The sequence below is a fragment of the Streptomyces sp. NPDC005281 genome, from assembly GCF_040607495.1.
GTDB lineage: Bacteria > Actinomycetota > Actinomycetes > Streptomycetales > Streptomycetaceae > Streptomyces.
In genome coordinates this window covers 1-57,671 of sequence record NZ_JBEXGX010000040.1, presented here as the reverse complement: position 1 = coordinate 57,671, position 57,671 = coordinate 1, and the positions used below count along the sequence as shown (strand labels likewise).

Annotated in this window: 46 protein-coding genes and 2 tRNA genes (1 of these 48 running past the window's edge); 18 read left to right on the top strand and 30 right to left on the bottom strand. The window is 70.3% G+C overall.

Annotated features, from left to right (window positions below):
* The 10 genes from ABZV42_RS36720 to ABZV42_RS36675 all read right to left on the bottom strand — a co-directional run.
* Positions 1 to 615, bottom strand: the 5' end (the start) of a protein-coding gene (locus tag ABZV42_RS36720) for a CYTH and CHAD domain-containing protein (protein ID WP_356055824.1). 978 nt of this gene lie to the left of the window's left edge; 615 of the gene's 1,593 nt are visible here — the first part of the coding sequence; the start codon lies at positions 613 to 615; the stop codon falls past the left edge of the window.
* Positions 616 to 757: 142 nt separating this feature from the next.
* On the bottom strand, positions 758 to 1,954 hold the full coding sequence (rodA, locus tag ABZV42_RS36715) for a rod shape-determining protein RodA (RefSeq protein ID WP_355976626.1): 1,197 nt from the start codon (positions 1,952 to 1,954) through the stop codon (positions 758 to 760).
* A complete protein-coding gene (gene mrdA / locus ABZV42_RS36710; protein WP_356055822.1) occupies positions 1,951 to 4,209 on the bottom strand; it encodes a penicillin-binding protein 2 in 2,259 nt (752 codons plus the stop codon). Before mrdA ends, rodA begins: the two co-directional genes overlap by 4 nt.
* A 140-nt stretch (positions 4,210 to 4,349) precedes the next feature.
* Complete coding sequence (gene mreD, locus ABZV42_RS36705) at positions 4,350 to 5,024, bottom strand: rod shape-determining protein MreD (RefSeq protein WP_355976630.1); 675 nt, start codon at positions 5,022 to 5,024, stop codon at positions 4,350 to 4,352.
* Between the two features lie 19 nt (positions 5,025 to 5,043).
* Complete coding sequence (gene mreC, locus ABZV42_RS36700) at positions 5,044 to 5,982, bottom strand: rod shape-determining protein MreC (protein WP_355976632.1); 939 nt, start codon at positions 5,980 to 5,982, stop codon at positions 5,044 to 5,046.
* 218 nt (positions 5,983 to 6,200) lie between these two features.
* Positions 6,201 to 7,220: a rod shape-determining protein gene (locus ABZV42_RS36695; RefSeq protein ID WP_355976633.1), complete on the bottom strand. Its 1,020-nt coding sequence runs from the start codon at positions 7,218 to 7,220 to the stop codon at positions 6,201 to 6,203.
* A gap of 441 nt (positions 7,221 to 7,661) precedes the next feature.
* Entirely contained in the window at positions 7,662 to 8,075 is a 414-nt protein-coding gene (gene ndk, locus ABZV42_RS36690) for a nucleoside-diphosphate kinase (protein ID WP_108999420.1), read from the bottom strand.
* A 353-nt stretch (positions 8,076 to 8,428) separates the two neighbouring features.
* Positions 8,429 to 8,800, bottom strand: a complete 372-nt coding sequence (locus ABZV42_RS36685; RefSeq protein WP_355976635.1) for a DUF4233 domain-containing protein — start codon at positions 8,798 to 8,800, stop codon at positions 8,429 to 8,431.
* A 5-nt stretch (positions 8,801 to 8,805) separates the two neighbouring features.
* Positions 8,806 to 10,344 carry a folylpolyglutamate synthase/dihydrofolate synthase family protein gene (locus ABZV42_RS36680; protein ID WP_355976637.1) on the bottom strand — a complete coding sequence of 513 codons (1,539 nt, stop codon included), beginning with the start codon at positions 10,342 to 10,344 and terminating at the stop codon, positions 8,806 to 8,808.
* Positions 10,345 to 10,709: 365 nt separating this feature from the next.
* Positions 10,710 to 13,361 carry a valine--tRNA ligase gene (locus ABZV42_RS36675; RefSeq protein ID WP_355976639.1) on the bottom strand — a complete coding sequence of 884 codons (2,652 nt, stop codon included), beginning with the start codon at positions 13,359 to 13,361 and terminating at the stop codon, positions 10,710 to 10,712.
* Between the two features lie 137 nt (positions 13,362 to 13,498).
* Between ABZV42_RS36675 and ABZV42_RS36670 the strand changes: the two genes are divergently transcribed.
* Positions 13,499 to 14,455, top strand: a complete 957-nt coding sequence (locus tag ABZV42_RS36670) for a hypothetical protein (RefSeq protein ID WP_355976641.1) — start codon at positions 13,499 to 13,501, stop codon at positions 14,453 to 14,455.
* Positions 14,456 to 14,694: 239 nt separating this feature from the next.
* On the opposite strand, the gene clpX is transcribed toward ABZV42_RS36670, so the two are convergent.
* The 5 genes from clpX to ABZV42_RS36645 all read right to left on the bottom strand — a co-directional run bounded on the left by clpX (position 14,695) and on the right by ABZV42_RS36645 (position 19,695).
* Complete coding sequence (gene clpX / locus ABZV42_RS36665) at positions 14,695 to 15,981, bottom strand: ATP-dependent Clp protease ATP-binding subunit ClpX (RefSeq protein ID WP_355976643.1); 1,287 nt, start codon at positions 15,979 to 15,981, stop codon at positions 14,695 to 14,697.
* Between the two features lie 171 nt (positions 15,982 to 16,152).
* Positions 16,153 to 16,833 carry an ATP-dependent Clp protease proteolytic subunit gene (locus ABZV42_RS36660; RefSeq protein WP_266758730.1) on the bottom strand — a complete coding sequence of 227 codons (681 nt, stop codon included), beginning with the start codon at positions 16,831 to 16,833 and terminating at the stop codon, positions 16,153 to 16,155.
* A 117-nt stretch (positions 16,834 to 16,950) separates the two neighbouring features.
* Entirely contained in the window at positions 16,951 to 17,556 is a 606-nt protein-coding gene (locus ABZV42_RS36655; RefSeq protein ID WP_190169049.1) for an ATP-dependent Clp protease proteolytic subunit, read from the bottom strand.
* A 464-nt stretch (positions 17,557 to 18,020) separates the two neighbouring features.
* Entirely contained in the window at positions 18,021 to 19,418 is a 1,398-nt protein-coding gene (tig, locus tag ABZV42_RS36650; protein ID WP_355976645.1) for a trigger factor, read from the bottom strand.
* Between the two features lie 200 nt (positions 19,419 to 19,618).
* Positions 19,619 to 19,695: transfer RNA gene (locus ABZV42_RS36645), tRNA-Pro, on the bottom strand.
* A 151-nt stretch (positions 19,696 to 19,846) separates the two neighbouring features.
* Between ABZV42_RS36645 and ABZV42_RS36640 the strand changes: the two genes are divergently transcribed.
* A tRNA-Gly gene (locus ABZV42_RS36640) sits at positions 19,847 to 19,920 on the top strand.
* Positions 19,921 to 20,191: 271 nt separating this feature from the next.
* Here ABZV42_RS36640 and ABZV42_RS36635 read toward each other — a convergent pair.
* Entirely contained in the window at positions 20,192 to 20,386 is a 195-nt protein-coding gene (locus tag ABZV42_RS36635) for a hypothetical protein (RefSeq protein ID WP_355976647.1), read from the bottom strand.
* Positions 20,387 to 21,032: 646 nt separating this feature from the next.
* Between ABZV42_RS36635 and ABZV42_RS36630 the strand changes: the two genes are divergently transcribed.
* Positions 21,033 to 22,217, top strand: a complete 1,185-nt coding sequence (locus ABZV42_RS36630; protein WP_356055820.1) for an acyltransferase family protein — start codon at positions 21,033 to 21,035, stop codon at positions 22,215 to 22,217.
* 113 nt (positions 22,218 to 22,330) lie between these two features.
* Here the strand turns inward: ABZV42_RS36630 and ABZV42_RS36625 are convergent, their stop codons facing one another.
* Both ABZV42_RS36625 and ABZV42_RS36620 read right to left on the bottom strand, forming a co-directional pair.
* A complete protein-coding gene (locus tag ABZV42_RS36625) occupies positions 22,331 to 22,786 on the bottom strand; it encodes an HD domain-containing protein (RefSeq protein ID WP_355976651.1) in 456 nt (151 codons plus the stop codon).
* 95 nt (positions 22,787 to 22,881) lie between these two features.
* Positions 22,882 to 24,057: a PP2C family protein-serine/threonine phosphatase gene (locus ABZV42_RS36620; protein ID WP_355976653.1), complete on the bottom strand. Its 1,176-nt coding sequence runs from the start codon at positions 24,055 to 24,057 to the stop codon at positions 22,882 to 22,884.
* A gap of 169 nt (positions 24,058 to 24,226) precedes the next feature.
* Between ABZV42_RS36620 and ABZV42_RS36615 the strand changes: the two genes are divergently transcribed.
* Complete coding sequence (locus ABZV42_RS36615) at positions 24,227 to 25,456, top strand: GNAT family N-acetyltransferase (protein ID WP_356055818.1); 1,230 nt, start codon at positions 24,227 to 24,229, stop codon at positions 25,454 to 25,456.
* Between the two features lie 28 nt (positions 25,457 to 25,484).
* Here the strand turns inward: ABZV42_RS36615 and ABZV42_RS36610 are convergent, their stop codons facing one another.
* On the bottom strand, positions 25,485 to 26,294 hold the full coding sequence (locus tag ABZV42_RS36610; protein ID WP_355976659.1) for a DNA-formamidopyrimidine glycosylase family protein: 810 nt from the start codon (positions 26,292 to 26,294) through the stop codon (positions 25,485 to 25,487).
* A 143-nt stretch (positions 26,295 to 26,437) separates the two neighbouring features.
* Positions 26,438 to 26,932, bottom strand: a complete 495-nt coding sequence (locus ABZV42_RS36605) for a ribose-5-phosphate isomerase (protein ID WP_355976662.1) — start codon at positions 26,930 to 26,932, stop codon at positions 26,438 to 26,440.
* Between the two features lie 260 nt (positions 26,933 to 27,192).
* Between ABZV42_RS36605 and ABZV42_RS36600 the strand changes: the two genes are divergently transcribed.
* Complete coding sequence (locus ABZV42_RS36600; protein WP_356055816.1) at positions 27,193 to 28,680, top strand: amino acid permease; 1,488 nt, start codon at positions 27,193 to 27,195, stop codon at positions 28,678 to 28,680.
* Between the two features lie 229 nt (positions 28,681 to 28,909).
* Here the strand turns inward: ABZV42_RS36600 and ABZV42_RS36595 are convergent, their stop codons facing one another.
* Positions 28,910 to 30,628, bottom strand: a complete 1,719-nt coding sequence (locus tag ABZV42_RS36595) for a serine/threonine-protein kinase (RefSeq protein WP_356055814.1) — start codon at positions 30,626 to 30,628, stop codon at positions 28,910 to 28,912.
* A 186-nt stretch (positions 30,629 to 30,814) separates the two neighbouring features.
* Here ABZV42_RS36595 and ABZV42_RS36590 point away from each other — a divergent pair, with 186 nt between their 5' ends.
* A complete protein-coding gene (locus ABZV42_RS36590; RefSeq protein WP_355976671.1) occupies positions 30,815 to 31,534 on the top strand; it encodes a hypothetical protein in 720 nt (239 codons plus the stop codon).
* A gap of 103 nt (positions 31,535 to 31,637) precedes the next feature.
* Here the strand turns inward: ABZV42_RS36590 and ABZV42_RS36585 are convergent, their stop codons facing one another.
* Positions 31,638 to 32,222 (bottom strand): biotin transporter BioY, encoded by a 585-nt coding sequence (locus ABZV42_RS36585; RefSeq protein ID WP_339129355.1) that lies wholly within the window; start codon positions 32,220 to 32,222, stop codon positions 31,638 to 31,640.
* 859 nt (positions 32,223 to 33,081) lie between these two features.
* Between ABZV42_RS36585 and ABZV42_RS36580 the strand changes: the two genes are divergently transcribed.
* From ABZV42_RS36580 to ABZV42_RS36560, 5 genes are all read left to right on the top strand, one after another.
* Positions 33,082 to 34,284, top strand: coding sequence for an ROK family transcriptional regulator (locus ABZV42_RS36580; RefSeq protein WP_355976674.1), 1,203 nt, complete (start codon positions 33,082 to 33,084; stop codon positions 34,282 to 34,284).
* A gap of 543 nt (positions 34,285 to 34,827) precedes the next feature.
* Positions 34,828 to 35,928 (top strand): ABC transporter substrate-binding protein, encoded by a 1,101-nt coding sequence (locus tag ABZV42_RS36575; protein WP_355976677.1) that lies wholly within the window; start codon positions 34,828 to 34,830, stop codon positions 35,926 to 35,928.
* 5 nt (positions 35,929 to 35,933) lie between these two features.
* Entirely contained in the window at positions 35,934 to 36,839 is a 906-nt protein-coding gene (locus tag ABZV42_RS36570; protein WP_355976679.1) for an ABC transporter permease, read from the top strand.
* Positions 36,815 to 37,633, top strand: coding sequence for an ABC transporter ATP-binding protein (locus ABZV42_RS36565; RefSeq protein ID WP_355976682.1), 819 nt, complete (start codon positions 36,815 to 36,817; stop codon positions 37,631 to 37,633). Before ABZV42_RS36570 ends, ABZV42_RS36565 begins: the two co-directional genes overlap by 25 nt.
* 137 nt (positions 37,634 to 37,770) lie before the next feature.
* On the top strand, positions 37,771 to 38,664 hold the full coding sequence (locus ABZV42_RS36560) for a TauD/TfdA family dioxygenase (RefSeq protein ID WP_355976685.1): 894 nt from the start codon (positions 37,771 to 37,773) through the stop codon (positions 38,662 to 38,664).
* A gap of 64 nt (positions 38,665 to 38,728) precedes the next feature.
* Here ABZV42_RS36560 and ABZV42_RS36555 read toward each other — a convergent pair whose 3' ends face one another.
* Positions 38,729 to 39,355 carry a histidine phosphatase family protein gene (locus tag ABZV42_RS36555; protein WP_356055812.1) on the bottom strand — a complete coding sequence of 209 codons (627 nt, stop codon included), beginning with the start codon at positions 39,353 to 39,355 and terminating at the stop codon, positions 38,729 to 38,731.
* Positions 39,356 to 39,547: 192 nt separating this feature from the next.
* Between ABZV42_RS36555 and ABZV42_RS36550 the strand changes: the two genes are divergently transcribed.
* Positions 39,548 to 39,751: a hypothetical protein gene (locus ABZV42_RS36550; RefSeq protein WP_355976688.1), complete on the top strand. Its 204-nt coding sequence runs from the start codon at positions 39,548 to 39,550 to the stop codon at positions 39,749 to 39,751.
* A gap of 12 nt (positions 39,752 to 39,763) precedes the next feature.
* Here the strand turns inward: ABZV42_RS36550 and ABZV42_RS36545 are convergent, their stop codons facing one another.
* Positions 39,764 to 40,432 (bottom strand): DsbA family protein, encoded by a 669-nt coding sequence (locus ABZV42_RS36545; protein WP_356055810.1) that lies wholly within the window; start codon positions 40,430 to 40,432, stop codon positions 39,764 to 39,766.
* A gap of 192 nt (positions 40,433 to 40,624) precedes the next feature.
* Between ABZV42_RS36545 and pepN the strand changes: the two genes are divergently transcribed.
* The 3 genes from pepN to ABZV42_RS36530 all read left to right on the top strand — a co-directional run bounded on the left by pepN (position 40,625) and on the right by ABZV42_RS36530 (position 45,672).
* Positions 40,625 to 43,219 carry an aminopeptidase N gene (pepN, locus tag ABZV42_RS36540; RefSeq protein WP_356055808.1) on the top strand — a complete coding sequence of 865 codons (2,595 nt, stop codon included), beginning with the start codon at positions 40,625 to 40,627 and terminating at the stop codon, positions 43,217 to 43,219.
* 556 nt (positions 43,220 to 43,775) lie between these two features.
* Complete coding sequence (locus tag ABZV42_RS36535) at positions 43,776 to 44,831, top strand: hypothetical protein (protein ID WP_356055806.1); 1,056 nt, start codon at positions 43,776 to 43,778, stop codon at positions 44,829 to 44,831.
* Between the two features lie 265 nt (positions 44,832 to 45,096).
* Complete coding sequence (locus tag ABZV42_RS36530) at positions 45,097 to 45,672, top strand: cysteine hydrolase family protein (RefSeq protein WP_356055804.1); 576 nt, start codon at positions 45,097 to 45,099, stop codon at positions 45,670 to 45,672.
* Here ABZV42_RS36530 and ABZV42_RS36525 read toward each other — a convergent pair.
* The 4 genes from ABZV42_RS36525 to ABZV42_RS36510 form a co-directional block, all read right to left on the bottom strand.
* Positions 45,669 to 46,829, bottom strand: a complete 1,161-nt coding sequence (locus tag ABZV42_RS36525) for a serine hydrolase domain-containing protein (RefSeq protein WP_356055802.1) — start codon at positions 46,827 to 46,829, stop codon at positions 45,669 to 45,671. The two genes, ABZV42_RS36530 and ABZV42_RS36525, sit on opposite strands and share 4 nt — an antisense overlap.
* Before the next feature lie 90 nt (positions 46,830 to 46,919).
* Positions 46,920 to 48,704: a TIGR03767 family metallophosphoesterase gene (locus ABZV42_RS36520; protein WP_356055800.1), complete on the bottom strand. Its 1,785-nt coding sequence runs from the start codon at positions 48,702 to 48,704 to the stop codon at positions 46,920 to 46,922.
* A gap of 257 nt (positions 48,705 to 48,961) precedes the next feature.
* Entirely contained in the window at positions 48,962 to 49,906 is a 945-nt protein-coding gene (locus ABZV42_RS36515; RefSeq protein WP_356055798.1) for a pyridoxamine 5'-phosphate oxidase family protein, read from the bottom strand.
* Positions 49,907 to 49,920: 14 nt separating this feature from the next.
* Positions 49,921 to 50,382 (bottom strand): VOC family protein, encoded by a 462-nt coding sequence (locus ABZV42_RS36510; RefSeq protein ID WP_356055796.1) that lies wholly within the window; start codon positions 50,380 to 50,382, stop codon positions 49,921 to 49,923.
* Between the two features lie 126 nt (positions 50,383 to 50,508).
* Here ABZV42_RS36510 and ABZV42_RS36505 point away from each other — a divergent pair, with 126 nt between their 5' ends.
* Together ABZV42_RS36505 and ABZV42_RS36500 are read left to right on the top strand one after the other, a co-directional pair.
* Positions 50,509 to 51,078: a CGNR zinc finger domain-containing protein gene (locus tag ABZV42_RS36505; RefSeq protein WP_355976714.1), complete on the top strand. Its 570-nt coding sequence runs from the start codon at positions 50,509 to 50,511 to the stop codon at positions 51,076 to 51,078.
* Positions 51,079 to 51,321: 243 nt separating this feature from the next.
* A complete protein-coding gene (locus ABZV42_RS36500) occupies positions 51,322 to 54,630 on the top strand; it encodes a S8 family serine peptidase (RefSeq protein ID WP_356055794.1) in 3,309 nt (1,102 codons plus the stop codon).
* A gap of 256 nt (positions 54,631 to 54,886) precedes the next feature.
* Here ABZV42_RS36500 and ABZV42_RS36495 read toward each other — a convergent pair whose 3' ends face one another.
* Together ABZV42_RS36495 and ABZV42_RS36490 are read right to left on the bottom strand one after the other, a co-directional pair.
* Positions 54,887 to 55,693, bottom strand: coding sequence for a hypothetical protein (locus tag ABZV42_RS36495; RefSeq protein WP_356055792.1), 807 nt, complete (start codon positions 55,691 to 55,693; stop codon positions 54,887 to 54,889).
* A gap of 1 nt (position 55,694) precedes the next feature.
* On the bottom strand, positions 55,695 to 56,222 hold the full coding sequence (locus ABZV42_RS36490) for a sigma-70 family RNA polymerase sigma factor (protein ID WP_355976723.1): 528 nt from the start codon (positions 56,220 to 56,222) through the stop codon (positions 55,695 to 55,697).
* Positions 56,223 to 56,538: 316 nt separating this feature from the next.
* Here ABZV42_RS36490 and ABZV42_RS36485 point away from each other — a divergent pair, with 316 nt between their 5' ends.
* Positions 56,539 to 57,555, top strand: coding sequence for an aspartate-semialdehyde dehydrogenase (locus tag ABZV42_RS36485; RefSeq protein WP_355976726.1), 1,017 nt, complete (start codon positions 56,539 to 56,541; stop codon positions 57,553 to 57,555).
* Positions 57,556 to 57,671 lie beyond the last annotated feature (116 nt).

Genomic DNA, 57,671 nt, shown 5'->3' with positions numbered 1-57,671 from the left:
GGCGCGCTCGCCGGTCACGCCCAGCGCCTTCGCCAGCTTGGAGGACGAGGCGGAGCGGCTCAGGCCGGCCTTGCGGAGTTTCTTCTCGACCTTGTCGAGGAAGGCGGGGTCGCCGTCGTCGGCGAGTTCCACCTCGAGCTCGGTCCATTCGGCGCTGCCCTTGCCTCCCCCGAGGCGGTCCGCGCGGACGCGGTCGAGGCTGACCTCGGCGAGCAGGGCACCGGAGTCGTCGACGAGGTGGCGGATGTCACGGGCCGACCGCAGGCGTACGAGGGGGACGAGTTCGGCGTCGCGTACGCGGGAGCGGACGAGGCCCGCGATCGCGCGGGGCACGGTGTCGGAGAGGGGGGCCTGGATCTCGTCGCGCACGCCCTCGGAGACGGGGAGTTTCAGGTGCCAGCCGGCGTCGTCGCCACCGGTGCGGCGGCGCAGGGTGAGCGAGGCGGCGGCGAGGCGCTGGTCGGGCGTGTCGAAGTAGGTGGCGTCGAGTTCGGCGACGCCCTTGTCGACGACGCCCGCGACGCCCGGGACGCCGCTCAGATCCGGCATCCCGGTATCGCCGTCGGCCGCGGGACCTTCGTACTTGCGCTCGATCTCGCGCTTCGTGTCCGCCATGAACCGAATCTAGACGCGTTTGCGGGCGCTGGGCAGTACCCAATCGGCCCCGGCTTGGCCGGAGGCGCCCTTTTTCCCGTTGGGCCGGGTGTCACCTCGTGTTCTCCGAGGCGCCACCCGGCGTCCGTCCGACGGGGAGTCGCTAGGCCGACATCGGGCGCTGCACTCTGATCGACTGGAGGAGGCCGATCGCGACCCAGACCGCGAACATGGAGGATCCTCCATAGGACACGAACGGGAGTGGCAGACCGGCGACCGGCATGATCCCCAGGGTCATGCCGATGTTCTCGAAGGCCTGGAACGCGAACCAGGCGATGATCCCGGCGGCGACGATCGTGCCGTACAGCTCGGTCGTCTCGCGGGCGATGCGGCAGGCGCGCCACAGGACGATGCCGAGGAGCAGCAGGATCAGGCCCGCGCCCACGAAGCCCAGTTCCTCGCCCGCGACCGTGAAGACGAAGTCGGTCTGCTGCTCGGGCACGAACTGGCCGGTCGTCTGTGAGCCGTGGCCGAGGCCGGTGCCGAAGAGGCCTCCGGAACCGATGGCGATACGGGCCTGGTTGGTGTTGTAGCCGACGCCCGCCGGGTCGAGGTCGGGGTTGGCGAAGGCCGCGAAGCGGTTGATCTGGTACTCGTCGAGGACGTGCAGCCGCCAGGCGGCGACCGCGCCGAGGGCGCCCGCGCCGATGAGGCCGAACACCCAGCGGTTGGAGGCGCCGGACGAGAGCAGCACACCGAGCACGATGACGACCGCGACCATGATCGTGCCGAGGTCGGGCATGAGCAGCACGACCATCATGGGGACGGCCGCGAGCCCCAGCGCCTGCACGACCGTGCGGTGGTCGGGGTACTGCTTGTCACCCGCGTCCACCCGTGTGGCCAGCAGCATGGCCATGCCCAGGATGATCGTGATCTTGATGAACTCGGCCGGCTGGAGCGAGAGGCCGCCCGCGACGAGCCAGTTGCGCTGGCCGTTGATCGTGGCGCCGAGCGGGGTCAGCACCAGCAGGATCATGAAGACCGAGAGCCCGTAGAGGATCGGTACGGCCGTGCGCAGGGTGCGGTGGCCGAGCCAGATCGTGCCGATCATCAGGCCCATGCCGATGCCGGTGTTCATCAGATGCCGGATGAGGAAGTAGTACGGGTCGCCCTGGTTGATCTCGGTACGGTTGCGGGTCGCCGAGTAGACGAGGGCCGAACCGATCAGCGAGAGCGCGACGGCCGACAGCAGTATCGGCCAGTCGAGCCTGCGGGCGAGCGAGTCACGGGCGAACACACGCGTCCAGCCAGCGCGCTCGGGCCCGTACCCGGAGACGGAGAAGTTGTTGGCTCCGGTCATGTCAGGATCCTCTTCCCCCGCTGCTTCGGCGGGCGGGCCGTACGCCTTCGGGTGACGCGGTTGCCCGCGGTGGGCGAGGCGGTGGTGCCGGCGGGCAGGTTCGGGTCCGTGGTGCCGTCCTTGGGTGCCTGGCTGGCCTGCTGGTCCTTGGCCGGGTCCTTGGAGATGGCGGGGGCGTCGATCGTGCCGTCGCTCTGGACCTTCGGCAGGCCCTTCTGCGGGGTGGGCAGGAGGCCCTTCTTCTTGTCGATGGCGCCGTCGGCGGAGACTCCGTAGAGCGCGTTGTAGATCTTGCGCACGGCCTCACCCGACGCTCCCGAACCCGTACCGGCCTGGGAGATCGTCATGATGATCGTGTAGTCCTTGGAGTACGTGGCGAGCCAGGACGTCGTCTGCTTGCCGTAGACCTCGGCGGTACCGGTCTTGGCGTGCAGCGGAATCTTGTCCTGCGGCCAGCCGCCGAACTTCCAGGCGGCGGTACCGCGGGTGACGACGCCCGCGAAGGCCTCGTTCATGCCCTTGAGTGTCGCCTTGCTGACCGGCAGCTTTCCGTTGACCTTCGGCTTGATCGCCTGGACGGACTTGCCGTCGGCGCTGACGATCGCCTTGCCGATGGTCGGGGCGTACAGGGTGCCGCCGTTGGAGACCGCGGAGTAGATGGCGGCTTCCTGGACCGGGGTGAGGAGGGTGTCACCCTGTCCGATGGAGTAGTTGATCGAGTCGCCCTCGCGCATCTTGTTGCCTTCGAGGCAGTTCTCGTACTCGATCCGCTGGACGTAGGTGCCGCCCTTCTTGCCGCTCTTGCACCAGGCGACCTTGTTGGCCTTCCAGTAGTTCAACTTCCACTGCCGGTCCGGGACACGGCCGGAGACCTCGTTGGGGAGGTCGATGCCGGTCTGCTTGCCGAGTCCGAACTGGTGGGCGGTCTTGTAGAAGTAGTCCTTGGGGGTCTTCTTCGGGTTGATGCCGCCGTCCCTCTTCCACTCGTTGTCGGCGAGTCCGTAGAAGACGGTGTCGCAGGAGACCTCCAGCGCCCGGCCGAGCGAGATGGGGCCGAAGCTCTCCCCCTCGAAGTTCTTGAAGACCTGACTGCCGACGGAGTACGAGCTGGTGCACGGGTAGTGGCCGTCGAAGGCGTAACCGGCCTGGACCGCGGCGGCGGTGGAGACCACCTTGAACGTCGAACCGGGCGCCGACTGGCCCTGGGTGGCCCGGTTCAGCAGCGGGTAGTTGGACTTCTTGCCGGTGAGCGCGGCGTAGTCCTTGCCGGAGATACCGCCGACCCAGGCGTTCGGGTCGTACGTCGGCTGGGACGCCATGGCGACGACACGGCCGGTCTTGGCCTCCATCACCACGACCGCGCCGGAGTCGGCCTTGTAGTTCTCGCCGGTGATCTTGTCGAACTGGGTCCGGGCGAACTTCATCGCGTAGTCCAGCTCGTACTCGGCGACCCGCTGGACGCGGGCGTCGATGCTGGTGACGAGGTTGGCGCCGGGTTCGGCCTTGTCGCTCTTGGCCTTGCCGATCACGCGGCCGAGGTTGTCGACCTCGTAGCGGGTGACGCCGGCCTTGCCACGCAGCGCCTTGTCGTACTGGCGCTCCAGGCCGGAGCGGCCGACCTGGTCGGAGCGGAGGTAGGGCGAGTCGGTGCCCTTGGCCTTGGTGATCTCGTCGTCGGTGACGGGCGAGAGGTAGCCGAGCACCTGCGCGGTGTTGGCCTGGCCGGGGGCCGCGTACCGGCGTACCGCCTCCGGCTCGGCGGTGATGCCGGGGAAGTCCTCGGAGCGCTCGCGGATCTGGAGGGCCTGGCGCGCGGTGGCCTTGTCGGTGATGGGGATCGGCTGGTAGGGCGAGCCGTTCCAGCACGGCTGCGGCGTCTTGGCGTCGCAGAGGCGGACCTTCTGGATGACGTCGTCGGGCTTGAGGCCCAGCACGCCGGCGAGCTTGGTGAGGACGGCCTTCCCGTCGTCCGCCATCTTCAGCAGGTCCGTGCGCGAGGCGGAGACCACGAGCCGGGTCTCGTTGTCGGCGATGGGAACGCCCCGCGCGTCGAGGATCGAGCCGCGCACGGCGGGCTGGACGACCTGCTGGACGTGGTTTCCGGAGGCTTCCTTGGCGTACTGGTCGCCGTTGCGGATCTGGAGGAACCAGAGACGCCCGCCGAGGGTGCCGAGGAGGGAGAGCACGAGAATCTGGATGACGACGAGCCGGATCTGGACCCGTGGGGTCCGGCCGGTCTCCGGGATATTGGTCACTGCTGGTGCCTCCCCCTCTCAGTGTGTGTACGAGTCATACGAGTACACGGCGAACCTGTGCGCCCCGACACCGCGGCCGGTCAAGTCCCGTGCCCCGCGCGGCGCGTGTGCCGTCCGCCGGACGGCGCTGGTCGCTGTCGTCACAGCCGCTTGACCCCCTTGATGCGTCCGGCGCGGGCGACCCGTGCCTTGGCCGCCTTCGCGCGCAGTCCGCCGCGCTGGCTGCCGATGCGCAGGCCGGTGCCGCCGGAGGACAGCCAGCCCGACGCGACGTCGGCCCCCTTGGACGCCGAACCGCCGTCGGCGAGCGGATCGTTCTCGGCCCGCCGGGCCAGTGCCATCAGCACCGGGACGACGAACGGCGCGAGCAGCAGGTCGTAGAGGGCGGCCGTGGTGAGCAGGCTGCTGAGCCCGACGTGGCGGGCGGCGGTGTCGCCGACGAGTGCGCCGACGCCCGCGTAGAGCACGGTTGAGCCGATCGCGGCGGCGACGACCACGACCATGGGGCCGGTGGCCGATTTGAGCCGGCCGTTCTCGGGCTTGGCCAGTCCGGCGAGGTAGCCGACGACGCAGAGCACGAGGGCGTAGCGTCCGGCGGCGTGGTCGGAGGGCGGGGCGAGGTCGGAGAGCAGACCCGCGCCGAAGCCGATGAGCGCGCCGCCGACATGGCCGTAGACCAGGGCGAGGGCGAGCACGGTCAGGAGCACCAGGTCGGGGACGGCGCCCGGGAGATGGAGTCGGGCGAGAACGCTCACCTGGATCACCAGGGCGACGACCACCAGGGTGACGGAGAGCAGCATCCGGTTGAAACGCATGGGATTCGGCTCCTCCTGTTTACTGCTGCTGGCCGAGGTCGGTGGCGCTCGCCGACGGAGTGACCGTCACGGTCACGGTCGGCGTGGGCGTCGGTTTCGGTTTCGGGGGCAGCACGGTGTCGCGGGGGTCGCTCTTGGGCGCCGCGACGACGACGCCGACGATGTCGAGCTTGGTGAACGAGACGAACGGCGTCACGTAGATCGTGCGAGTCAGGTCGCCGCCGGAGGGGTCGACCCGGGAGACGACTCCGACGGGAACGCCGGGCACGAACGGCTTGTCGGACTGCGAGCCGAAGGTGACCAGCCGGTCGCCCTTCTTGATCTTCGCCTTGGCGTTGAGGAGCTCGACGCGCAGCGGGCGGTCGCCCTGGCCTGAGGCGAAGCCGAGTTCGTCGGTCGACTCCATGCGCGTGCCGACGGTGAAGTCGGGGTCGTTGGCGAGGAGCACGGTCGCGGTGTCCGGGCCGACGGTGGTGACCCGGCCGACCAGTCCGTCGCCGTTCAGGACGGTCATGTCGCGCTGGATGCCGTCGTTGGCGCCGACGTCGATGGTGACGGTCCAGGAGAAGCCCTGGGCCGCTCCTATGGCGATCACCTCGGCGCCCTTGATGCCGTACTGGCCCTCGCCCGCCACCTTGATCATCTTGTCGAGCTGTTTGAGGCGGCTGCTGTTGCGGTCCTTGCTGCCGAGTCTCGCCTTCAACGCCGCGTTGTCGTGCTCCAGTTGGGCGAGGCGATCATGGCGTCCGCCGGAGTCGCGGACCGCGGAGATCGCGTTGCCGACGGGGTCGACCGCGGACGACACCCCGTTCTCGATCGGGCCGAAGACCGTCGCGGCGGCCTGGCGGGCACCGTCGACCGGTGAGTCCTGCCCGCCGCGGATGTCCACCGTGATCAGTGCGAACGCGATGGCGGTCAGCAGCACCAGGAGCAGCCGGCTCTCTCGTGTGTCCCTCACGTGCGGCGGCCGTGCCTTCCTCGTCGTATTGGGTCAACAGGGGCGCGCCCTGGGCGAAAAGGATGCCCACGGTGCGATGAGGCTGGAGTGGGGGGGGTGTGGCGGCGTGGCTGTTATGGGGGAGGTTATGACTCTATGTCGCAGGAGTTTATGCCTCCATACCAACGATCCGCCGCACGAGAAGGGCTGATCTCGTACGGCGGAATCGAAGTGTTACTTCATCTGCGGGGCTGGGCGTCCAGAACCTGCTGGAGCGCCTCGAACTCCTCGACGCACTTGCCGGAGCCGAGCGCCACGCTGTCGAGCGGGTCCTCCGCGATGTGGATCGGCATACCGGTCTCGCGGCGCAGCCGCTCGTCCAGGCCGCGCAGCAGGGCCCCGCCGCCGGTCAGGACGATGCCCCGGTCCATCACGTCACCGGAGAGCTCGGGCGGGCACTTGTCGAGCGTCGTCTTCACGGCGTCGATGATCGCGTTGACCGGCTCCTCGATCGCCTTGCGGACCTCCGCGGCGGAGATGACGACCGTCTTGGGCAGTCCGGAGACCAGGTCCCGGCCACGGATTTCGGTGTGCTCGTCGGCGTCGAGGTCGTACGCCGAACCGATCGTGATCTTGATCTGCTCGGCCGTCCGCTCACCGAGAAGGAGGCTGTACTCCTTCTTGATGTGCTGGATGATCGCGTTGTCCAGCTCGTCGCCCGCGACGCGGATGGACTGGGCGGTGACGATGCCGCCGAGCGAGATGACCGCGACCTCCGTTGTGCCGCCGCCGATGTCCACCACCATGTTGCCGGTGGCCTCGTGGACCGGCAGGCCGGCGCCGATGGCCGCGGCCATGGGCTCCTCGATGATGTGCACCTGGCGGGCGCCGGCCTGGGACGACGCCTCGATGACGGCACGGCGCTCGACGCCTGTGATACCGGAGGGCACACACACGACGACGCGGGGGCGGGCGAGGTAGCGCCGCTTGTGGATCTTCAGGATGAAGTAGCGGAGCATGCGCTCGGTGATCTCGAAGTCGGCGATGACGCCGTCCCTCAGCGGGCGCACGGCAACGATGTTGCCCGGCGTCCGCCCGATCATCTTCTTCGCTTCCGCGCCGACCGCGAGGATCCCGCCGGTGTTGGTGTTGATCGCGACGACGGACGGCTCGTTGAGTACGATCCCTCGACCCCTGACGTACACCAGCGTGTTGGCGGTCCCGAGGTCGACAGCCATGTCACGGCCGATGAACGACATTGAGTTCCCCATCAGGATTCGTCTGGCCTTCCCAAAGCGAGCTTTGACGGCTTTTTAGGGACGGCGCGAGGTTGGTGCAGCGACGTGAACGCCTCCATCGTAGACGCGCCTGCACGAACACTGCGCGAGGGTCTTGGCCATTGTCAGCAGATGGCGGACCGACTCGCTTGTGGAGACGGGCCATCGGGGGCACGCGTTCCCTCGATCAGCGCGCATATGCCACGGGACGGCCGGATTTTTCACGGCCGTCCCTGGTCAGACTGTCGGAGCCGCGCTGACGCAGTCTCAGAAAATTCTTTGGAATTGTGGTTCGCGGCGCGCTCCGGAGATCGTCCGGGCAGTCTCGCCGAGGCCGCCCGCGAGCTCGGACGCGACCGTCCGTACGTCCCGCCGTGACCGTCCGTGCACACGGACGCCGCGGCCGAGCCGTCGTCCCTGCGCTCAGGCGCGGCCGGGGAAGAAGATCTTCACCTCGCGCTCGGCGGACTCCTCGGAGTCGGAGGCGTGGATCAGGTTCTCGCGGACGATGACGCCGAAGTCACCGCGGATGGAACCGGGGGCGGCGGCGATGGGGTCGGTCGGGCCGGCCAGGGCGCGCACACCCTCGATGACCCGCTCGCCCTCGACGATCAGGGCCACGACCGGGCCGGAGGCCATGAACGCCACCAGCGGCTCGTAGAAGGGCTTGCCCTTGTGCTCGCCGTAGTGCTGCTCCAGCGTGTCCTGGTCCAGGGTCCGCAGCTCCAGCGCGGTGATCTGCCAGCCGGCCTTGCGCTCGATGCGGCTGATGATCTCGCCGGTCAGGCCGCGACGGACGGCGTCGGGCTTGAGGAGGACGAGGGTGCGCTGGCTCACGGGAAAGCTCCTTCGGGTCACACTTGTGCGGATGACCGAGGCTACAGGGCGTGTCCGGGTGGCCCTCGCACAGTGTCAGGTGATACCGGCGCGCACCTCCGTCCGCCGGTGGCACACGCTCGCGCGCCCCACCTGGCCGGCCGGCGGCCCACCCCGGCCGGGTTGGCGTTCGGCCCGCCCGGGCCGGGTTGCCGCCCGGGCCGGGTTGCCGCCCGGGCCGGGTTGCCGCCTGGCCGGGTTGGCGCCTGGCCGCCGGTTCAGACCGAGTTGCCGCCGGCCCGGTAGCCGCCTTTCCGCCGGTCCAGACCGAGTTGCCGCTGGCCGGGTCCAGGCCGGGTTGCGCCCGGCTCGGCCTAGGCCGGGTGGCCGTCCGGCTCGGTCTGCGCCGACGGCTGCGCCTGCGCGGCGAAGCGGGCCTTGGCCTCGTCGATCTTGCGGCCGTAGTGGACCGAGGCCCACCACAGGGCGGCGAAGGCCGCGCCCAGGATGAACATCGACGGCACGAAGAACCCGCCGGCGATGAGCAGGATCTGGAACGCCCAGCCGAGCTGGACACCGCCGGGCCGGGTGATCATGCCGCAGAGCAGCACGCTCAGCGCCATCAGGACACCGCAGACCGTCCAGACCGTGGCCGTGGACAGATCGGGTTCCTTCATGGCGACGAGCCCGGCGAAACCGATGACGAAGAACTCGCCGATCAGCGTGGAAGCACAGAGCGTACGCACGAGAGTCAGCCCCTCCCCAGGAGCAGTCGGGCCTCACCGACCGTGATGACGGATCCGGTGACCAGCACTCCACCGCCCGCGTACTCGCCCTCTTCCTCGGCGAGCGTGATCGCGGCCTCCAGGGCGTCGTCGAGCCGCGGTTCGACCTGCACCCGGTCCTCGCCGAAGACCTCGACGGCGATCCCTGCGAGTTCGTCCGCGTCCATCGCGCGATGGCTGGAGTTCTGGGTGACGACGACCTCGGCGAAGATCGGCTCGAAGGCCTCGAGCACCCCCCGCACGTTCTTGTCGCCGCTCGCGCCGACCACCCCGATCAGCCGGCTGAAGTCGAAGACCTCGCTCACCGCCTCGGCGGTGGCGCGGGCGCCCGCCGGGTTGTGCGCGGCGTCGAGCACCACGGTGGGCGAGCGCCGCACGATCTCCAGGCGGCCGGGCGAGGTCACCGTGGCGAACGCCTTGCGCACGGTGTCGATGTCGAGCCGCTGGGAGTGCGCCGAGCCGACGCCGAAGAACGCCTCGACCGCCGCGAGCGCCACGGCGGCGTTGTGCGCCTGGTAGGCGCCGTGCAGCGGCAGGAAGACCTCTTCGTACTCCCCGCCGAGGCCGCGCAGGGTGAGCAGTTGCCCGCCGACCGCGATCTGCCGCCCCACGACACCGAATTCGAGGCCCTCGCGGGCCACCGTGGCGTCGACCTCGACGGCCTTCTTCAGCAGCACCTGGGCCGCGTCGACCGGCTGCTGGGCGAGGATGACGGTGGCGTCCTGCTTGACGATGCCCGCCTTCTCGACGGCGATCTCACCGGGGGTCTCACCGAGCCGGTCGGTGTGGTCGAGGTCGATGGGGGTCACCACGGCGACGTCCCCGTCGATCACGTTGGTGGCGTCCCAGCTGCCGCCCATGCCGACCTCGACGACGGCGACGTCCACGGGCGCGTCGGCGAAGGCGGCGTACGCCATGCCGGTGAGTACCTCGAAGAAGGACAGCCGGTACTCCTGCTGCCCGTCGACCAGCTCGACGTACGGCTTGATGTCGTTGTACGTCTCGATGAACCGCTCGGCGGAGACCGGCGCCCCGTCCAGGCTGATCCGCTCGGTGACCGACTGGACGTGGGGGCTGGTGTAGCGCCCGGTCCGCAGGTCGAAGGCGCCGAGCAGCGCCTCGACCATGCGGGCGGTGGAGGTCTTGCCGTTCGTACCCGTGATGTGGATGGAGGGGTACGCGCGCTGCGGGTCCCCCAGCACGTCCATCAGCGCCGCGATGCGGCTGATGGACGGCTCCAGCTTGGTCTCGCCCCAGCGGGTGGCGAGCTCGGCCTCCACCTCACGCAGCGCCTTGTCGACCTCGGGGTCCGAGGGGCGCCCGGGGACGTCGGCCTGCGGGCCGCCGCCGCCCCGGGTGCGCAGGGTGCGGCTGCCGGCCTCGATCACCGCGAGGTCGGGGTCCCGGTCGGTCTCGTTCGCCACGATCTCGTCGAAGAGACCGTGCGGGTCACGGGGTTCCGACTCGTCGGACGCGCTGCTGTCGTGCGGGGGGAGGTCACTCACGGGGCCAGTCTACGGAGGCGGCAGGGGTGTGGGGGCGTGTGGGGCCGCGTGGGGGTTTTCGCCCCCTCCGCCCCTGCCCGTCCCGCTCCCTGGGCGCTGCCGCCCCCAGCCCCCGCTTCGGCCTGACGACCCCGCTCCTCGAACGCCGGACGGGCTCGTCCTAGAACGCCGGACGGGCTGAGACTTTCCGGCGCCGTCCGGCGAAGTTCAGCCCCTCCGGCGATGGAGGAGCGGAGGTCCGGGGGCAGCGCCCCCGCTACGGGACGGGCAGGGGCGGAGGGGGCGAAAGAAGTCCGGCCGTGTACGGCGGAAGGCCCCCGGAACCGGATGGTTCAGGGGGCCTTCCGCAACGAAGGGGCGAGCGGCTACGCCTCGGGGAGGCGGTTCAGCTGCTCCTGGATACGGGCGATGTCCTCGTCCGCCTTGACGAGCCGGCCGCGGATCTTGTCCACGACGTTGTCCGGCGCCTTGGCGAGGAACGCCTCGTTGCCGAGCTTGGCGTTGGCCTGGGCCTTCTCCTTCTCGGCGGCGGCGAGGTCCTTGGCCAGTCGCTTGCGCTCCGCGCCGACGTCGATCGTGCCCGACAGGTCGAGCGCGACCGTGGCACCCGCCACCGGCAGCGTCGCCGTGGCCGAGAAGCTGTCGCCCTCCGGCTGGAGGCGCAGGAGCTGGCGGATGGCCGCCTCGTGCGGGGCCAGCGCGGTCCCGTCGAGGGTCAGCCGGGCGGGGACCCGCTGGCCCGGCTGGAGGCCCTGGTCGGCACGGAAGCGGCGGACCTCCGTGATGACCTGCTGGAGCTTCTCGATCTCCTGCTCGGCGGCGGTGTCGCGGAAGCCGCCCGGTGCGGCAGCACCAGGAACGGACACCGCCTTCGGCCAGTCCGCGATGACGACCGACTCGCCGCCCGTGAGGGTGGTCCAGAGGGTCTCCGTCACGAACGGGACGACCGGGTGGAGCAGGCGGAGCGTGACGTCCAGGACCTCACCGAGGACCCGGCCGGAGACCTTCGCGGGCTCGCCGCCGGCCATGAACGTCGTCTTGGACAGCTCGACGTACCAGTCGAAGACCTCGTCCCACGCGAAGTGGAAGAGGGCGTCCGACAGCTTGGCGAACTGGAAGTCCTCGTACAGGGCGTCGACTTCGGCGACCGTGGCGTTCAACCGGGACAGGATCCAGCGGTCGGTGGCCGACAGCTCCTCGGCGGGCGGGAGTTCGCCCTCGACCGTCGCGCCGTTCATCAGCGCGAAACGGGTCGCGTTCCAGATCTTGTTGGCGAAGTTGCGCGAGCCCTGGACCCAGTCCTCGCCGATCGGGACGTCCACGCCCGGGTTGGCGCCGCGGGCGAGCGTGAACCGCAGTGCGTCGCTGCCGTACTTGTCCATCCAGTCCAGCGGATTGACCGCGTTCCCGAAGGACTTGGACATCTTCTTGCCGAACTGGTCGCGGACCATGCCGTGCAGGGCGATGGTGTGGAACGGCGGGGTGCCGTCCATCGCGTACAGGCCGAACATCATCATCCGGGCGACCCAGAAGAAGAGGATGTCGTAGCCGGTGACCAGGACGGAGTTCGGGTAGAACTTCGCGAGGCTCTCGGTCTGTTCGGGCCAGCCGAGCGTGGAGAACGGCCACAGGCCGGAGGAGAACCAGGTGTCGAGGACGTCGGTGTCCTGGTGCCAGCCCTCGCCCGTGGGGGCCTCGTCGTCGGGACCGACGCAGACGATCTCGCCGTTCGGCCCGTACCAGACCGGAATCCGGTGGCCCCACCACAACTGCCGCGAGATGCACCAGTCGTGGAGGTTGTCGACCCAGTCGAAGTACCGCTTCTCCATCTCCTGCGGGTGGATCTTGACGCGGCCGTCGCGGACGGCGTCGCCCGCGGCCTTCGCCAGCGGGCCGACCTTGACCCACCACTGCATGGAGAGCCGCGGCTCGATGGTGGTCTTGCAGCGCGAGCAGTGGCCCACGGAGTGGCTGTACGGCCGCTTCTCGGCGACGATCCGGCCTTCGGCGCGCAGGGCGCCGACGATGGCGGAACGGGCCTCGAGACGGTCCAGGCCCTGGAAGGGGCCGGGAACCGTGATGATCGCGTGCTCGTCCATGACGGCGATGTTGGGCAGGTTGTGGCGCTGCCCGATCTCGAAGTCGTTCGGGTCGTGAGCGGGCGTCACCTTGACGGCGCCGGTGCCGAACTCGGGATCGACGTGCGTGTCGGCGACGACCGGGATGGAACGGTCGGTCAGCGGCAGCCTGATGAGTTTGCCGACGAGGTGCTTGTACCGCTCGTCCTCCGGGTGGACGGCGACGGCGGTGTCACCGAGCATCGTCTCGGCACGGGTGGTGGCGACGACGATGGTCTCGTCCCCCTCCCCGTACTTCATGGAGACCAGCTCGCCGTCGTCGTCCTGGTACTCGACCTCGATGTCGGAGATCGCCGTGAGGCAGCGCGGGCACCAGTTGATGATGCGCTCGGCGCGGTAGATCAGCTCGTCGTCGTAGAGCTTCTTGAAGATGGTCTGGACGGACTGGGAGAGACCCTCGTCCATCGTGAAGCGCTCACGCGACCAGGCGACACCGTCGCCGAGGCGGCGCATCTGCCCGGAGATCTGCCCGCCGGACTCGGCCTTCCACTGCCAGACGCGCTCGACGAACGCCTCCCGGCCGAGGTCGTGCCGGGACTTGCCCTCCTTGCCCAGCTCCCGCTCGACGACGTTCTGCGTGGCGATGCCGGCGTGGTCCATGCCGGGCTGCCACAGCGTCTCGAAGCCCTGCATGCGCTTGCGGCGCGTGAGGGCGTCGATGAGGGTGTGCTCGAAGGCGTGACCGAGGTGCAGGCTGCCGGTGACGTTCGGCGGCGGGATGACCACCGTGAACGGAGGCTTGTCGCTCTTCGCGTCCGCCTCGAAGTAGCCGCGCTCCACCCAGCGCTCGTACAGCGGCCCCTCTACATCGGCCGGCGCGTACTGGGTCGGCAGTTCGGGGTTGGGCTCTGATGGCTGCTGATGAGCGTTCTCGGTCACGGGATCAGTTTAGGGGCGTCACGCCGATGTCCCGAAACGGGATTACTTCGTAACGGTGCACCCCCTGCGGACCTGGGGGCTTGATCCGTGCGTCAGGATGTCAGGAACACATAAGGCATCCGGAGGGGAACCCAGAAATGAGCTACAACCAGCCGGGCCCGTACGGCGGGCAGCCCCAGCAGCCCGGACCCTACGGTCAGCCCGGCGGTCAGCCGGGCCCCTACGGCCAGCAGCCGCCGGCCCCTCAGCCCGGCTACGGCTACCCCCAGCAGGCTCCCCCGGCGCAGCCCGGCTACGGGTATCCCCCGCAGGCTCCCGGTGTCCCGCCGCAGACTCCCCCGTACGGCCAGCCGCCCGCCTACGGGCAGCAGCCTCCCTACGGCACGGTCCCGATGCCTCCCGAGCCGTCCGGCGGCAAGAAGAAGACGGCCCTGATCATCGGCGGGGTGGCCGTGGTGGCGGCCATCGCGGTGGGCGCGTACCTCGTGCTCGGCGGCAGCAGCAACAGCTCCGTCGCGGACGACGGCCCCCACAAGCTGACTACGCCGGCGAAGGTGATCGACGGCCAGTACCAGCGCATGGGCAAGGACCAGGGCCCGCAGGACCCGTCCTCCGGCGACGCGAAGGACCTGGCGGCCAGCGGCATCACCGACTCCAAGTCGGTCAGCGGCGTCTACTCCACGATCGACCTCAACAACCCTGACACGCTGAAGGACCTCGCGGCCATCGCCGGGTCCAAGGCCATCAGCTTCTCCGGCCTCTACGGCAAGGTGAAGGACCCCGAGGCGGCGATCGACGCCTCGTTCGCCAACATCAAGAAGGACTCCGCCAAGGGGTCCGGCCCCAAGATCGACTTCGTCGGCGACGCCAAGTCCGTGAGCCCGTCCGGTCTGGACGGCGCCATCATGAAGTGCCAGCAGGCGAAGGCCGTCAACGCGGCGACGGGCAAGACGGACACCCAGTACATGTGCATGTGGGCCGACTACAGCACCCTCGGCTTCGGCGTGGCCGCCCAGGGCGGCCAGGGCGTGAGCATGGACGAGTCGGCCAGGGTGACCGCGGCCCTGCGCAAGGACATCCGCGTCAAGATCTGACTCCGGCGCCCCTCGGACACAGCCCTCGGTCGTCGACGACCGGGGGCTCCGTTGCGGGCGGCACCGGCAACTCGGCCCGTCGTCCGGGTTCCCCGAAGTGGGTGGCTGGGACTGGCGTTCGGCAGCTGTGATTCGGCGGCCCGCCGACAGGTGAGTGACAGCCGACGGGTGAGTGACAACGGAAGGGGCGCCCGGCGATCGAATCGCCGGGCGCCCCTTCTTTGGTTCTGTCGGACGGCCTACGCCGTCTTCTGCTCCCCCGGGCCGCCGCGGCGGGCGTCCCTCGGGATCAGGGTGGGGTTGACGTTGCGCAGGACGACGTCGGCGGTGATGACGACGCGGGCGACGTCCTTGCGGGACGGGACCTCGTACATCACGGCCTGGAGGACTTCCTCCATGATGGCGCGCAGGCCACGGGCTCCGGTCTGGCGGAGGATGGCCTGGTCGGCGATGGCCTCCAGCGCCTCGCGCTCGAAGTCCAGCTCCACACCGTCGAGTTCGAAGAGGCGCTGGTACTGCTTCACCAGCGCGTTGCGCGGCTCGACCAGGATCTGGAGGAGTGCCTCGCGGTCCAGGTTGTGGACCGAGGTGATGACGGGAAGACGGCCGATGAACTCGGGGATCATGCCGAACTTGACCAGGTCCTCCGGCATGACCGCCGCGAACTGGTCCTTGGACTCCAGCTCGCGCTTCGAGCGGATCGTCGCGCCGAAGCCGATGCCCTTCGCGCCGGCCCGGGACTCGATGAGCTTCTCCAGACCCGAGAAGGCACCGCCCACGATGAACAGGACGTTCGTCGTGTCGATCTGGATGAACTCCTGGTGCGGGTGCTTGCGTCCGCCCTGCGGCGGCACCGAGGCCGTCGTGCCCTCGAGGATCTTGAGGAGGGCCTGCTGCACACCCTCACCGGACACATCGCGCGTGATCGACGGGTTCTCGCTCTTACGGGCGACCTTGTCGATCTCGTCGATGTAGATGATCCCGGTCTCGGCCTTCTTGACGTCGTAGTCGGCGGCCTGGATCAGCTTCAGCAGGATGTTCTCGACGTCCTCGCCGACGTACCCGGCCTCCGTCAGCGCCGTCGCGTCGGCGATGGCGAACGGAACGTTCAGCATGCGCGCGAGGGTCTGGGCCAGGAGCGTCTTGCCGGATCCCGTGGGGCCCAGCAGCAGGATGTTGGACTTCGCCAACTCGATGGCGTCCTCGCGGTTCTGGCCCGTGCTGTTCTCACCGGCCTGGACGCGCTTGTAGTGGTTGTACACCGCGACCGAGAGGGCCTTCTTGGCCGACTCCTGACCGACCACGTAGCCCTCGAGGAACTCGTAGATCTCGCGGGGCTTGGGGAGTTCCTCCCAGCGCACCTCGCTCGTCTCAGCGAGTTCTTCCTCGATGATCTCGTTGCAGAGATCGATGCACTCGTCGCAGATGTACACACCGGGGCCTGCGATGAGCTTCTTGACCTGCTTCTGGCTCTTGCCACAGAACGAGCACTTGAGCAGATCGCCGCCGTCACCGATGCGTGCCACGGTGTGCTTCCCCTTCGCCTGGGAGCCGCCTGGGTCCAGCGTCTCCTGGTGCTGCCTTATGTCCGACGGTACCTTGCCGAGCCCCCCGTTCGGGCCCCCCTTGGCGCGGTTCACTTTGTCGTGAACCGCGCCAAGGAGCGACGGACGAGCGGCAGACGATACAGCGATACGTCACACGACCGCGGAGTTGTTCATCTTCCGGGTGGAGATGATCTGGTCGATCAGGCCGTACGCCAGGGCGTCCTCGGCCGTGAGGATCTTGTCGCGCTCGATGTCCTCGCGGATCTTCTCGATCGGCGTGGTCGAGTGCTTGGCCAGCATGTCTTCGAGCTGCGCACGCATCCGGAGGATCTCGTTCGCCGCGATCTCGAGGTCCGAGACCTGCCCGCGGCCGGTCTCGCTGTACGGCTGGTGGATCAGCACACGGGCGTTCGGGAGCGCCATGCGCTTGCCCGGCGTACCGGCGGCCAGCAGGATCGCGGCGGCCGAGGCGGCCTGGCCCATGCAGACCGTCTGGATGTCGGGCTTCACGAACTGCATGGTGTCGTAGATGGCCGTGAGGGCCGTGAACGAGCCACCGGGGCTGTTGATGTAGACCGAGATGTCACGGTCGGGGTCCATCGACTCCAGGCACAGCAGCTGCGCCATGACGTCGTTGGCGGAGGCGTCGTCGATCTGCACGCCGAGGAAGATCACGCGCTCCTCGAACAGCTTCGCGTACGGGTCGTACTCACGCACGCCCTGCGAGGTGCGCTCGACGAAGCGCGGGATGACGTAGCGGGACTCCGCGCGAGGACCGGTGTACTCGGCCTGCGTGCGGGCGAAGAGGCCGCTGCCGGGGAAGTCGTTCACTGTGTCTCCTGAAAAACCTGAAAGGGCTGAGCGGTCGGCTGAGGGCACGTGGGGGGCCCGGCGTCGCTCTGGAGCGGCAAGGGGTCCCGCGTCGCTCTCGGGGGCGCTGGAGGAGCTTTAAGACGCCCCGGTGCCGCCACCGCCCGGCATTCCGGCAGCGGTGGGCACGATGTCGTCGATGAGGCCGTACTGCTTGGCCTCGATCGGGTCGAACCAGCGGTCGCGGTCCGAGTCACGAGTGATCTGCTCGACGGTCTGACCGGTGTGGAAGGAGGTCAGCTCCGCCATCCGCTTCTTGGTGTGCAGCAGCCGCTCGGCGTGGATCTTGATGTCCGACGCGGAGCCCGCGAGGCCCGCGGAGGGCTGGTGGATCAGGATCTCGGCGTTCGGCAGGGCGAAGCGCTTGCCGGGCGTACCCGCGCTGAGCAGGAACTGGCCCATCGAGGCCGCCATGCCCATGGCGATCGTCACCACGTCGTTCTTGATGAACTGCATGGTGTCGTAGATCGCCATACCGGCCGTGATCGATCCGCCGGGGCTGTTGATGTAGAGGTAGATGTCCTTGTCCGGGTCGGCGGCAAGGAGCAGCAGCTGCGCCGTGATCTTGTTGGCGATGTCATCGTCGACCGCCTGGCCGAGGAAGATGATCCGCTCGCCGAGCAGTCGGTTGTAGACCTGGTCGCCGAGGCCACCACCGAAGGGTTCGCCGGCAGCTGTGGGCATCAGATTCGTCACGTATCCACCTGCTCGTCTTACGACGGCGCCGGGCCGTCTCACGTCTTCTGCAGGGCCTGGGACCCCGGGTTCCGCGCCGCCTCCCGACGGCGTCCGGAGACTCCCCTGCCCTCGTATTCATGGACCCTAACGCGCGGGTCCCTCCGGGGAATCCCGCAGAGGGAACTGTTCGCTGTGAGCGCATGCGCCGCGCTCGCTCCACCAGGGTCCCGGTCCCGTTCCTCGGGGGGCGGGCCGGGGGGTGCGCACCCCGAAGGGACGCACCCCGGGGAGGGGGCGGAGGCCGGGTCGCGGCTGCGGCGCGGTGGGGGTTGCTCGCGCGGTTCCTCGCGCCCCTGGGTACGCCGACGGGGCCTGCGAAGAGGAGATCCCGGCGCGGCCCCGGACATGCGGACGGGCCCCCGGGGACGTGAAGTCTCCGGGGGCCCGTCCGAGAATTACTGCCGGGGCGATCAGGCCTCGGTGGTCTCCTCGGCCTCGGCGGTCTCCTCGGCCTCGGCGGCGTCGGTGGCCTCGACGGTTTCGGCCGTCTCGTCCTCCTCGTCGTCCAGGTCGACGATCTCACCGTTCGTGTCCTTGACCGTGGCGGCCTCGACGACGACCGCGAGGGCCTTGCCGCGGGCTACCTCGCCGACGAGCATCGGGACCTGGCCGCCCTCGACGACGGCCTGGGCGAACTGGTCGGGGGACATGCCGGAGGAGGCCGCGCGCCGCATGAGGTGCTCGGTGAGCTCCTCCTGGTTGACGTTCAGCTTCTCCTTGTTGACGAGCTCGTCGAGGACGAACTGCGTCTTGATGCCCTTGACCGCGGCTTCCTTGGTCTCGGCGTCGAACTCTTCCTCGGTCTTGCCCTGGATCTCCAGGTACTTCGCGAGGTCGAGGCCCATCTGGCCGAGCTGGTGATGCTCGAGGTTGTGCTTACGGGTGTTGATCTCGTCCTCGAGCAGCTTCTCGGGGACGGGCACCTCGACGAGCTCCAGCAGCTTCTCCAGGACGCGCTCCTGGGCCTGCGTGGCCTGGTCGTACTGCTTCATGTTCTCGAGGCGCTTGCGGCTGTCCGCCTTGAGCTCGTCGAGGGTGTCGAACTCGGAGGCGAGCTGCGCGAACTCGTCGTCCAGCTCGGGCAGTTCACGCGCGGCGACCTGGGTGACCTTGACGGTGACCTCGGCCGCCTTGCCGGCGGCGGAGCCGCCCTTGAGCTCGGAGGTGAAGGTGGTCTCGCCACCGGCCTCCAGGCCCTTCACGGCCTCGTCGATGCCGTCGAGCAGCTCGCCGGAGCCGATGGTGTACGAGACACCGTCGGCGACGCCGTCCTCCAGGACCTCGCCGTCGACCTTGGCCTCGAGGTCGAGGGTGACGACGTCGTCGTCCTGGGCGGCGCGCTCGACCGGCGAGGTCGAGGCGAAGCGCTCGCGCAGGTCGGAGACGGCCTTCTCGACGTCCTCGTCGCTGACCTCGATGGCGTCGACCTCGACCTCGATGCCGGAGTAGTCCGGGATCTCGATGGTCGGGCGGATGTCGACCTCGGCGGTGAAGTTCAGCGTCTCGCCGTCCTTCAGCTCGGTGATGTCGACCTCGGGCTGGCCGAGAACGTTCAGCTCGGCCTCGTTGACCGCTTCGGTGTAGAACTTCGGGAGCGCGTCATTGACGGCCTCTTCGAGCACGGCGCCGCGACCGAACCGCTGGTCGATGATGCGCGCCGGGATCTTGCCTTTCCGGAACCCCTTCACCGTGACCTGCTGGTTGATCTTCTTGTACGCCGCGTCGAGGCTGTCCTTGAGCTCCTCGAAGGGCACCTCGACAGTGAGCCGAACCCGAGTCGGGTTCAGGGTCTCCACGGCGCTCTTCACGGTTCGGTCTCCTTGTGGCTGACTTCTTGGGGGGTTCTGCTGCGTGCTGCTGCCCGCCGGGCACAGCCCTGGGCGGATTCAGCGGCCTTTGCGAGACGTAACAGTGCAGACATACGGGCACGCAGCTTGCATAGTAACCGCAGGCGGTACACGCCCCAAAAGGTGATCTTGTCCGGACGGATCCTTCGAGGCCCTGCCGGTGGTCGGGGTGGCGGGATTTGAACCCACGGCCTTCCGCTCCCAAAGCGGACGCGCTACCAAGCTGCGCCACACCCCGTCGGTGCGACACGTAGGGTACATGCCCGCAGGCAGCGCGGCTGCCGCATTTCGCGGGCGCCGACGCGGACGGGAACGGGGTGTGCATTGCGGGGCGTCGACCCGCTACGATGCATTCTGTGCCGGGGTCGCTGACCTGTGGCGCATCCTGTGCGGGCGTAGCTCAATGGTAGAGCACTAGTCTTCCAAACTAGCTACGCGGGTTCGATTCCCGTCGCCCGCTCCAGATGACATAAGGCCAGGCCGGAGGACGATTCCTCCGCCTGGCCTTCGTCGTGTCCGGGGGCCCCGATCAGCCTTCCGTGCCCGCCGCGTGCGCCGGGTCTCCGCGTGTCCCGCCCGCCCTCCCGTTTTCCCGCCTTTCGGGCGGTGCGGGTTTCGGGCGCGGAGATGTCCGCGGACGGCGCGCGGCTGTTGGCGTACGCCCGGCGCGTGTCGCGCCGCCCGCTCCGCGCGGGTCCGCGATCCGGAGACGGGTGCTTCCCCCCGCGTCCCGTTCAGAAGCTGATCGAGTTGATGGTCTGCGCTATCGAGTCGAGGAACCGCGTGATGGACGGAGCCATACCGGTCGACGCGAGGAAGAAGCCGAAGAGCACCGCGATGATGGCAGGCCCCGCCTTGATCGATCCCCCTCGGATCAGCACCACGAGGATGATCGCCAACAGCAGCACCACTGACAGCGAAATGGCCACAACTGATCACACCCTACGGTCGGTCGCTCTCCCGGCCCGGAGGTGCAGCCCCGCACACCCCCGCCAGAACCATCGTGCCACCAACCGGCCGCTCGTATGCGGCGGGTGACACATCGTTGGCCAGGGGAGGACACCGGAGCGAGCCGGAACCTCACCGGATCAGCACCGCACCGCCCTCCCCCGGCGGCACGGGAGCACACCGGGCGCGCCGCCTCAAGACGCAATTGACCGCGTACCTCGACAGCGAATTCCCGGCAACCGTTGCCATGTCCACACATCCTGTTCGCAGGTAATTCGAATTGTTGTCACAGGCACACCGGGAGCGCGGCGCACGGCCACCCGAAGCATTCCGAACATGGACATATCTCCAGAGTCGCCCGCGGGCGTTATGTACTGATCAGTCGGCATGAATCAGGACAGAACATCCTTCACCAGTAAGCGAATCGATATACGGAACCGCTTGCGGACCGGGAGGCACACTTCCCCGAATCCGGGGTACGCGCAGGCGATAAGCAGGAATGAGATCGGGCGTTTTACGAGAACGCACAGACGACGCTAGGGTGCCTCAGATGTTCCACGCCGCCACGCCCCCCGTTCGCGCAGCGAGGTCCGGATTCGTCCCCCTGAGTTCTTGGCGGGAGGGCCTGTGACCAACTCGCTCCGACCCCACGGCCACCACGGATCACCGCTCCCCCCGGCTCAGTCGCCGGCGGACGGAGTGCCGGGTCAGCGTTCGCCCCGGACGTCCGCGACGGCGGTCGCCGCCGCGGGCACCGCACCGGGCGCCAAGCCCGCCAAACAGCGCGACGCCTTCTTCGACAACGCCAAGTACCTGGCGATCGTGCTCGTGGCCATGGGTCACGCGTGGGAGCCGCTGAAGGGCCAGAGCCGCGTTCTGGAAACGCTGTACACGGTCGTCTACACGTTCCACATGCCGGCCTTCATCATCATCTCCGGCTACTTCTCGCGCAGTTTCGACATGCGCCCGGACCGCCTGAAGCGGCTGGTCACCGGAGTCGTCGTGCCGTACGTCCTGTTCGAGACGGCGTACTCGCTCTTCGACCGCTGGGCCGGGGGCGACCCGAACCAGGCGATCAGCCTGCTCGACCCCTGGTACCTCACCTGGTTCCTGGTCGCGCTGTTCGTCTGGCGGCTGACCACCCCCCTGTGGAAGCTGGTCCGCTGGCCGGTCCCGCTGGCGGTGTGCCTCGCCCTGCTCGCGTCCGTCTCGCCCGAGATCGGTGACGACCTGGACCTCCAGCGGGTGCTCCAGTTCCTGCCGTTCTTCGTCCTCGGCCTGTTCATGAAGCCCGAGCACTTCCAGCTGGTGCGCCGCCGCGAGGTGCGCGTCCTGTCGGTGCCGGTGTTCGCCGCGGCGCTGCTCGTGGGCTACTGGGCGGTGCCCCGGATGAACACCGCCTGGTTCTTCCACCGCGACAGCGCGCAGGAGCTGGGTGCCCCCTGGTGGGCCGGGGTCGTCATGACGCTCGCGCTCTACGGCTGCTCGCTGGTGCTCACCGCGTGCTTCTTCGCCTGGGTGCCGCGGCGCACGTTCTGGTTCACGGCGCTCGGCGCGGGCACGCTGTACGGCTATCTGCTGCACGGCTTCGTCGTCAAGGCGTCCGAGTACTGGGGCTGGTTCGACCACGGGTGGCTGCACAAGCCGCTGGGCGAGCTGCTCGTGACGGTGTTCGCGGCCGCGCTCGTCACCACCCTGTGCACACGGCCCGTCCAGCGGATCTTCCGGTTCTCGATGGAGCCGAAGATGGAGTGGGCGTTCAAGCGGGACGCGGCGGAGGTCGCCCGGGAGCGGGCCGCTGTCAACGCGTAGCCGGACACCACACGGACGGCGGAAGGCACCGCGGCCGGCCCACGGACGGGGAGTGTGCGAGAAGGGCGGGCCCGGAGTCTCCGGGCCCGCCCTTCTCGCATGCGTGCCCGCGTTCAGCCCGGGGGCAGCCCCAGCAGGGCGCGCATCGAGGCGTACTTCCTCGTCAGACGGATCCGGGTGAGTTCGTCGAGGACCGCGAGGCGGCCCGGGTCGGAGTTGTGGGCCAGGTCGGACGCCTTGACCAGCAGGGCGCCCCGGGTGGTCCGGATGCGTCGCGCGTACGACTCCGGGGGCTCACCGTCCACTCTGGTGAGCGCCCGCACGATGTCCTTCGTGCCCGGGCTCAGCGCGGCTTCGTCCAGCCAGTCCTCGGAGAGGACGTCGTCCTCGACGGCGTCGTGCAGCCAGGCCGCCGCCAGCTGGTCGTCGTCGCCGCCACGCTCGCGGACGCCGTCAGCCACGGCCTGGAGGTGCTCGGCGTACGGCCGGCCGGCCTTGTCGGTCTGGGCCGCGTGCGCCGTGCGGGCGAGCGCCTCGACTTCGGCCAGGCTCAGGAGAGGTCGGGTCACGCGATCGGTGTCTCCTCCGTACGGGCCACCGCCTCCGTCGCCGGAACCGGCGAGACGTGGGGCGGTGGGTGGTGGGCGGTGGGCGGTGGGCGCGGTCAGCGTGCCGGGGCGGCCAGACCGTCGCGGCAGATGAGGAGGAGGGCACGGTCGTCGTTGACGTCCCTGGCCACCGCCTCGATGAGGTGCCAGGCGGCGCCGTGGAAGCCGCCGGCGACATAGCGGTCGGCCTCCCCGGTGAGCCGGTCGATGCCCTCCACGATGTCCCGGTCGGCGGTTTCGACCAGACCGTCCGTGAACAGCATGAGCACGTCGCCCGGCCGCAGCGAGCCCTTCACCGGGTCGAACTGGGCGCCGTCGTACACACCCAGCAGGGGGCCTTCCGCGACCTTCTCCTCCCAGCGGCCGCTGCCCGCGCTGAGCTGAAGGCCCGGCGGGTGGCCGGCCGAGAAGAGTTCGTAGTCGCCCGAGTCGAGATCGAGCACCAGATGGATCGAGGTCGCGAAGCCCTCGTCCCAGTCCTGGCGCAGCAGATAGCCGTTCGCGGCGGGCAGGAACGCGTGCGGGGGCAGCGAGCCGAGGAGGCCGCCGAAGGCTCCGGACAGCAGCAGGGCGCGGGAACCGGCGTCCATTCCCTTGCCCGAGACGTCGGTGAGGACGACTTCGAGGGTCCGGCCGCCGTTCGTCCGGGCCGCCACGACGAAGTCGCCGGAGAAGGACTGACCGCCCGCCGGGCGCAGCGCCATCTCGCGGTGCCAGCCCACCGGCAGCTTCGGCAGCTTGCTCTGCACGCGGATGCGTTCGCGCAGGTCGAAGAGCATGGTGCCGCCGCGTCGCCAGGGCACGCCCACCCGGCTGCGGAACTGTGCGATCAGCAGTCCGAAGAAGCCGCAGGCCGCGACCACGAGGACCACGCCCGGTGTGACCCGGGAGGGGCCCTCGGTGTACGGGCCGAGCTTCACGGACTCCACTATCAGCGCGGTCGCGGCGGCGGCGTACAGCCCGAGCAGGCTGGCGGGCCGGAGCAGCAGTCCGCCGGCCACGATCGGCAGGACCAGGGCGGCGGGTGAGCACCACACCGAGTTGACCAGGGTCGTGGAGGCGATCACCGGGATCATGATCAGCAGGGCCGCCAGCGCGATCCAGTCGGAACCGTCCCCGCGGAAGTAGTCGACGGCGGATCTGCGCAGCCCTGTGCGGGCCCGGTGCCATTGCATCTTCAACCGGGCCGTGAACGTATCGGCTTCAGCGCGCCGCGCTCGTCCTGCTGCCATTAGTTCGGGACCCTATCCATCGGACCAGGCGCTTGGCACGGGAGGTCCCACTTGTCCCCCCTCCGAGCGCTCAACTTCACAGAGAACCGCACCGAACATTCCGGACGGGGCCGTCGCGGCCGGGCGAAATTCCCTCGCTCGTACCGCATTGCCCTGGTAGGCATGGGCTATGACGACTGACGTTCGGGTGCTGCGGCAGGCCGACTGGGACGAATGGTACGAGAACCTGCTCCGCGCGTTCGGGGGTGTGGCGGAGTCGTCCGAGGAGCGCGCACTGTGGAACGTGCTCACAGAGTACGACCGTTCGCTGGGCGTGTGGGACGGGGAGAGCTGCGTGGGTACGGCGGGGGCCTTCTCCTTCCGTGTCACGGTCCCCGGTGGCGCCTCGGTCCCGGCGGCCGGGATCACTGCGGTGAGCGTCGCGGCCACGCACCGGCGGCGCGGGATCCTCACCGCGATGATGCGCCGCCAGCTCGACGACATCCGTACCTGGGGCGAGCCGCTCGCCGTCCTGACCGCGTCGGAGCCGGCGATCTACGGGCGTTTCGGCTACGGCATCGGGACCCTCCAGATCAGCGCGGAGATCGACACGGACCGCGTGCGGCTGTCCGTGCCGCCCGGTACGGACGACGTACGGCTGCGTTACGCGGTGCCTGCCGAGGTGCTGGACGCGTGCGAGGCGGTGTACGCGCGGCTCGTGCCGCAGCGTCCCGGGATGCTGGCCCGCAGGTCCGGCTGGGAAGGGCTCGGGCTGCTCGACTCGGAGGACCAGCGCGGCGGTGCCTCACCGTTGCAGTGCGTGGTGGCCGAGCGGGACGGCGAGGTGGTGGGGTACACGCGCTTCCGGGTGAAGCCGGAGTGGGGGCCGAGCGGGCACAACGGCGCGGTGATGATGGTGGATGTCGAGGGACTGGACCCGGCGGTTCGGGCCGCGCTGTGGCGGTTCCTGTTCGACATCGACCTGACGTCGACGCTGCGGACCCGCGGCCGGCCCGTGGACGAGGCCTGGCAGCACATGGTTTCCGACATCCGCCGCTGCCAGTTGCGGATGAAGGACTCGCTGCATGTGCGGGTCGTCGACGTCGGGGCCGCGCTGGAGGCGCGGACCTATCAGGCGCCGGTGGACGTGGTGTTCGAGGTCGAGGACTCCTTCTGCCCCTGGAACGAAGGGCGTTGGCGGCTCACCGGCGACGCCAAGGGCGCGGTGTGCGCACGGACCGAGGACGCTCCCGATCTCGCGCTGTCCGTACGGGAGTTGGGGGCCGCCTATCTCGGCGGAGTGTCGCTCGCGTCGCTCGCGGCCGGTGGAGCGGTGCGTGAACTGCGCGGAGGGGCGCTGGCGGAGGCGTCGACGGCGTTCACCTCGGTGGTCGCCCCCTGGCTGCCGCACGGCTTCTAGTGCCTCTCGGCGGCGGCCCCGTGCGGGTTCAGGTCTGCTGGCAGGCCGGGCACCAGAAGAGGTTGCGGGCGGCGAGATCGGCGGTGCTGATCTCGCCGCCACAGATGTGGCAGGGCAGGCCGGCCCTGCGGTAGACGTAGACCTCGCCGCCGTGGTCGTCCACGCGCGGCGGGCGGCCCATCACCTCGGGGGTGTGCTCGGGCCGGACCGTGTCGATGCGGTTGTTGCGGACGCCCTCGCGCATGAGGTCGACGAGGTCGGCCCAGATCGCGTCCCACTCCCTGGGGCCGAGATCCTTCCCCGCGCGGTACGGGTCGATGCCGTGCCGGAAGAGGACCTCCGCGCGGTAGACGTTGCCCACGCCCGCGATGACCTTCTGGTCCATCAGCAGCGCGGCGATCGTCGTACGGCTGCGGGAGACACGGCGGTAGGCCGCCGCCGGATCGGCGTCCGGGCGCAGCGGATCCGGGCCGAGACGGTCGTGTATCGCGCGCTTCTCGTCGTCCGTGATCAGTGCGCAGGTGGTGGGGCCGCGCAGATCGACGTACGCGCTCTCGTTCACGAGGCGCAGGCGGACGGTGTCCGTGGGCGGCGGGGCGGGTGTGCCGCCGAATCCGACCTTGCCGAAGAGGCCGAGGTGGATGTGGACCCACCGCTCCGGGCGGAACCCGAGGAACAGGTGCTTGCCGTGGGCCTGCGTCGCGGTCAGGACCGATCCGTCGAGGAGGGCCGCGGCGTCACCGAACTTGCCCTGTGGGCTGGTGACTCGGACGCCGCGGCCACCGAACGCGGCGAGGTAGTCCTCCGCGAGCCGGTGAATGGTGTGCCCCTCGGGCACCGTTCCTCCTGCTGTCTGTCTGCCCCGTCCGACGGCCGGGCGGCCGTGGGCGCGGGTCGAAGGGCCCGACGAGGCGTCGGGGCCGCGGACCCGACGTCGCTAGGCCCTGCCCGCGCCCCGCCGCATGATCCGAACGACAGGCCCTAGGCCTGCGGCTGCTGCGGGTGGTGGGCCGGGATCGGCGGGAGTTCCCGGGTCTTCTCGTAGTCCGCGAGCATCTCGATGCGCCGGACGTGACGCTCCTCGCCGGTGAACGGCGTGCCGAGGAAGGTCTCGACGAACTTCGTCGCCTCTTCCTCGGTGTGCATCCGGGCGCCGACGGAGATGACGTTCGCGTTGTTGTGCTCGCGACCAAGGGCGGCGGTCTCCGCACTCCACGCGAGTACGGCCCGTACGCCGGCGACCTTGTTCGCGGCGATCTGCTCGCCGTTGCCGGAGCCGCCGATGACGACACCGAGGGCACCCGGGTCCGCCACGGTGCGCTCGGCGGCGCGGAGGCAGAACGGCGGGTAGTCGTCCTGGGCGTCGTAGATGTGGGGCCCACAGTCGACGGGCTCGTGGCCGGCGGCCTTGAGCCACTCGACGAGGTGGTTCTTCAGTTCGAGACCGGCATGGTCGGATCCGAGATACACGCGCATGGTCCGAGTGTGACATGGCCGTTTCGGGCAGACCGCGCCGGGTCCCACACGGCAAAACTGTGAGACAGCCTACAGAACCTCAAGGAAACCTCAAGTAACGATCTGGATTCAAAGGTTCACGAATCCATTTGCCTCCGATTCACTGGACCAACTTGTACGCCGACCCCTACCAACGGATCGGTGGGCGCCCCGTACACCGCTCGTACGGGTTGGGCGCTCTGTACGGGAATCTGCTCATCCGGCGCAAAGGAATCCCCCTCATGACCTCGCAGCCGACCCCCACGAAGGCCGCACAGGCCCCCGGAGGCCCCGGAGAACCCGGTGGCGGCCTCCAGGCCGGACTAAAGAACCGTCATCTGTCGATGATCGCCATCGGCGGTGTCATCGGCGCCGGGCTCTTCGTCGGCTCCAGCACCGGCATCGCCACCGCGGGCCCCGGCATCCTTCTCTCGTACGCCCTCGTCGGCACGCTCGTGGTGCTGGTGATGCGGATGCTCGGTGAGATGTCCGCCGCCAACCCGACCTCGGGCTCGTTCTCCGCGCACGCCGACCGCGCGCTCGGCCGCTGGGCGGGCTTCTCCATCGGCTGGCTGTACTGGTTCTTCTGGGTGGTGGTGCTGGCCGTGGAGGCCACCGCCGGCGCCAAGATCCTCGAAGGATGGATGCCCGGCGTACCGCAGTGGGGCTGGGCACTCATCGTGATGATGGTGCTGACGGCCACCAACCTGGTCTCCGTCGGCTCGTACGGCGAGTTCGAGTTCTGGTTCGCCGGGATCAAGGTCGTGGCGATCGGCGCGTTCATCGTGGTCGGCGCTCTCGCGATCTTCGGGGTGCTGCCGGGTGTGGACGCCCCGAAGGCCGGGCTGGGGAATCTGACCGGCCATGGCGGCTTCCTGCCGCACGGGCCCGGCGCGATCCTCACCGGTGTACTGCTGGTCGTCTTCTCCTTCATGGGCAGCGAGATCGCGACGCTCGCCGCCGGTGAGTCCGAGGACCCGCAGCGGGCCGTGACCAAGTCGACGAACAGCATCATCTGGCGTATCGCCGTCTTCTACCTCGGCTCGATCCTCGTCGTCGTCGCCCTGCTGCCGTGGAACGACCCGTCGATCAAGGACAAGGGCTCGTACGTCGCCGCCCTCGACTCCCTCGGCATCGCGCACGCCGGCGAGATCATGAACGTCATCGTGCTGACGTCCGTGCTGTCCTGCCTCAACTCCGGCCTCTACACGGCCTCCCGGATGGCCTTCTCGCTCGGTCAGCGCGGGGACGCGCCGAAGGCCTTCGCCCGCACCACGCGGCGCGGTGTGCCGATGACCGCCATCCTCGTCTCGGTCGCGTTCGGCTTCGTGGCCGTCTTCTTCAACTACAAGTTCCCGGACTCGGTCTTCCTCTTCCTGGTCAACTCCTCCGGTGCAGTAGCCCTGTTCGTGTGGCTCGCCATCTGCTTCTCGCAGCTGCGGATGCGGAAGATCATCCAGCGCGAGGCGCCGGAGAAGCTCGTCGTGAAGATGTGGCTCTACCCGTATCTGACCTGGGCGACGGCCGGGATGATCGTCTTCGTGCTCGGGTACATGCTGACCGACACCGAGCACGACGGCCGGGAGACCGTGCTGCTGTCGCTGCTCGTCGCGGCGATCGTGCTGGTCATCGCCTTCGTCCGGCAGAACGTCGGCGCGGGCGCCCGTACTTCCGCGGAGCCGCTCGCGAGCGACTCCCGCGAGGAGACCCAGGCCGAGGTCGGCGCCTGACCCGCTGCCGAAGCCTGAGTTGAGGAGGGGCCCGCGGCCGATCGCCGCGGGCCCCTCCTTCGTTCTTCTCCCCCGCCCGCTTGCCGCATCCCGCTTCCCCGCACCCCTCGTCCCGCATCCCCCATCCCTCGTCCCGCTTCGTCCGCCGGACCGTGGCGGCCGGCGGACCGTGGCGGCTGCCTGGCCGTGGTGTCGGGCGGGCCGTGGTGCCGGGCGGACCGCGACCGGCTCACAGCACGGTGAAGCTCTTCTCCACCCGGTCGTAGACGGTGAGGGCCCGGTCCTCGATGTCCTGGTGGTACCAGGTGTTGATCTGGTACGACTTCCCGTCGGCGTCGAAGCCGAGCAGCCGCGCGTGCCAGCTCACCCCCTTGAGGGTGAAGGTGTACTCCCAGACGACAGCGGTGCGGCCCCGGAACGTGGTCTGCTCCAGCCGGATCTTCCGGTAGTCCCGCCCTTGGCGGGCGTTCCGCTCGGAGACCGTCCAGGTGTCCAGCAGATTCCCCTTGGCGAGGGACGACTTGGCCGCCAGTTCCTGGGCGCCGTCGGGCGAGGTGTAGTGGACCTCGGAGCCGGTCTGCGGATCACGCCGCCAGCCCTTGGGCGTCACCCAGGCATAGCCGCCCGCTTCCCGGTGCGCTCCCGGGGGCAGGGCGGGCGGGCGCGAGGTGCCTTCCACGGTGGACGCCGGGGACGCGCGGCCGCCGGCGCCGGATGCCGTCGACGTGGACGAGCCCGGGGACGAGCCGGTGGACGAGCCCGCGCCGCCGGGCGGTCCGCCGGTCAAGGCCACGACGGCCCAGACGACGGCTCCCGCCACGACGACCCCCGCGGCGGCGGCTCCGACCGGACGCCGGGCACGGGCCCGGCTCGGGTCATGGCCGCGGGCGCCTGCGAATCCGGGCGGTACGGCCGGACCCGGGGGTTCGTCCGGCGCCCGCACCACGGGGGGCGGTACGCGCGGCACGGGCAGTCGGGCGGGAGCGCCCGAACCAGGCTCCGTACGCGGTCCTGAGGGGATTTCGGTGGAGGCATTGGCGGTCGTCGAGGGGGCGGGTCTCCGGGCGACGGCGTGGTTTCCGGCGGCGGAGTCGTACGTGGGTGGCCCGCCTGCCCGTGGTCCGGCGGGGCCCGGCGGGCTCGTCCTCGGCGGGGGGACGAGTTCCGCGAAAGCCGCCTCCAGTTCCTCCAGAGCGGGCCGCGCGGCCGGGTCCTTCTTCAGGACGGCGGACAGGATCCCCCTCAGCTCCCCCGCCCCGGAGGGGAGTTCGGGCTCCTCGTGGAGAACGGCGTGCAAAGTCGCGAGGGTGGTGGAGCGGGAGAACGGGGAGCGTCCGCCGAGGGCCGCGCAGAGCGTGGCACCGAGGGACCACACGTCGGAGGGCGGGCCCTGCGGGCGGCCGGAGATCCGCTCGGGCGCCATGTAGTCGGGAGAACCGACGATCAGCCCGGCCATGGTGAGCGCCTCGGCGTCCTGGAGCGCGGCGATGCCGAAGTCGGTGAGGACGACACGGTTCCGCCCGGCGCCCTCGACCAGGACGTTGCCCGGCTTGATGTCACGGTGCAGCACTCCCTGGGCGTGCACCTGGCGCAGTGCCCCGACCAGTTCGAGGCCGACGCGGGCCGCCTCACGCTCCTCCAGCGGTCCGCCCTCGGCCACGATCCGCTCGAGCGATCGGCCGGCGACCAGCTCCATGACGATCCACAGACGTTCGCCCGCGTCCACGACGTCGTAGACGCGGACCACGCCCGGATGGTCGATCCGGGCCGTCGCCCTCGCCTCGCGCAGGGTCCGTTCCCGGCGTGTCCGGGTGTCCTCGGGATCGGGTCCGTCCATCCGCATTTCCTTGACCGCGACCTGCCGGTCGAGCATTTCGTCGGCGGCCCGCCACACCCGCCCCATTCCCCCCTGACCAATACTCTCGACCAGCCGATAACGTCCGGTCACCAATAATCCCGGTACACCGCTCCGTGCGTTCGCCGACAATCTCTGCACCCCCTCACCAGCAGCCACAATCGCGCGTCACAACGGAAACACAATAGTCACACTTAGGTTCTTACCAGCATAGTGCGGAGAAATCTTGTGGTACCTCTTCAAGTACTGCGAATTCAGGCGCAGCCAAGGGGGGCGAACATGAGTTCTCGTCGAACGGCGACTATTACGGGATCCCTGCTCACGGCCTGCTTCTCGACCGTGATGATCCTTTCCCACTCCGCCGCCGCGGACGACCAGGGACCGGGGAGCGGCAAGGGCGGAAAGGTGCTGGACAAGGCCCCGGCGGGCGTGAGGGTGACCACACTCCTGCCGGAGCGGATCTCGGTCGACAACAGCACTCAGAAAACGGCGATCACCGCCACGGTGAAGAACGGGGGAACCAAGGAGAGCGGCGATATCCGGCTGCTGGTGGTCGGATTCGACGGCCTGAAGGTCAAGAACGTCAAAGGCTGCACCGCCATGGCGGAAAAGGATCTCCCGAAGGGATCGAACAGCGGTTTCATCTGTTCCACGGGAAATCTCCCGGCGGGTGGATCGAAAACGTACGACGTCCAGGCCACGTTCGATTTGAGCAGGACCGGAAAGATCTGTCTTCCGGTCCAGACCGGCGACGGGAAGAAGACGTACTGGCAGCAGGGCCCGGTTCCGTTCGGCACGACGAATCCGTCGCCGAACGCCCCGGCGACCCCGCTGCTGCTCGGCACCGACAACAAGCCGGTGGCGCCGGGCGGTGACGAACTGCCCAGGACCGGGGCCGGAACCGAGGTCCTGCCGCTCGGCATGGCGGGCGCGGCACTGATGTCGGCCGGGGCGGCGGGGCTGTGGTGGGCCGGCCGCAGGCCACGGCGGGAACACTGACCGCCGGCCCGGCACCGGCCGGGAAACGCGCGAAGGCCCGCCGGGTGAGGTCGGAAACCGACCCGGCGAGCCTCCGCGCAAGGACGCGTACGGAACTACGGGGTCACTTCTTGTCGACGAGCTTCCACGCGGTGGGCAGGATACCCATGGCCAGAGCCGCCTTGAGGGCGTCGCCGATCAGGAACGGGGTGAGGCCCGCCGCGAGGGCGGCGCTCGCCGACATGCCGGTGGCCAGGGCCAGGTAGGGGACGCCGATCGCGTAGATGATCGCCTCGCCGAGCAGCATCGTGCCCGCCATGCGCAGCACGGAGCGGTCGGCGCCGCGGCGCGCCAGGGCGCCCACGACGGTGGACGCGAGCAGCATGCCGAGGATGTAGCCGAAGGAGGGTGCCGAGGCGCCGGAGCCGCCCTGCGCGAACCACGGGACACCGGCCATGCCCACGAGGGCGTACACCGCGAGCGACAGGAAGCCGCGGCGGGCGCCGAGCGCCGTGCCGACGAGCAGCGCCGCGAAGGTCTGGCCGGTCACCGGCACCGGGGAACCCGGGACGGGCAGCGAGATCTGGGCGGCGAGACCGGTGAGTGCGGCACCGCCGAGCACGAGGGCGGCGTCACGGACGCGGGAGGCCGGAAGAAGGTCGGCGAGGACCTCGCCGGGGCGGGAGGGCGTGGCGACAGCGGTGCTCATGAGGACTCCGGCGAACGGGGTTACCCCCTTGGCTCATGGAGAGCTCGGGGGAGGACAGGTCGGAACACGGCGACGCTATCCCAGGGGCATACGGGTGATCACCGTCAGCGATCGACAAAGCGTGGATCCGGGGTTTGGTGGGCTCCTTACAAAGAGTGCCCCGTACACCTGCCCGAAGGTGACGCTGGTCACTGAGGTGAAGTCGTTTCCGCTACGCGAGGGTTCGAGTCCTGGACTGTGGAGACTCACCAAAGGCTCCGCCGAGCCCTCCGTGCGCGAGCGGTCCGGCCATGGCCTGCGACGGGCGGGCGTGGGACGGCGGTGAGGGGGCGCGGGGCGAAGAGGCGTTGGGTGGCCGCGGAGGAGGCGCAGGGGCGGCCGTGAAGCGACGCGGGGCGGTCACGGAGGAGGCACGGACCGGCGGACAGAGACGCGCGCCGACCGCGAGGAGGCACAGGCCGACCGCGAAGGCGCGCCCGCCGACGGCGAAGAGGCTCCGGCCGCCCGCAACGTCGCGCCCGGCGACCGCGAAGAGAGGCGAGGGCCGGCCGTTGCCTGGGTCGCGTGAGGCGGGAACGTGGCTCGGGTGTCCGGTCCTTGGGCGTGTCTGGCAGGTCCCCTGGACCAACCCCTACCCTTCCCCCATGGTTCCCCAGGCCCTGAACTTCGCGTCGCGTCGCTATGTCGACCTGCGACGCCAGGGCACCGCCACCTGTCGTCGCCCGTCCTGAGGCGGGACGGAGCGAATCCGGCTCGCCGGGACGAGACCACAGCGGACCACACCAGGCGCGCGTCGTAGCCGTTGCGACGTGGCGCATGTGACGGCGCTCGGCCGGACCAGCTCCCGAGGATGAACTCCATGGCCAGTACGGTGGCACCCCCTTTCCTGTCCCCTCCCTCCCCCGTCCTCGACCGGCGCCGGGCGAGCGCCAGCGTGATCCTTCGGTCCGTGCTGGAACACGGGCCGGTCGCGCGCAGCACCATCTCCCGGCTGACCGGGCTCTCCCCGGCGTCGGTGACCGACTACTGCGCCCGGTTCACCGAACGGGGCCTGATACGGGAGGCCGCCGCGCCCCGCCGCTCGGGCGGGGTCGGGCGGCCGCATCTCCCGGTCGACCTGGACCACTCCCGTTTCGTGGTCGGCGGGGTGCATGTGGCCGTGCCTTACACGACCGTGGCGCTGCTGGACCTGCGCGGGCGGGTCCTCACCGAGAAGCGGCTGCGGCACGACCGCACCGAGCCCGGCCTCGTTCTCGCGAACGCCGCCGACGCGATCACCGCTCTCCTCGCCGGTCTTCCCGGCCGTACCGCCCTCGGCATCGGTGTGGCGTCCGGCGGCTGGGTTGACCCGGACTCCGGCACGATCGTGGAGCATCCGCTGCTGGGCTGGCACGACGTGGCCGTCCGGGAGGTCGTCGGCGCGCGTGCCGGGCTGCCGGTCCATGTCGACGGCCACGCAAGGGCGCTGGTCAACGGGGAGCGGCTGTTCGGACGGGCCCGGGGCAGCCGGAGCGTGCTGCACCTCTTCGTCGGCAACGTGGTGGACGCCGCCTTCGCCACCCACGACCAGGTGCACTACGGGCCTCGCTCGCAGGCCGGCGCGATCGCCCATCTGCCCCTGACGGGTGGGTCGGAGCCGTGCGACTGCGGCCGGACGGGGTGCCTCCAGGCCGAACTGAGCGAACGGACGCTGTGCCGGCGGGCCCGGGAGCGCGGTGTCACGGACGGCTCGAATCCGATGCACGTCGTCTCCGCCGCGGCCGCGGGCGACCCTCTGGCGGTGGAACTGCTCATGGAGCGGTCCCGGATGGTCGGGCGGGCGGTGGGGCTGCTGCTCGACGTGCTCAACCCGGAGACGGTCGTCGTGACCGAGATCGGTGCCATACACCGGGAGGACTGCCTCGGCGCGCTGCGCGAGGCGGCCGGACCGGAGCGGGCGTCCGCGGTCGTCCCGACCAGTTTCCCCGATTCTGTGCTGGCCGTGGCGGGCGGGTCGGTCGTGCTCGACGTCCTGTACCGCGATCCGCTGGGCTCTCCGGGCTCCCCACCAGGGGCCAATTAATTCAGAAAGTCGGAATGTTGACAGGGGTCGTTCCCGGACAGGAGCATCATGTGCATGAGCAGCGCGCGGGTGCAGGTTCCGCTCACCAAGTGCCGTGTGGTCGACCTGATGCGGGTCGCACGCACACGTTGTTGCTGACCCCCTTCCGCTGACCCGCCGTCGCCGACGAGCCGTCACCGGCAAACCGTCACGGGTACGTCGCCACCGACACGCCATCACCGGCACGTCGCCATCGACACACCTTCACTGGTACGTCGTCACTGGTACCTCGTCATTGACGTGTCGTCACCGACGCCTGTTCATCGGCAGCTTGTCTCCGGTCTCTTGAGACGTTGATCCGCTGAAGCGCCGATCCGTCATGAGCGGGATCGGGCCGGCCGACGCGGGCTCACGGACCGTTCGGCCGGCCCGCCCCGGCCACCCCGCCCCCCGTCAAGCACGCCCCGGCGTGTGTCCCTTCGGCGCGCCCCGCCTCCCTTCCGGCTTCGCCCTGCCCGGAACCCCGCGCGCTCTCCCGCCACTTGGAATCCCCGGAGTCCTTCCATGCCACCACTGTCCGTACGGTCACCACGCTCCTCCTCGGCCCTGCCCGCCTCCGGTGTCGACCGGCGTGTGTTCCTGTCCTCCCTTCTCGGTGCCGCGGCCGCGGCCGGGCTGAGCGGCTGCGCCGGCGCCAGTGCGGCCGGCACCCGGTCGCGGGAGGACCTGTCGGCGCCCCTGTCCGGCAAGGTTCCGCAGGGCACCAAGCTCTCGATCGCCTCGTACCAAGGCGTCCAGGAACTCCAGTTCAAGCTGGCGGGGCTGGCCGCGCTGCCGTTCACCGTGTCCGACTGGGTGAACATCGGCGCCGGTCCCGATGTCATCAACGCCTTCCGCTCCAAGTCCCTGGACGTCGCCAACAACGCCGGCATCCCGCCGATCCAGGCGCATTTCCAGGGCTTCGACGCGAAGATCGTCGCGATCGACATCACCCGCAAGCCCAACTACCTGTTCGCCACCAAGCCCGGCAGCGACATCCGGGACGTGCGGGGTTTCAAGGGAAAGAAGCTGGCCTTCTCCCAGGGCCAGGCACAGGGCGTGGTCCTGCTGCGCGCCCTGAAGCAGGCAGGCCTCACCTACGACGACGTGAACCTCGTACCGCTGACCAGCAACCAGTTCCTCACCGCGCTCCAGGCGGGCCAGGTGGACGTCGCCCCGCTCGCCAACAGCCAGGCACCGGCCTACCTCAAGCAGTACGGGTCCAAGGGCGCCCACACCATCGCCACCGGAGTGGTGGACCTGCTCAACCTGCTCTGGGCGCCGTCCTCGGTACTGGCCGACCGTGCGAAGGCGGCCGCGGTCGCCGCGTACATCCCGCGCTGGGCCAAGGGCCAGGTGTGGGCGTACGAGCACCCCGACGCCTGGAACGAGGAGTTCTACGTCAAGACACAGAACCTGACCCTCGACCAGGCGAGGTCGATCACCTCTCTCGCCAACAAGCCACTGTTCCCGCCGAGTTGGGACGAGGCCGTCAAGTGGGAGCAGGAGACCGCCGATCTGCTGGCGGAGGGCGGCTTCGTGAAGGAGTTCAAGGTCGACTCGCTCTTCGACCGGCGCTTCGAGGCCATCGCCGCCAAGGCCGTTCCCGCGGAATACCGGAGGTGACCGTCATGACGACCAGGACCGAGCCGGCCCCTTCCCCTGCCCTTTCCCCCGCCTCGGCCGAGCCGTCCGCGGCGGGGACGGCCGACGCGAGCGGCACCGGCACGCGTCTGTTCCGCCGGACTCCCCGTGCCCGGCGCCGCGGTCTCGCGCCCGGAAAGCGGCTGCCCGCCTCCCGGCTCATCGGCCCGGCGCTGTTCCTCGCCCTGTGGGCGGTAGCGTCCGCCGCCGGACAGCTGGATCCCGGCGCGATCCCCGCGCCCTGGACGGTACTGAGGACCACCGGTCATCTGTGGACCGACGGCACCTTGCCGACCGATGTGCTGACCTCCCTGGAGCGCGCGGGATACGGGTTCGCGTTCGGCCTGGCCGCCGGTGTCGTCCTCGCCCTCGCGTCCGGGCTCAGCCGGGTCGGTGAGGCACTGATCGACGGGACCGTGCAGCTCAACCGGGCGATCCCGACCCTCGGCCTGATCCCGCTGTTCATCCTCTGGCTCGGCATCGGCGAGACCTTCAAGATCGCGATCATCGCCATCGTCGTCTACATCCCGATCTATCTGAACCTGCACTCCGCCCTGTCCGGCATCGACCACCGCTATGTCGAACTCGCCGAGGTCCAGGGGCTGTCGAGGCTCAGCTTCGTCCGCGAGATCGTGATCCCCGGCGCGCTGCCCGGCTTCTTCGTCGGACTGCGGCTCGGGGTGACCGGCTCCTGGCTCTCCCTGGTCGTCCTGGAGCAGATCAACGCCACCAGCGGCCTCGGCTACATGATGTTCCAGGCCCAGAACTACGGCCGGACCGACATCATCCTCGTCGGCCTGCTGATCTACGGCATCTTCGGGCTCGTCTCCGACAGCGCGGTTCGTCTCGTCGAACGGAAGGTGCTGTCGTGGCGACGCACACTCAGCAGCTGACCCTCTCCCACACGGTCCAACTACGCGGGCTCACCCGCTCGTTCGAGGGCCGCACGGTCCTCGACGGAATCGACCTCGACCTCCCGTCGGGCCAGTTCACCGCCCTGCTGGGACACAGCGGCTCCGGCAAGAGCACCCTGCTCCGCGCCATCGCCGGCCTCGACCACGGCGTCGCCGGGAGCGGACACCTCACGGCCCCGGAACGGGTGTCCGTCGTCTTCCAGGACTCCCGGCTGCTGCCGTGGCGCCGGGTCCTCGACAACGTCCTGCTGGGCGCGGACGGCCGGGAGGCCGCGGAGAAGGGCCGCTCCGCTCTCGCCGAGGTCGGACTCGCGGGGCGCGAACGGGCCTGGCCCAACGAACTGTCCGGCGGCGAGGCACAGCGCGCCGCGCTGGCCCGATCACTCGTACGGGAACCCGAACTGCTGCTTGCCGACGAGCCGTTCGGGGCGCTGGACGCGCTCACCCGGATCCGGATGCATGTGCTCCTGCGCGAACTGTGGGAACGCCACCGGCCGTCGGTGCTGCTCGTCACGCACGACGTGGACGAGGCGATCGTGCTGGCCGACCGGGTGCTCGTGCTCGACCACGGCCGCATCGGCCTCGACCTGTCCATCGACCGCCCGCACCCCCGCTCGTACCGCGATCCGCTGCTCGGCGAATACCGCGAACGCCTGCTGAACGCCCTCGGGGTGACCGAGGACGTGACGGGACCGGCCGCGGAACCGGAGCCGACAGCGGGCGGGGCCGTCCGGCACGACGTGTCCCCGCTCCAGGAGGAGAGGCACCCCTGACCGGCCCCGCGCCGGCTCCGTCCCGACGCCGCCGTACCGCCGTACGACCGCCGAACCCACCGCATCCACCGCGCCGATGCCACCGACCGCACCGACCGCACCGACCGCACCGACCGCACCGAGAGGACCCGTACCCCATGACAGACATCGAGATCCAGAAGGTCACCGCTCACATCGGTGCCCGTGTCCTGGGCGTCGACATCTCCAAGCCCCTGGACGACATCACCGCCGCCGCCCTGCGTACCGCTCTCAACGAGCACAAGGCGCTGGTCTTCGACGACGTGGACCTGGACGACGAGGGCCAGCAGGCCTTCGCCCGCCACTTCGGCGACCTCACCACCGCGCACCCCACCGTGCCCGCCGTGGACGGCGCCCGGAACGTGCTGCCCGTCGACAGCGAGCGGGGCCGCGCCAACCACTGGCACACCGACGTGACCTTCGTCCTCAACCCGCCGCAGGCCAGCACCCTGCGCAGCATCACCGTCCCGTCGTACGGCGGTGAGACGCTCATCGCCAACTCGGCTGCCGCCTACCGCGATCTGCCCGAACCGCTCCGCGCGTTCGCCGACACCCTGTGGGCCGAGCACACCAACGACTACGACTACGCGGTGCCGGACGAGAACATCGACGAGGAACAGGCCGCCCAGCGCGCCCAGTTCACCTCCATCAAGTTCCGCACCGCGCACCCGGTCGTCCGGGTCCACCCGCTGACCGGTGAACGCGGCCTGTTCATCGGCGGGTTCGCGCAGCGGATCATCGGACTGTCGGTGGGCGAGTCCCGCAAGATCCTCGATCTGTTCCAGGCGTACGTCACCCGGCCCGAGAACGTCCTGCGCTGGCGCTGGTCCCCGAACCAGCTGGTCCTGTTCGACAACCGGATCACCCAGCACTACGCGATCGACAACTACGACGGCCAGGCGCGCCGTCTGCACCGGGTGACGGTCGCCGGCGACGTACCGGTGGGCATCGAGGGCAAGGAGAGCCACTCGATCACGGGCGACGCCTCGCACTACACGTCGGTGGCCGTCTGACGCCTCTCGGGTGACCAGGACCGGGACGGCCCCCGCGAGGACGACCCTCGCGGGGGCCGTCCCGTCACGGTCCGCACGGCACGTTGAGCGAGACCAGGGCGGCCGCCCCGTCCTCCACCCGGAGTTCGGTGACCGCCCCGTTGCGAAGGCCGGGCAGGACGCGGCGGTACTCGCCCAGCGGGATGGACAGGGCGGCGCACAGCACCAGGTGCAGCAGGGTGTTGTGGGCGACGACCAGCACGCGTTCGCCCGGGTGGGCCTCGGCGACGCGGCGCAGGGCGCCTGTTCCCCGGGCCGCCGCCGTGCGCGGATCCTCCGCCTCGGGGAACGGGTAGGACACCGGATCGGCGCGGTACGCCTTGGCCCGGGCCGGGTTCTCCAGCTCGAACTCGGCGAGCGTGCGGCCCTCCAGCACTCCGAAGTCGCATTCGCGCAGGGCGGGTTCCCGGCGGGCCACCAGTCCGAGGGCGCGGCAGGCGGGTTCGGCGGTGGCGACGGCGCGGGACATGGTCGAGGTCCAGACCGCGTCGACGGGGTGCGCGGCGGCCCAGCGTCCGAGGGCCTCCGCCTGGGCGACGCCCTCCTCGGTGAGGTGGACGTCGCTCACTCCGGCGTAGCGCTTCTCCGTGTGCCGGACGGTCTGCCCGTGCCGGGCCAGGAGAAGGGTCGTACTGCGGCTCGTAGTACTCATGAGGCCGCAGTATCCAGGTCGGGCCGGGCCCGTGGGCGCCGCGCGAGAAGTCCCGGGACACGGTCGGCCGTTCCGCCCGTCGCCGGTCCCGCGAGCGCATACGCTCGCGGGACCGGCGTTCGGCACCCGGATGTTTCCGTCCTCGCCCACCGTCCGCCGCCGCCGGGACGGTTCTCGTACGGAGGTGTCGTCGTGGATGTGCGCTGTCCGAACTGCGGAGGACCGCTTCAGCCGTTCCGCAGGCTCACCAGGGACGAGCAGACGGAGGTGCGACGGATCAAGCGGGTGGACGATCCGGCCGCCTACCATCGCTGCACCCGTCCCGGCTGTCGCCGCTTCCAGCGCTGGAGCAACTGGCGCGACGGCGACAACTTCCCCGAGCCCGGGACATCGTGACCGGCGCCCGGTCTACAGGTTGCTGAAGTCCGGTCCCGCCGTACGCGTGCGCTTGATCTCGTAGAAGCCCGGCACCGAGGCGACCATGAGCGTGCCGTCCCAGAGCTTGGCGGCGTCCTCGCCCTTGGGGGTCGGGGTGACGACCGGGCCGAAGAAGGCGAGCTGACGGCCGTCGGAGCCGGGGACGGCGATGACCGGGGTGCCGACCTCCTCGCCGACCTTGTCGATGCCCTCCTTGTGCGAGGCGCGCAGCTCGGCGTCGAACTCGAAGTCCTCCTGGTCGGCGTAGTCGATCAGGTCGGCGGGCAGCCCCACCTCTTCGAGGGCGCCGGCTATCGCCTCCTTGGTCGGGCCCGCCCCGTCGTTGTGGAAGCGGGTGCCGAGCGCGGTGTACAGCGGGCCGAGGACGTCGTCGCCGTGCTTCTGCCAGGCGGCGGTGACCACCCGGACGGACTGCCACGCCGTGGTCGCGAGCATCTCGCGGTAGTGGTCGGACAGCTCGTCGAGCTTGGGCTCGTTCAGTACGGCGAGGCTCATGATGTGCCAGCGGACCTCGATGTCGCGGGCCTTCTCCACTTCCAGCACCCAGCGCGAGGTCATCCAGGCCCAGGGGCACAGCGGGTCGAACCAGAAGTCGACGGGGGTCTTGCCGGAACTGGTCTGAGCGGTCTGCTCGGGCATGGCTCTCCTCGGAACGCGGTCTTTCGTGGGGGAACACCGGCACTCGGCCGCACCATTCCCGTGTGTTCGTGCGATTCCGGCGGGTCCGAGGGATTCCCCTGTGTCTCCGCTGTCGCGGCGCCCGCCGTCAGGGGCACATGGCAGGATCGGTCCTGTTCGCACATGTCTATGACGCCATGAGGGAGTGCAGCCGTGCCCGGTGAGAATCTGTCCCGCGACGAGGCCCAGGAACGGGCGGCACTGCTGTCCGTCGACAGCTACGACGTCTTTCTCGACCTGCGCTCGGCCGTCGGGGAGACGGAGCCCGGCGGCCCTGCCGGTGAGCCCCGCACCTTCCGCTCGGTCACCACGCTCCGCTTCCGCTGCGCCGAGCCCGGCGCGGCGAGCTTCGCGGACCTGATCGCGCCGAGTGTGACGGCCGTCTCCCTCAACGGCAGGGATCTCGACCCGGGTGAGGTCTTCGACGGCTCCCGGATCCGCCTGGAGGACCTCGCCGCCGAGAACGAGCTGGTCCTGGACGCGCAGTGCGCCTACTCGCGCACCGGCGAGGGGATGCACCGCTTCGTCGACCCCGAGGACGGCGAGGTCTATCTGTACACGCAGTACGAGCCCGCCGACGCCCGGCGCGTCTTCGCGAACTTCGAGCAGCCGGACCTCAAGGCGCCGTTCCGTTTCGAGGCGCGGGCCCCCGAGGGCTGGACCGTGTGGAGCAACGGTGCCGGCGAACTCGTGGACGGCGTGTGGAAGTTCGCCGGGACGAAGCCGATCTCGACGTACATCACGGCGGTCGTGGCAGGCCCGTACCACTATGTGACGGACTCCTACTCCCGCACCTTCGACGACGGTACGAAGCTGGAGATCCCCCTCGGCGCGATGTGCCGCAAGGGCCTGGCCCCCCACTTCGACGCCGACGACGTGTTCCTGGTGACCAAGCAGGGGCTGGACTTCTTCCACGACCACTTCGACTACCCGTACCCGTTCGGGAAGTACGACCAGGCGTTCGTGCCCGAGTACAACCTCGGCGCGATGGAGAACCCGGGTCTCGTCACGTTCCGCGAGGAGTACATCTTCCGCGGCAAGGTGACGCAGACGTCGTACGAGGCGCGGGCGAACGTCATCCTGCACGAGATGGCCCACATGTGGTTCGGCGACCTCGTCACCATGGTCTGGTGGGACGACCTGTGGCTGAAGGAGTCGTTCGCCGACTTCATGGGCACGTTCGCGAACGTCGGCGCGACCCGCTTCACCGACGCCTGGATCACGTTCGCCAACCGCCGCAAGGCCTGGGCCTACCGTGCGGACCAGCTTCCGTCCACCCACCCGATCACGGCGGACATCCGTGACCTCCAGGACGCCAAGCTGAACTTCGACGGCATCACCTACGCCAAGGGCGCCTCCGTCCTGAAGCAGCTGGTGGCGTACGCCGGGCAGGACGCCTTCCTGGAGGGCGCCCGCCGTTACTTCAAGCGGAACGCGTACGGAAACACCCGCCTCGGCGATCTGCTGTCGGCGCTCGAGGAGACGAGCGGACGGGACATGACAGCCTGGTCCAGGTCCTGGCTCCAGACCGCGGGCGTCAACTCCCTCACCCCGCAGGTGATCCTGGACGCGGAGGGCCGCGTCGCCGAGCTCGCGGTGCTCCAGGAGGCCCCCGAGTCCCACCCCGAACTGCGCCCGCACCGCGCGGCCGTGGGCCTGTACCGGCGCGAGGGCGGCACCGGCCCGCTCGTCCGGTACGCGCGCGCCGAGGCGGACGTCGACGGGCCCCGCACGATCGTGGCCGAGCTGGCCGGTGCCGAGGCACCCGCACTCGTCCTCGTCAACGACGACGACCTCACGTACTGCAAGATCCGCTTCGACGAGGGCTCGCTGGCCACGCTGCGCGACGCGCTCGGCGAGATCACCGACCCGCTCGCCCGGGCGCTGTGCTGGTCCGCGCTGTGGAATCTCACGCGCGACGCGATCGTGCCCGCCCGGGACTTCATCGGCCTGGTGCTGCGCTTCGCGGGCCGCGAGTCCGACATCGGCGTCCTCCAGATGCTGCACGCCTGGGCGAACTCCGCGCTCGTCAACTACGCGGCGCCCGACTGGCGCGAAGAGGGCGGGGCGCTGCTCGCCGAAGGCGCGCTGAAGGAACTGCGGCTCGCCGAGCCGGGCGGTGAGCACCAGCTCGCCTGGGCCCGCTTCTTCGCCGTCGTCGCTTCGGGCGAGGCCGATCTCCAGCTGCTCCAGGGTCTGCTGGACGGGACGGCGAAGATCGACGGTCTCGAGGTCGACCAGGAGCTGCGCTGGGCGTTCCTGGAACCGCTGGCCGCGCGGGGCGCCGCCGACGAGTCCGTCCTCGCCGCCGAACTCGCGCGCGACGACACGGCCTCCGGCAAGCGGCACCAGGTACGCTGCCTGGCCTCCCGTCCCTCCGCGGCGGTCAAGGCCCAGGCCTGGGCTGCCGTAGTGGAGTCCGACGCGCTGTCCAACGCCCTCGTCGAGGCGACCATCTCCGGCTTCGGCCAGCCGTCCCGACGGGATCTGCTCGCGCCGTACACCGCCAAGTACTTCGCCGCGATCGACCGGGTCTGGGCGGAGCGTTCCATCCAGATCGGCATGGACGTGGTCAGGGGGCTCTTCCCCTCGCTCCAGGACTCCCCGGAGACGCTGGCGGCGACGGACGCCTGGCTCACGGCCCACGAGGACGCGCCGCCCGCGCTGCGTCGGCTGGTGCTGGAGTCGCGCGACGATCTGGCGCGGGCGCTGCGGGGGCAGGCCCGCGACATCGCCGCCGCGGGCTGATCAGCCGGCCCTACGGAACCCTGGACGGAGAGGGCACCGGCGCCACGGGCGTCCGGTGCCCTCTGCGGTGCACCGGTCCGACGGCATCCCCGGCGCACCGGTCCGCAGGGCGAACCGGCGGACCTGGCCGCGAGTCCGGTCGGTGGATCCGTCGGTGACTGGGCCGGTGGGCCCACCGGTGAACTGATCCGATGCGCGAGGCGAAGGTCCCGGTCGGTGAGCCCGATCCGGTGGACGCGCCGGTGAACTGGAGCTGGTGGACCCGCCGGTGACCCGGTCCGGTGCGCGCGTGGATCATTTGGTCCGATGAGCGCACCGATCGATTGATCCGACGGATGCGTTCATCGACTGATCCGACGCTGCGCTGGTCGATTCATCCGATGCGCGCACTGGTTACGAAATGCACGTATTCAGAGCCGTAACCCGTATTAATCACCGCCCGGACCAGCGGCTTTCCGCGGTCGAACGTGCGTGCTTCCGGGCGGGGTTGTCCCGATTCGCCGACGGACGGGTAACAGCGGTTAGAAGGAGGCTCCCCGGCGGGAACCCCCGGACCATGAACCACAGCGCCCCGCTCTCCCCCCGCACCCTCCGCCACTCGTCCCCCGTACGGCACCGGTTCCTGACCACCGCCCAGTTGCGCGGCCACGGCGTGACCACCGCGGACGCCAACGAGCGGTGCCGGCCCGGCGGGCCCTGGCAGCGGATCCTTCCCGGCGTGTTCCTTCTGCGTCCCGGCCCGCCGACCCCCGAGGAGCGGCTGCACGCGGCGCTGCTCTACACGGCCCGTCCCTCCTCGGCCCGCACCGCGCCCCGCGTCCCCGCCCAGCCGGGGTCCGAGGAGCCCCGCGACCCCCGCCCCTGCGCGGACGCGCTGATCACCGGGCTTGCGGCGCTGGCCCTGCACGGCCTCTCCTGCGCCCCGCCGCTGCTCTCTCTCGACACGATCGACGTACTGATCCCCCGGCTGCGCCGGCTGCGCTCGACCGGCTGCGTCCGCATCGTGCGCACGACCGTGCTGCCGGCGCCCGTGTTCGTGGCCGGGGTCCCGGTCGCCGCCGTCCCCCGCGCGCTGGCCGACGCGGTCGCGGAGCTGACCGACCCGGAGGCCGTACGCGGGCTGCTGACGGAGGCGGTGCGCCGCGGCTACTGCGAACCGCGCTCGGTCGTGGAGGAGCTGACGGCGGCCCGGCTGCTCGACCGGCCGCACGTGGTGGACGCCGTGGACTCGCTGGTGGCGGAGGGCAGGACGATCGCGGAGAACCGTCTGTACCGGATGGTCTTCGAGCACGGGCTGCCCGATCCGGTCTGGAACGTCGACCTGCGGCTGCCCGGCGGCCCGCGTCTCGGGGGCGCGGACGCGTACTGGCCCGAGCAGGCGGTGGCGGTCGAGCTGGACACCCGGGCCCCGCTCCAGGGCGCGGACGCCCAGGGCACCGAGCGGGCCCGCAGGCGCGAGCACCTGGAGCGGCTGGGCATCACCGTCGTCCACATCACGCCGCGGAAACTCAGGGACTCGATGGAGCAGCAGGCCACGGTCGTGCGGACCGCGCTCATGGCGGCGACCGACCGCGACCCGGCCGCGTATGTCGTGGTACTGCCCCGGTCGTGACGGACAACACCGCCGGACCGCGGGAGGGTGCCCACGAGCCTGTTCTCGTGGGCGCCCGCCCCACAGTAGATCGCGGCACTGACAACACCGCCGGACCGCGGGAGGGTGCCCACGAGCCTGTTCTCGTGGGCACCCTCCCGCGGTCCGGCGGTGTTGTCAGTGCCGCGATCTACTGTGGGGCGGGCGGGAGTTCCACGGCCGGACCCGACCGGACCTAGCCGGGCCCGCCCGCCACGACGAGCCCGACAAGTGAGAGGAGAGTGTGATGACGACCCTGCCCGACCGTCCGAACACAGCGCTGCTGGTGATCGACATGCAGCACGGAGCGGTGGACGGCAGCCACGGTCTGGCGGGTGTGATCGCGAACATCGTGGCGCTCGTCGCCAGGGCCCGTGCCGAGGCGGTGCCGGTGATCTGGGTGCAGCACTCGGACGACCGGATGAAGTACGGCAGCGAGTCCTGGCAGTACGTGCCGGAGCTGGTCCGCCAGGACGCGGAGCCCGTCGTCCACAAGAAGTACGCGGACTCCTTCGAGGCCACCGATCTGGAGGACGTGCTCGCCGAGCGTGCCGTCGGCCATGTCCTGGTCACCGGCGCCCAGACGGACATGTGCGTCCGCTCCACCCTCCACGGCGCCTTCGTCCGCGGGTACGACGTCACGCTGGTCGGCGACGCCCACACCACGGAGGACCTCACCGCGTACGGCGCCCCCACCCCGGCCGAGGTCGTCGCCCACACCAACCTGTACTGGAAGTGGCAGAGCGCGCCCGGCTGGCGCGGGGACACCGTCGAGACCGCGAAGGTGAGCTTCGCCGCGAGAGCCGCCGGCCAGGCCTCCTAGCTGCGGCTAGGCGCTGCCGGGCGCGGGCCGCAGAACTCCGCCTCGACCACCGCCTCGGCGTTGCCCGTCCAGTCGCCGTTGAAGTTGAAGGCGAGGGAATGGCGGCCGTCCGCGGTGGTGACGGCCACGGAGGACGAGCCGTGGATGCCGCCGTCATGGCCCCAGACCCGGATGCCGCAGCTCAGCTTCTGCTCCAGCAGGCCGAGGCCGTAGCGCACGTCCGGGACGCCGTCGATGCCGACCGTCGACCTCATCTCCCCGAGCTGCTCACGCGGCAGGAGCCTGCCCCGCAGGAGTGCGGTGTAGAAGCGGTTCAGGTCGGCGCTGTCGGAGATCATCTCTCCCGCCGAGGAGGCCATGGAGGGGTTCAGGGCGGTGACGTCGTAGGTCGGTCCCGTCGTCGTCTCGGCCAGCTTGGAGTACGCCCTGCTGTGCGGCCCGGGGACCTTCATCCCGGTACCGGGCAGCGAAGTGGCGTGCAGATGGAGGGGCTTGATGATCCGTTCGCGGATCTGCGAGGCGTAGGAGTGGCCGGTGACCTTCTCGATCACCATGCCGGCCACGACGTAGTTCGTGTTCGAGTAGTTCCAGGACGTGCCCGGTGCGAAGTCCGGCCGGTGGGACATGGCGACGGCGACGATCTGCCGGGGAGTCACCGTGTCGTAGCGGTGCCGGAGGAATCCTTCCTTGAGGAAGTGGGTGCCGATGAAGTCCTCGTCGGCCGTGTAGTTGAAGATCCCGCTGGTGTGGTTGAGGAGCTGACGGACGGTGATCCTGGTGCCGTCGTTGCCGTTGCCCCGCACCAGCCCGGGCAGCCAGGTGTCCACGGTGTCGTCCAGTGACAGCCGTCCCTCCGCCTCCAGCTGGAGCAGGACGGTGGAGATGAACGTCTTCGTGATGCTGCCCACGCGGTAGCGGTCGGCGGTCGAGCGCGGTGCGCCGGTCCGCAGGTCTCCCACGCCCGTCGTCGCCGACCAGGTGCCGTGCCGGTCCTCGGCCGTCGCCGTCACCCCCGGCACACCGTCGTGCACGGCTGCCTTCATGGCCTGCCGTGCCGGTGTGTGGCCGCCTCGCGCGGGCGCCGCCGCGGCGGGTCCCGCCAGCGTCACCGCGACCGCCACCGCGGTCGCCCCCACCAGTGCCGTACGTACCCTCATGTCGTCCCCGTCTCGCTGCCGGACTCGGTCGAGGGGACGGACACGAGGGCACGTCCGCGGGTTGCCCGGACGGCGCGGGTTGATCCTCTTTCAGCCCTTCTTGAGGATCAGCTCGGTGTTGCGGTCGCGTGAGGTGCCCGACAGGTCGGTGCGGGCGCCGGGGGCGTTGAAGGAGAGCTCGCGGTACAGGGCCGCGAGGCCTGTCTGGGTGAGGTCGGAGAAGTCCGTGGCGTGCGGGGCCGAGGACTCGATGAGGGTCGTGAACAGCGACAGCGTGCCGTCCTTGTTGTCCACCAGTTCGATGACGCGGGCGAGCTGGGGGAAGTCCACGTGGGAAGCGGTGCAGATCTCCCAGAAGGAGCGGTTGCCGGAGGCGGAGTGCGGGATGATCTCGTTCTTGTGGGTGTGGCCGTTCACCCAGGCCAGCGTGTTGGCGTAGCTGGCGAGAAGGGCCACGACCTCGTCCCCGCCGTGCCGCTTCTCGGCCGGGTGCGCGGGGTCGGCGTGGGTGTTGCGCATCGTCTTGCTGGTGTGGTGGCTGAAGACGACGACGTACGAGTCCTTGTTCTCGCGCAGTGTCGTCTCCAGCCAGCGCAGCTGCGCCGTGCCGATGGAGCCCTCGTAGTGGCCGCCGGGGTCGGTGGTGTCGAGGCTGACGCCGATGACGTCCTCCGCGATACGGAACGTGTAGTACTGGGTGCCCGCCGAGAGGTTCGCGGAGGAGTAGCCGTGGCCGATCGGGCCCGGCCCGCTGTGCGCCGGGTCGAGGTGGGCCTTGATGTACTCGGCGGGGGTGAACGGGGCGCGGTTCTCGTCGGGCGTGACCGAGCGCATCTGGCGGGTGTGCGCCTTGAGCAGGTCGTGGAACGCGGCACCCTTCGGGCTGCTGCCGTCCTTGATGGTCTTGGCGAGCGCGGTGCACTCCGCGGAACCCAGGGACATCAGCTTCTTGCCGCCGACGGCGAACTCGGTGAGGTAGGAGTCGCCGCGCGATCCGTAGCAGCCGAGCGGGAGCGCGTCGTGGTTGCCGACGGTCGAGTACCAGGGCAGGCTCAGGCCCGGGCTGCGCAGTTCGCGGATCGCCGCCTCCAGGAAGCCCTGGAGGCGCGGGAAGCCGAGCTGCTTGTCGGCGTCGCGCAGGGCGGCGTCGGGCTGCCAGTAGGTCTTCAGGCCGCTGGCCTGGACGCCCTCGTAGTGCCGCGGGTCACCGCTGTTCGGGGTGATGCGCCCGCCGCTCATGACCTTCAGGAACCAGTCCAGTTCCGTCTTGGAGTTGTTGTCGGTGTTGTCGCCGGTGGTCATGACGAAGTGCAGCGGAGTACCGGTGACGGGGGCTCCGCGCAGGGCGTTGACCCGCTCGATCAGCGAGACCGCGCCCGCGACGGTCAGCGTCTCCTGCGGGCGCCAGGCGCTCTTGTTCTGGGTACGCAGATACTCCAGGCGCAGCGGGTGCTGGGCGTCGATCAGGTGCAGGTCGGTGAGCTGCACGAACGCGGCGAGAGCGGTGCGCCGGTCGGCCCGGCCCGTCTTGGCGGCGGCCAGTTCGTCGCGCACGACCCGCTTCCAGCCGGTGCCGTCACCGAGCCTGCGGTACCCGGTGGAGCCGGAGCGCGGGGCGGCCACGCTGCTGAGGGTCGTGCCGCGGGTGTACGGGGCGAGGGCGGCCGGTGCGTTCCGGCCGGCCGCGGCCGTCCCGCTCCGGGCGTGGGCGACGGAGTCGGCGACGGGCGCCTGGGCGGCCGTCGTCGCGTGCGCCGTGGACTGCGGGCGCAGGGCCAGGCCGAGCCCCGCGGTGAGGGACACCGCTCCGGTGGCGGCCAGCAGGGTGCGGCGGTTGAGGGCGGGTACGGTGGCGACAGAGCGTATGCGCGGCATGGCGCGGTCTCCCCGAGTGCGAACGCGTCGGCAGTGGCCGCGGGGCGTTCGACTCGCGAACTCCCCGCTCGTACTGGATCGTTGGCAGCGGGAATGACCTGCGCGTTAACTGGACGGCAACGGGCGACACCGATCACCGTACGTCGATCTCGGTGGCCCTGGGCGTCCATGGAGTCCTGTCCGAACGGCCGGTGGCCGGTCACTCCGTGTTCATCTTGCGGGGTAGGGGAGGTGGATCCGGGGCGATGCCCGTCCGTTCACGGATTCGCCGACGAGTACGCGGGCGCGGACCAGCGCAGCGGGCTGGCGGCGGGTGTCTCGACGGCCTCGGCGAGGGTGAAGCGGACGGTGCGTTCGCCGTCGGGGGTGAACTCGGTGCGGGCCGTGCCGGTCAGCTGGAGCACCGATCCCGTGGTCCAGTCCAGGAAGAGCAGCCCGGCGCGCGGGTCGGCCGTGAGGTTGCCGAGGCTCAGGAACATCGCGTTGCCGGGGTAGTCGAGCCAGCTCAGTTCGCCGGGCGAATCGACGTGCACGAAGCCGGGGTTGCCGCCTCGGTGGCTCGCGTCGGCGCCGTGCGGGTGGACGGTGGCGATGAAGAAGGTGTCGGCGGCCTCGACGAACTCCCGCTGGGAGGGCGTGAGTTCCGTGCCGTGCCGTTGGGCGCCCGCCGTGCGGCCGGCCACCGTCTCGTAGGTCTGCCTCTTCTGGAGGTACTTGGGGCAGTTGGCGAAGACCTGGTCGGCCTCGACCGCGAAGCCGCGCGGGGTCGGCCTGATCCGGCCGTTGAGGCGCATACGGCGGCGGGTGCGCGGGTCGAGGGCGATGGTGCCGACGGCGGTGCCCGGGGTGGCGAGGGCCGCTGTGAGCGGATCACCGGCCGGGAGTCCGCCCACGACGGAGATCTGACGGACCCCGGTGGCTCGCACGAATCCCGGCTTCCCGGTGAGCAACGAGGCCCAGACCCGGCCACCCCCGGGACCCACGCCCCGGTCCGGCCTGCTGCCACCCCCCGAGCCCGCGAGACGGCTCGATTCCGTGCCGCCCTCCGGGGCCGCCGCGGCGGCGATCAGCATGGACTGGAGTTCGAGGAAGGCCGCGGCCACCGGGCGGATGCCCTGGCCGACGGCCCGGCCCACATGATCGGCGAGGTCCCGGACGCCGACGCGGTCCTGGATCGCCCGTGAGCCCGAGTGATACGTCATGACTGCTCCCGGTACTAGAAGAAACCGCAGGTCGGCGCGGACGCGTTCGGTGCCGGCGCCTCCTCGGCGCCGCTCGCCGCGAAGATCTCCAGGCGGGTGCCGTCCGGGTCGTGGAAGAAGATGCCGCCCGAGGCCGAGCCCTCGCGGTGGGCGACCACGCCCTCGTGGGCGAACGTCACGCCGTAGGCCCGCAGGGCCCTCTCGTACTCCCTGACCCGTTCGACGGAGTCGGCTTCGAAGGCGAGGTGGTGCAGGCCCGCCAGGCCGCCGTCGTACGCCCCACGCGCCTGCTGCCAGAGCGTGAGCACCGGACGGCCGTCCCCGGACAGGGACCCGAGGAACGCGTACCGCCGTTCCCCGTCGTCGCCCTCCTTGCCCTCGCCGAGCACCCCGAATCCCAGGATGTCTCGGTAGAAGGCGAGCGAGCGGTCGAGGTCCGTGACGTTCAGGCCGACGTGGCCGGTACGCAGCGTCATGACGATCCCTGTCTGCCGTTGGCCGCCCCACCGAGAGGCTAACCCTTGTAATCAACATTAAGGGTTAGTTCCGAGAGCGTCAACCAGTGACCTACTCTTGAGCGGTTAGCAGCGAAGGGAGACCCCATGTCCACCGGCCCCGACCCCCGGCCCCTCACCGGCGAGCCGGTCTCGCTCGACCTGCTCAACACCCGCTGGGTCCACGAGGGCGCGGTGCGGGACCTGCTGACCGACACCGAGGGCCTCGCGGTGTGGCTGGCGGGCAACGGGCTCGCCTTCCCGGCCGACGACAGCGTCCTGCGGCACACGCTCGAAGCCCGCGACGCCCTGCGCGCGGCCGTCGACGCACCCCACGGACAGCCCGGCGGACAAGACCCCCGGTTCCCGGCACAGGCAGCCGCCCGCGTCGACGCCGTCCTCGCCCACGGACGCGTCCGGCTGACACTGACCGACCAGGGACCGGGCGGGACACCGGAGTTCGACGACCCCTCCTGGGGGCCGGCCTGGCTCGCCGCGCGCGACTACCTGGAACTGCTCCGGGCCGCCCCGGACCGCATCCGGCGCTGCGCCCACGAGGCGTGCGTCCTGCACTTCTTCGACACCTCACGGAACGGCACCCGCCGCTGGTGCTCGATGGCGGCCTGCGGTAACCGCGCGAAGGCGTCCCGCCACTACGCGCGCACAAAAGAGAGCTGAATCGACAAAGAGAGACAGCGGGCCGTCCGGAATATCCCCTCATAGCGCGCGATCATCGGCATGACGCATGGCGGAAGTACGCCATGGCTCTATCCCGCCTCGGTCAACTCTCCCCAAACAACTGCCCCCTGGGTAAAGCTGAGCGGTCATCCGGGTTCACATACCGGACTGATGCGACCGGTCCACAAACGTCCGTCGGAACCGGCCGTTCCACGCTCGTTCCTTTACCTACAAGGGATGCAGATGACCTCCGACCCTCAGCGCGCACCCATATCGGGCGCGAGACGCGTGGCCCGTCTGGCACTGGCAGCGGGCCTGGTGGCCGCGCTCTCCGCGGCCGGGCCGATACCCATGGCCTTCTCCGCGGACACGGGCGCGCCCACGGCCGACCCGGGCACCAAGTCCGCCGCCGCCAAACTCGGTTCGACCGACGCCGACCTCCTCGCCGAGGCCAAGGCCAAGGGCGACAAGAACGTCACGATGATGATCGCGACGGCTCCCGGCCAGACCGAGCAGGTCGCCAAGGAGCTGAACGCCGTCAAGGGCGGCTCGGTGGGCCGCAGTTACGACAAGCTCGGCTACGTCCGCGCCACCGTCCCGACGAGCAGGGCGGACTCGGCCATCGCCGCCGCCGCGAAGCTTCCCTCGGTGCACGGGATCGACCTGCGCCAGGAGATCGCGCTGGACGACCCGACCCCGAGCGCCGACACGGCCAAGCACGGCAACAACGCCTCCACGGCCGCCACTTACTCCGGTCCCGGCAAGAACACCCCCGCCGAGAACCCGTACAGCCCGTCCTTCGAGACGGGTGCGGTCGACTTCGTCAAGGACCACCCGAAGGCGGACGGCCGGGGCGTCACCATCGGCATCCTGGACTCCGGTGTCGACCTGGGCCACCCCGCGCTCCAGAAGACCACCACCGGCGAGCGCAAGATCGTCGACTGGGTCACCTCGACCGACCCGATCCTCGACAGCGACGCGACCTGGCGCCCGATGATCACCCCGGTGGCCGGGCCCGCCTTCACCTACGGCGGCAAGACGTGGACGGCGCCCGCGGGTTCGTACGAGATCAGCACGTTCCGGGAGTCGGCGACGGCGGGCGGCGACGCCAAGGGCGACGCGAACCGCGACGGTGACACCACCGACGCGTGGGGCGTGCTCTACGACCCGGCGGCTGGCACGGTCACCGTCGACCTGAACAACAACAACGACTTCACCGACGACACGCCGATGAAGCCGTACAAGGACGGCTACCAGATCGGCTACTTCGGCACCGACAACCCGGCGACGGACGTCGTCGAGCGGCAGCCGTTCGTCGTCGAGATCCGCAAGGACGTGCCGATGGACCCGTACGGCGGGTCCTGGATCGGCAAGAAGGCCGACTTCGTCAACATCGGTGTCATCGAGGCCGAGCACGGCACCCACGTCGCCGGCATCACCGCCGCGAACGGCCTGTTCGGCGGCAAGATGAACGGTGCCGCACCCGGAGCGAAGATCGTCTCCTCGCGCGCCTGCACCTGGACCGGCGGCTGCACCAACGTGGCGCTCACCGAGGGCATGATCGACCTCGTGGCCAACCGCGGTGTGGACATCGTCAACATGTCCATCGGCGGTCTGCCCGCGCTCAACGACGGCAACAACGCGCGCGCCGAGCTCTACACGCGTCTCATCGACACCTACGGCGTCCAGCTGGTGATCTCCGCGGGCAACTCCGGACCCGGCGCGAACACCATCGGTGACCCGGGCCTGGCCGACAAGGTCATCTCGGTCGGCGCGACCATCTCCAAGGAGACCTGGGCCTCCAACTACGGCTCGCAGGTGGAGAAGAAGTACGCGATGCTGCCCTTCTCCTCGCGCGGCCCGCGTGAGGACGGCGGCTTCACGCCGACACTGAGCGCGCCCGGCGCCTCCATCAACTCCACCCAGACCTGGATGCCGGGCTCCCCGGTCGCCGAGGCGGGCTACCCCCTGCCGGCCGGCTACTCGATGCTCCAGGGCACCTCGATGGCCTCCCCGCAGGCCGCGGGCGCCTCGGCGCTGCTGCTGAGCGCGGCGAAGCAGAAGGGCATCAGCCTCACCCCGGCCGGTCTGCGCACCGCGCTGACGTCGACCGCCGACCACATCAAGGGCGTTCAGGCGTACGAGGAGGGTGCGGGCCTCATCAACATCGGTGACGCCTGGGACGCCATCAAGGACGGCGCCACCGCCCAGGACTACACCGTCAAGGCTCCGGTCGACACCGCGATCGACTACGCGCTGAAGACGCCGGGCTTCGGCACCGGCCTGTACGACCGTGAGGGCGGCCTCAAGGCCGGCCAGCGCAAGACGTACGACATCACCGTCACGCGTACGTCGGGCGCGGACAAGCCGGTCCGGCACGAGCTGTCCTTCGAGAACAACGCCGGCGGCACCTTCCGGATCCTCGGCAAGGACGAGGTCAGTCTGCCGCTGAACCAGCCGGTGACCGTCAAGGTCCAGGCCGCACCGAAGACGGCAGGCCTCAAGAGCGCGATCCTCGAGGTCGACGACCCGCGGACCGAAGGGGTCGACAAGCAGATCCTGTCGACCGTCGTGGTCTCGACTCCCCTCAAGTACACCTATGCCGCGTCGAGTTCGGTGCAGCGCAACAGCACCACCTCGTACTTCGTCACGGTTCCCGAGGGCGCCAAGTCCCTGGAGGTCGCGATCGGCGGGCTCAAGGACAAGAGCCAGACCCGGTTCATCGCGATCCACCCGTACGGCGTCCCGGTCGACAACACCAGCACCCCGTACTGCTACAACAACTACCTCGACGGCAACGGCTGCAAGCCCGACGTGCGTTCGTACGCGGACCCGCAGTCCGGCGTCTGGGAGATCGAGGTCGAGGCGCGCCGCACCTCGCCGCTGCTCGACAACCCGTACAAGCTGGATGTCGCCGTGCTCGGCGCGGCCTTCGACCCGGCCGTCGTGACCGTCCCCGAGGCCAAGGTCGGCACCCCGGCCACCGCCTCCTGGAAGGTGACGAACAACTTCGCCGCGCTCGACGGCAAGCTGAAGGGCGGCCCGCTCGGTTCCTCCAAGAACGCGCGGCCGACCATCACCGAGGGCGCGACCCAGACCACCACGGTCGAGGTGCCCGCGGGCGCGGCCTCGCTCGACGTGGCGATCGGGAACGTGTCGGACAACGCCGCCGACCTCGACCTGACGGTGTACAACGCCGCCGGGACCGTCGTCGGGCAGTCCGCGGACGGTGACTCGGAGGAGGCCGTCTCCATCGCCTCCCCCGCCGCCGGGACGTACACCATCGAGGTGGCGGGCTACTCGGTCCCGTCCGGCTCGACGGCGTACGACTACCAGGACGTGTTCTTCTCCAGCGCCCTCGGCACGGTCACGGTCGACGACTCCACCCCGGTGAAGCTCGCCACCGGCGCGTCGGCCACGGTGTCCGGCTCGGTCACCGCCGCCGCGGCGGCACCCGAGGGACGCGAGTTCTTCGGTCAGGTCCAGCTGGTGAACGCGCGCGGCACGGTCGCGGGCATCGGCAGCGTGAAGATCGAGAAGGTCACTCCGTAGCGGTGTGACCCCCTGCCGCGCGAGCGGCACGGGACACGGGGCGGGCGTCCGGCAACGGACGCCCGCCCTTTTTCACGTCACGCCCGGCGGGCGCCCTTTCGCTACAAGCCCGCCCGGTCAAGCCCGCCCGGCCGACACCCCTGGCGTCACGCCCGGCCGGCGCCCCTTCGCGTCACGCCCTCCCGGTCGGCGCCCTTTTCACGTCACGCCCGCCCGCCCGGCGCCCCTTCGCGGGCGGCCAGGCCCGTGCCGGGTGTCACTGGGCGCACCGGGTGTCCCGGGACTCGGGGAGCGCCTTGACGATCCAGGACCGGTCGCGGGCGATCTGCTCCTCCCCGACGCTCCAGATGTCGGGGGTCGACGCGTGCCGCTGGATGCCGACCAGGACCTCGTCGCCCCGGCGCAGCCGCGGGTCGACGTCCCTGCTCATCAGGAAGGTGACCTTCTTCCCGCCCGTGGCCGGCTTGTAGTAGTGGTAGACGTCGAGGGTGATCCGGTCCTGCGCGGTGCCGGGGACCGCGGCCACCGCGGTGACCGTGCCCTCCACGAGGAGCCGGGAGCAGGCGATGTAACCGGGCGCGCTGAGCGAGCTCTCGCTGCCGCTGCCGCTGTCCGCCTTGGCGTCGCTCGACGACTCCTTCGCCGCGCCGGTCCCGTCGTGCGCGACCATCCAGCCAAGACCGACGACCATCGAGGCCACGGCGGCCGCCGCGAGGGCGCCGACCCCGGCGGCGAGGGCGCCCCGGTGCCGGGAGCGTTTCTTCGGCGAGCCCTCGGGCCGCCCGTCCCCGGACCTCCTTGACGCACGGGACCGCTTGGCCCCCTTGGGCTTCTGGGACTTCTGGGACTTCTGGGACTTCTGGGACGCACGGGCGGACTCGGCCGGCCTCCCGGAGTCCGCCAGCGCGTTCCCGATGACGACCAGCTGCTCCCGGAGCACGTCCACGTCCGCGACGGCCGACCGGTGCTCGGCCATGAACACGACGTCGTCGCGGGCGCCCTCGGGCAGTTCGGCGTCCGTGATCGCGGCCAGCAGCGCGTCCACACCTTCGTACTCGGCCACGTCACACCACCTCGTCCTCGTGCAGGCGGGCCCGCATAGCGCGGACCGCCGTGTGCAGCCTGCTCTTGACCGTGCCCTCGGGTACGCCGAGTTCTTCGGCGATGTCCCGCACCGGCAGGTCGGCGTAGAACCGCAGGACGAGGACCTGGCGCTGGGCGTCGGGCAGCTCGTCCAGGCCCTGGGCGACGGCCAGCGAGAGCACGCTGGACTCCTCGTCGGAGGGCCGCTCCAGCGGGCGCAGCGAGGCGAGCCGCTCGCCCAGCCGCTCCTGGCGGGCGCGGGCCCGATGCCAGTCCATCGCCAGGTTCGAGGCGACGACCGCGACCCAGGCGGACACGTCGCGCGGCGCCTCGTCCCCCTTGGCGGCCCGCTCCAGCAACCGCAGCCGGACCTGCTGTACCCCGTCCGGCAGGTCCGCCTGCGGTACGCCGCCGAGCGCGAGCACGGCCCGCACCCGGCGCTCCTGCGTCATATCAAGGGGGTCGTCCGCCCCCGGTGCCCGACGTGGCTTTCTGCGCAGCACAGCCATCCCTCCCCTCCCCGCGTCCCCTCTACGACGCCGGTGCGGCCCAAAACGTTCGGCCGGGTCCGAGTCGTACGTCACACCCGGCCCTGTGCCGTGACCGCGCCCACACCGTACGGCTTGCGGTCGCCCCGCGTCGCCGGGCGATTTCTTCGTACCCGGGCGCCCGGCCGCCGCAGGATCGGGCACCTCGGCGCGTGTCCCGGCGTCCCACGCTTCGGGCGGCGCGGCGAAAGGATTGGACACGCGGACCCGGGTCAGACGCATGATGGAAGCGCTGGAAGCGCTGGACCACGTAAAACGCACGCTAAGGGAGTCTGCCGTGAGGGTCGGAATCGTCGGAGCCACCGGTATGGTCGGCACAGCCATGCGCAAGATCCTCGTCGAGCGGGAGTTCCCGGTCGAGGAACTGCGTCTGTTCGCCTCGGCCCGTTCGGCCGGGACGGTCGTCGACGGGGTCACGGTGGAGGACGCTTCCACGGCGGACTACTCGGGCCTGGACATCGTGCTGTTCTCGGCGGGCGGTGCCACCTCCAAGGCGCTGGCCGAGAAGGTCGCCTCGCAGGGCGCGGTCGTGATCGACAACTCCTCCGCCTGGCGCAAGGACCCCGAGGTACCCCTCGTCGTGTCCGAGGTGAACCCGCACGCCATCGCGGACCGCCCCAAGGGCATCATCGCCAACCCGAACTGCACGACGATGGCCGCGATGCCGGTCCTGAAGCCGCTGCACGAGGAGGCGGGCCTGGAAGCGCTGATCGTCGCCACCTACCAGGCGGTGTCCGGCTCCGGCGTCGCCGGTGTGGCGGAGCTGCACGGCCAAGCCCTGAAGGTCGTCGGCGAAGCCGACAGGCTGACCCACGACGGCGAGGCGGTCGACTTCCCCGAGCCGCAGGTCTACAAGCGCCCCATCGCCTTCAACGTGCTCCCCCTCGCGGGTTCCGTCGTCGAGGACGGTCTGAACGAGACCGACGAGGAGCAGAAGCTGCGCAACGAGTCCCGCAGGATCCTGGAGATCCCCGCCCTCAAGGTCTCCGGCACCTGTGTCCGTGTCCCGGTCTTCTCCGGCCACTCCCTCCAGGTGAACGCCCGCTTCGCCCGCCCGCTCTCCGCCGAGCGCGCCACCGAGCTGCTCGCGGGCGCCCCGGGTGTCGTCCTCTCCGACATCCCGACGCCCCTCCAGGCCGCCGGCAAGGACGCCTCGTACGTCGGGCGCATCCGGCCGGACGAGACCGTCGAGCACGGGCTCGCGCTGTTCGTCTCCAGTGACAACCTCCGCAAGGGCGCCGCGCTGAACGCGGTCCAGATCGCGGAGCTGGTGGCGGCCGAGCTCAAGGGCTGACACCCGCGCCACCACACGCCCGAGGGGGGGGGGGGGCCGCCGGGGGGCCCCCCCCCCCGGGGGGGGGGGGGCGCGGGGCGCGGGCCCCCCGGGGCGCCCGCCCCCGCCCCCACGGC

Excerpts from the sequence above, each read along its gene's own strand:
- rodA (WP_355976626.1), bottom strand. The coding sequence starts at position 1,954 with ATGACCGGAGCCAACAACTTCTCCGTCTCCGGGTACGGGCCCGAGCGC.
- mreD (WP_355976630.1), bottom strand. The coding sequence starts at position 5,024 with ATGCGTTTCAACCGGATGCTGCTCTCCGTCACCCTGGTGGTCGTCGCC.
- ABZV42_RS36695 (WP_355976633.1), bottom strand. The coding sequence starts at position 7,220 with ATGTCGTTCATCGGCCGTGACATGGCTGTCGACCTCGGGACCGCCAAC.
- ABZV42_RS36670 (WP_355976641.1), top strand. The coding sequence starts at position 13,499 with ATGAGCTACAACCAGCCGGGCCCGTACGGCGGGCAGCCCCAGCAGCCC.
- ABZV42_RS36655 (WP_190169049.1), bottom strand. The coding sequence starts at position 17,556 with ATGCCCACAGCTGCCGGCGAACCCTTCGGTGGTGGCCTCGGCGACCAG.
- ABZV42_RS36620 (WP_355976653.1), bottom strand. The coding sequence starts at position 24,057 with ATGGCAGCAGGACGAGCGCGGCGCGCTGAAGCCGATACGTTCACGGCC.
- ABZV42_RS36615 (WP_356055818.1), top strand. The coding sequence starts at position 24,227 with ATGACGACTGACGTTCGGGTGCTGCGGCAGGCCGACTGGGACGAATGG.
- ABZV42_RS36605 (WP_355976662.1), bottom strand. The coding sequence starts at position 26,932 with ATGCGCGTGTATCTCGGATCCGACCATGCCGGTCTCGAACTGAAGAAC.
- ABZV42_RS36600 (WP_356055816.1), top strand. The coding sequence starts at position 27,193 with ATGACCTCGCAGCCGACCCCCACGAAGGCCGCACAGGCCCCCGGAGGC.
- ABZV42_RS36590 (WP_355976671.1), top strand. The coding sequence starts at position 30,815 with ATGAGTTCTCGTCGAACGGCGACTATTACGGGATCCCTGCTCACGGCC.
- ABZV42_RS36585 (WP_339129355.1), bottom strand. The coding sequence starts at position 32,222 with ATGAGCACCGCTGTCGCCACGCCCTCCCGCCCCGGCGAGGTCCTCGCC.
- ABZV42_RS36580 (WP_355976674.1), top strand. The coding sequence starts at position 33,082 with ATGGCCAGTACGGTGGCACCCCCTTTCCTGTCCCCTCCCTCCCCCGTC.
- ABZV42_RS36575 (WP_355976677.1), top strand. The coding sequence starts at position 34,828 with ATGCCACCACTGTCCGTACGGTCACCACGCTCCTCCTCGGCCCTGCCC.
- ABZV42_RS36570 (WP_355976679.1), top strand. The coding sequence starts at position 35,934 with ATGACGACCAGGACCGAGCCGGCCCCTTCCCCTGCCCTTTCCCCCGCC.
- ABZV42_RS36560 (WP_355976685.1), top strand. The coding sequence starts at position 37,771 with ATGACAGACATCGAGATCCAGAAGGTCACCGCTCACATCGGTGCCCGT.
- ABZV42_RS36555 (WP_356055812.1), bottom strand. The coding sequence starts at position 39,355 with ATGAGTACTACGAGCCGCAGTACGACCCTTCTCCTGGCCCGGCACGGG.
- ABZV42_RS36545 (WP_356055810.1), bottom strand. The coding sequence starts at position 40,432 with ATGCCCGAGCAGACCGCTCAGACCAGTTCCGGCAAGACCCCCGTCGAC.
- ABZV42_RS36535 (WP_356055806.1), top strand. The coding sequence starts at position 43,776 with ATGAACCACAGCGCCCCGCTCTCCCCCCGCACCCTCCGCCACTCGTCC.
- ABZV42_RS36530 (WP_356055804.1), top strand. The coding sequence starts at position 45,097 with ATGACGACCCTGCCCGACCGTCCGAACACAGCGCTGCTGGTGATCGAC.
- ABZV42_RS36525 (WP_356055802.1), bottom strand. The coding sequence starts at position 46,829 with ATGAGGGTACGTACGGCACTGGTGGGGGCGACCGCGGTGGCGGTCGCG.
- ABZV42_RS36520 (WP_356055800.1), bottom strand. The coding sequence starts at position 48,704 with ATGCCGCGCATACGCTCTGTCGCCACCGTACCCGCCCTCAACCGCCGC.
- ABZV42_RS36515 (WP_356055798.1), bottom strand. The coding sequence starts at position 49,906 with ATGACGTATCACTCGGGCTCACGGGCGATCCAGGACCGCGTCGGCGTC.
- ABZV42_RS36510 (WP_356055796.1), bottom strand. The coding sequence starts at position 50,382 with ATGACGCTGCGTACCGGCCACGTCGGCCTGAACGTCACGGACCTCGAC.
- ABZV42_RS36505 (WP_355976714.1), top strand. The coding sequence starts at position 50,509 with ATGTCCACCGGCCCCGACCCCCGGCCCCTCACCGGCGAGCCGGTCTCG.
- ABZV42_RS36500 (WP_356055794.1), top strand. The coding sequence starts at position 51,322 with ATGACCTCCGACCCTCAGCGCGCACCCATATCGGGCGCGAGACGCGTG.
- ABZV42_RS36490 (WP_355976723.1), bottom strand. The coding sequence starts at position 56,222 with ATGGCTGTGCTGCGCAGAAAGCCACGTCGGGCACCGGGGGCGGACGAC.